This is a genomic window from Paenibacillus silvae (assembly GCF_014639235.1).
Classification (GTDB): Bacteria; Bacillota; Bacilli; order Paenibacillales; family Paenibacillaceae; genus Paenibacillus; species Paenibacillus silvae.
Window position 1 is genome coordinate 865,073 of sequence record NZ_BMFU01000001.1, and the last position, 57,671, is coordinate 922,743.

Consider the following 57,671-nt stretch of genomic DNA (forward strand, 5'->3'; position numbering starts at 1 on the left):
TCTGGCCTGGTCCGACATCCATCCATACGGTGGCGCCTCTCAATTGAACTTGAGCCAATGCCTGAATCCAACGGATCGGCTGCAGCAGCTGGGCTGTTAGCAGCTTTGGAATATCCTCTGCTTGGTGAATGAGTTCTCCATGCACTGTAGAGCATATGGCGAATTCAGGTGCAGAGAAAGAAAGCCACGATACAATCTCTTCTATCTCAGGCTGAATAAAATGCATCAGTTCGCTATGGTAGGGTGCATCTGCCTTCATAGGCATCATGCGGAAAGGAATAAATTCCCCTCCAGCCTGATCCACCTTGTCGTCCAGCAAACGCAGGCCCTGTGCCTCACCCGCTACGACAAACTGGTTTGGTGAGTTATATCCGGAGATGGACACATAATGGAGATCACGAATACTTGCAACGATATGTTCGAGAGCTTTCTGCCCTATATCAACGACAATGCCTGCTCTGCCCCTCTGCTCTCGTACCGCACGATGCATTAATGCCCCGCGGGCAGCTGTAAAACGAATACCATCGGCAAACTTCAATGCACCTGCGGCGACCAAAGCAGCAATCTCGCCCAGACTGTGACCGATCGCGTAATCCGGCAAAATCCCTGACCGACGGGTGAAGGATTCAAACAGCGTGTAACTTGCAGCAAGCACAGCAGGCTGAGCATATTCTGATTGCGTTAACTGCTCAAGAGAGCCGGCCAGTACCAGTGCTCTCAGATCAAACCCCAGCGTCTCACTCGCCTCAGCAAAAATCCGCCTGGACTCCGGTTCTGTATTCAAGAGATCACCGCACATCCCGATGTACTGGCTTCCCTGACCCGGAAACAACGCACAGAGTGTCATACTGCGCCACCACGTTTGTAATAGGCCTTCAGTCCGTAGTGTGAGATCATCTCCTGCTGCATCTGAGAGGAGCCTTCAATAATCTCCAGTATTTTGGCCTCCTTATACAATCTGGACACCGCATAATCACTGCTAATTCCATTCGCTCCATGAACCTGAAGCGCATCATTTGCTACTTCAACGGCTACTTTAGAGGTGAAATATTTGGCGATCGTTGTTTCCATAATAGCTTGCGGGTCCTTCGCTTCCCTGAGCTCCGCAGCCCGCAGACATAGTGCTCTGGCTGCATGCACTTTCGTAACCGCATCACCGATCATGCCGCGAATCAGCTGGAAATGACTCAGCTTCTGATCAAACTGCTTCCGCTTCCGTGAATAGGTCACCATCGCATCAAGAGCCTCCTGCGCTATAGCCAATCCTGCCCAGGCAATGCTGTATCTACCCTGATCCAGCGCACCGCTTACGATGTATTCGAAGCCTTCATGAACGCGCCCGATCAGATGGCTTTTCGGCACACGAACCTCATGAAGGTCAATTTCAGCGAGTCCCGTCTCGCCGCCAACCATGACGCCTTCAATGGCCTCAGTCTGAACCCCCTCAAACTGGCGCTCAACCCAGAAGGCTGTACTACGCCCTTCCTGAGAGGCAATAATGATGAAGACATCTGCCACATGCCCGAATGTAATCCACTTTTTCTTTCCATTCAGCACGTAACTATCTGCTTCTTCTCGCCATGTGGTCTTCACACTTTTGGCATCTGACCCGACTTCTGGCTCTGTCAGACCAAAGGCGCCGATCCATTCTCCACTGACCAGCTTGGGCAGCCAGGCCGATTTTTGTTCAGGCGATCCAAACCGCACGAGCGTCTCACTTACCAGCGAAGTATGGACCGTCAGCAAACTGCGAACAGCAGGAAGTGCCTTACCGAACACTTCCGTCAACATTCCGTAGGCTTTGGCACCAAGCCCCAAGCCGCCATATTCACGCGGGATGGGAGCAGCCAAGTAGCCCTTTTCAGCCATAGCCGTGATGAGTGAACGGGGAATGGATTGCTGCTCCTGAATCTGCCGGACATATGGCCTGATCTCTTGTGCAGCGAACAGCTCGGCTTCATGAATAATCTCTTGCTCCTGCGTCACATCCAGCTCGATCATTCAACGGCCTCCCCTTGAAGCAGTGATTCATGGAGATAAGAGGCAAACTCGGTAATCGTTTTGTACTCAAACAAGGCAACAGGACTGATATCCACCTGCAGATGTTTGCGTGTACGATTGATGATTTTGAGTGCCTGAACCGAAGAAATCCCGATTTTCAGAAAATTCGTTTCTTCATCAATATCCTCCGGCTCCTGGTTTAACGCAGCTGCAATTTGGCTTTTCATAAACCCTTCAATCTCTTCTCTTGTCATATCAAGACCTCCGTTCCCTGATTCACATCAACCCAGTGTATGTGCGGCTCGAAAGGATGCGCTGGCAGATGAATCATCTGACCAGATCCATCCGGGTGCAGCTGTTCCCAATCCAGAGAAGCTCCGTGTACGTAGAGCTGTGCCAGCAGCAATGCAAGTTGTTGTTCCATAACAAGCGGTGTACCCGCAGACAGGTAAATCATCTTTTCCTTGCCCGTGCTTCCCGCTGGTATGAAGCCTTCATCGGTAGCCAGCATTATAACGAGGTCTGAACTTGGCATCGGGCTGGACATGTCTTGAACGCCCCCCGAAAGCATTTTGCGTACCAATGTTGATCGCTTGTCCGACTTCGCCGTGGAGTCAGCAGCTTGTTGCCGTTTGAACTGTGCCAGCAACTGTTCTTCACCTTCAACACCTCGAATGTCCTGAATGGAAGGTACAAGACGTACGAGTGTTTCCAGCAAACTCATCCATTCCCGTTGCTCCGCGGGCTGAAGCTGATTCCCGCCTACAACGATATTGATACGTGCGGCACGGGTTTTGGCTTTAAAGCCCGACTGCATGCTGCTCATGTTCCATTCCCCGTTGCTGCTTACGGTTATGGCGGCCCGGTAACGGTAATGTTTTCTATACCGGTTCCTTGTAAAACAAAGGTCTGCCGTACGCAGGTCCGTATGCTGCTGCATATGCTGTCTGGTGTTATGAATGAGCTTATGCAATGCCTGTTCTGTCTTTGCAGAGAAGGTTAGCAGATGCTCCCGTGCCGAATCATTCTCCCGAAGCGCCGGCGTCTTCCATTCCTCCACCACAATATGGGCATTGGTACCGCCAAGGCCGAACGAACTGATCCCCGCTTTACGCGTTTTTCCTTCAGGCACCTCCCACTTCCTGTGCTCATTAACGATATAGAAGGGAGACTGCTCCAGACGAAGCGCTGGATTAGGATGATCCATATGTAGACTCGGAACAAGTTCCTTGTGCTGCATACTAAGCAATACCTTCGCCAGGCTCGCTCCACTGGAGGCTGCAAATAGATGTCCGATATTGGTTTTGACTGAGCCAAGACCAATGGAGGTATCATTACCGTATCCCTTTTCCTGAAACAAGCGGAGTAGCGCATTCACCTCGATGGGATCTCCGATTCTGGTTCCTGATCCATGTGCTTCTATATAAGAAATCTCCTGCGGATTCAGGTTGGCATCGCGGTATGCTGCACGCAGCACTTCATATTGTCCCTGTGGATTCGGCGCCATAATTCCCAATGAATATCCGTCGTTATTCACGGCTGCCCCTCGAATCACACCATAGATGTGTTTATTAGCTCGAACTGCCTCTGTCAGCGGCTCCAGGTATACAACGACTGCACCCTCACCGATGACCGAACCGTCGGCCTCCTGGTCAAACACCTTCGTATGCTGTGTAGAAGAACAGATTCCTGCATTACGCGACAGCTGATGTACATAAGGTGTAGCGAGAATGCTTGCTCCGCCTACCACTGCACCAGAGATGCGTTTGTCCTGAATGGCTGCAATTGCCTGCGTCAACGCCACCAGAAATGAAGAACAGGCCGTATCAATCGCCAGTGCAGGACCAGTGAAGTTATATAAATGTGAAATAGAAGCAGCAGCGATATTAGACATGTTGCCAACCATCGCATGAGAGTGAACCTCGAACCCTTCACTGCGATTCATATAATCTACAACCAGATCAAAGTACGAGCTCGGGTTCATGCCCACATAAACGCCAACATCACGCTTATGCTCCTGATCCAGAATCATGCCTGCATCCTCAAGCGCTTCGTAAGCAACCTCAAGCAGCTTGCGATGCTGTGGGTCCATAAATGCTGCTTGTTCTGCTGGAATCTCAAAGAACTCGTGATCAAAGGTGTCCGGATGTTTTAATTCACCGATCCAGTCATCCCAATCCGGACGCCTGGAGCGTGCGGCGCGTTCCAGACTGACCCGATCCACGCTGTCCAGGCCTTCAACGAGATTGCTCCAGAATTGCTCTTGTGTATCTGAATCAGGCAACCTTAATGACAATCCCGTTATTGCAATAGCCCGGTGCACATTCAACTGATTATCTGCATGCAGTGTCTTTTCGAGCGGCTTGTGATCTTCAGGAAGCTCCTGAAGATACTCCACCATTTCCTGTACCGTTCTGCCAAAAACGAGGACTTCTTGTCCCAATTCACGGCCCATATGCGTAGACAATTTGTCTAGTAATTGATAGGCAACAATCGAGTTCCCTCCCAGAGCAAGAAACGGGGTATCCATTGCAACCTTCTCGATTGGCAATTGCAGGACTTCTGCCCAAGCGCTTCGTACCGTTTGCTCCAAAGATACAGAGTGAACAATCTCGGGAGTGGCCTGCGGTTTGTTTTGCTGAATCATCGCTTCAATCGCTTCAATATCCGGATTAAATGCACCATTCTCATATTCGTTTCTCAGCATAAATCGCTGCACCTTGCCACTTGTCGTTTTAGGGATAACCTTAATGGGAAGCACATGTGTGATCTCAATTCCAAGACCAGCTCTCATTCGATTCATCAGGTCCTGGCGTATGTCCAGAAACTGCGGAGTGGTCGATTTGTATTTCACAAATACAAGCAGTTCCTCGGTTTGTGTCACGCTGTTAAAATGTCCTACCACCGTCAGATTTCCTCTTGGAATACTACTGTTGCCATATAAAATCTCTTCCAGATCATGTGCATAATGATTCTGACCACGGATAAAAACGATATCCTTAATTCGTCCGCTCACCACCAGCGAACCATCTGCCATAAAACCAAGATCTCCTGTCCTGAGCCATCCGTCCACGAACAGCTCCCGGTTGACCTCAGGCAGATTGTAATACCCGGAAGTTACCGATTCACCGCGAATCTGGATTTCACCTACAACCCGCTCATCTACAACCTCTCCCTGCTCACTCGCTATCCGAATCTGGATTCCAGTCATGGGATAACCTTCATGCACAAATTCAATCATATCTGCCGGGTCATGATCAGCAGCATCAACTGCAACAGCTCTCCCATGCTGCACAAGCTCTTGGCGAGACAACCGCTCTATTCGCGGCTCTTCTCCCAGTCGCGAGGTACATACACCTACAGTGGCCTCGGCCATGCCGTATGCGGGAAACATCATCTCAGCGCGATAACCGCAGGAGCTGAATTTTTGGGCAAAGCGTTCAATAACTCTGGTCGAGATCGGCTCAGCCCCGTTCAAGGTCATGCGTAGTGAGGACAAGTCAAGGCTGGCCAGTTTGGAATCCGGGATCTTCTGAACCATCCATTCAAAGCCAAAGTTGGTGCAGCAAAACCATTTCCCCTGGTGCTCCGTAATTTTGCGCAAGAATAAATACGGTGATCGTACGAATGTATATGGAGACATCACCATCAGGTTTGCACCACTTATCACCGTTGTTAGATGTTGCCCGAACATTCCCATATCGTGAGTATGCGGCAGCCAGGTGAACACATTGTCCCCTTCTTCAGCACCAAGGAAAGTCTTGCAGGCAATGCTGTTAGCGATAATGTTGTAGTTGGTTAACTGCACCCCTTTGGGAATTCCCGTACTGCCTGATGAGAACTGCAGAAATACAATGTCTTCAGGAGATGTCAGGTTGATTTCAGCAAGGGTTTTACTCTTTTGCAGCTCGCCGACACTAATACATCTCAATCCATGGAATATGGCGCTCTGTGTCAACTGTGTATATTTAGGTAAAAAGACTTCTTCTACGATGACGGCCGGCCGATCGAGCACTTCCCATATTTTCGTGAATTTCTCCAGACCCGCCGAGCCAGGTTCCCAGGAGGCAGGAGGACTGACAGGGGCGACAATAATGCCGCCCAGCATGCAAGCCCAAAATGTGCGATAAAACTGCTGTGAATGATCAATTTCCAAAATAACAACTTGCCCTTTGCATATCCCGCTCTCAAGCAGGCCCTGCAAATACAAACGCCCTTGTCTCAATAGCTCAGGATACGATTCAAACTGCTCTTCACCTGATGAACTGATATACGTGATGCCCTTCTCCGGATGTGTATCAGCGATATACATGAGAAGTTCAGCAACTGTTGCATAATGCTCCGGCACAATCAACTCTGGCCCTCGTTGTATGGATCTACTGGACATGCTGCACCTCCATTGCCTCATTATGAACTTTCACTATCACGCCACTGCCAATCTGTTCCTCAATCTGTTGTTTCAACCGTTCGATGTCCAATCCTGTATGACAAGTCAAGTGTACATAAACGGCTTTTTCATCGTAATGCATGACCCACTCCATACTGGCCAGTCCTTGCACAGCATGTTCCTCACCCGTCAGCTCGGATTCCGGTACGGCCTCCTCACCGGAGATGAAGCCCTGGAAGTTGAACAGAATCAGCTGTCGCGGCTCCTCCGGAGTTTGTGTGTAAGCTGCATGAAGCTGTCTATGGATGCCCGTATATTGGGATGCAACGACCGGATCATGAGTGAGTGCCATAAAATTAAGGCGATGCTTTTTAATCCAGTCCAGATGCTGCATCAGATGCTCCTTGGAAAAATCATCATGCACAAGAAGTGGAATGAGATCCAGAAATTCTCCGACGTAATCGTAATAGGAGTTCTGTCCATACTCGCGTCCATAATGCACCAAAGCAATCGGCAGATGACTTATATTCAGGCACGAAGTAAGGATGTTCGCAAAAGTTGTAAAATGAGTCCACCAGACCTGCTCCGATTGCTCGCCTGTGGAAGCCGTAAGTGGTATTTCGACAGTCAACGCCGAAGGCGAGCCATGTCCTGAACTGCTCTTTAATTGATGCATTACATTGCTGTTATGATGGCTCCATGTCTGAATGGCAAACCGCTCTTCCAGATCGGCTTCGCTTATGCCAACAGGCCCCTGAGACAGCTCAAGCACATAATCTTCATACTTTCGCAGCTCGAATGTACGATTCATATCGCTTGCTGTCGTTTGTTGATTACGGATAACATCTGACTGAAGCTGCTGCTTGATGATCTCGGCACTCATTCCGTCAAAGGCAAGATGATCAAAGCCCCAAATCAGCTTATGCTCTGTGGCTGAAGTACGCAGAATGCATAGCCTCCATGGTAAGCCCTCCAGTACATAGGGCTGATGTAATATTGCCTGAACCAGCTTGTGCTCCAGTTGTCGCAATGCAGCAGGAGCATAGTGACAAACGTCAAGATATGGAATCAGCTGCAACAACATATTTGCTGCAAGAGACAGATCGCACTGATGCCAGCAGAGCATTTCGTCTTCCTTATATAGAACACTGTGCAGTAACTGATGGCGGGCAATAACCCCGAGGATCAGCCTTTTCACAGCGTATTCATGTAAAGGCGCCTCCAATGTAGTGATAAAACCGCTTGCTCGTGAAGTTGTGCAGGCATGTGCCTGCTGAATTGGAGAGATCGGGAATTGGCTTATGGCCGCTGTACCCGACATAAAACTTGAAACCTGACTACAATTGTTCAAGACATGTAAAACCAGGCTGTCCCGTTGCTTCTCGTGGAGTGTAAGATCTTGAGGTATTGTAATCGGAGACTGAATGTGCAGGCTTTCTTCAGCCAACATGGATGATTCGTCCATAGCTGATAATGATTGTGCCAACGCTCTGGCTGTATGATATTGGAATAATTCGCTCACGCTGATGGCAATTCCTTCTTTTGACAAAATTTGAGTTAAAGCAATCGCTTTAAGCGAATGTCCCCCATGCTGGAAGAAATGATCTGTTACGCCCAAGTGAGGATTATTCAAAATTTGTCTCATCGCATTCAGGATAATTCGTTCTGCATCCGTGCTTGCAGAATCTGCTGTAACATGGGTAGAATGCACTTTCGTCATGTCAGATAGAGCCTTCCGATCCACCTTGCCATTAGCGTTGATAGGCAGATGATCCATGCGCACAATCTGTGCAGGGACCATGTATTCGGGCAACCGTTTGTGCAGCTCTGTACGAACTTCGTCAACTGTTCGTTCAGTATTCGCTTCCGTTGTGTAAAACGCTGAAACGTATAAGCTGCCTGAAGCATCTGTTGCGGTCATCACAAAGGCATCCTTGACGCCTGGCTGCTGCTCAAGACAATTACTTATCTCTGACAGCTCAATTCGGAAACCTCTGATCTTGACTTGAAAATCGGAGCGTTCAATAAACATCAGGCTGCCGTCCATTCGACGCTTGACCATGTCTCCTGTACGGTACATCCGTTCTCCCTTACGGAAAGGATCTTCTACAAAATGTTTACGTGTAAGCTCTTCACGATTCAGATAACCGATGCCTACCGCATCCCCGCTAATGTATAACTCGCCAGGCACATTGACAGGTACAGGATTCAATTCTTCATCCAGCACATACAGAGCTGTATTGGACAACGGATAACCTATAGGAAGCGAGTCGGTATACGGCTCCGTTTGCTCCAGCAAATGATAGGAGGCAAAGAAGGTCGCTTCCGTTGGACCATATCCATTTAACAGCTTGCCTGGCCCTACACATGCAAGAGCTTTGTTCGCGTGGCTTACAGATGCGGCTTCCCCTCCAAACATCACCTGGCGAACGTTCTTCAGGCACTCCACATCCCAATCCACCAGCATATTAAACAACGAGGTGGTGATAAAAAATACAGAAATCTGCTGCTGACGAATCACACCTGCCAGACGAGCCATATCAAGAATGATGTCTTTTGGAATGAGTACCAGAGTAGCTCCATTTATTAATGAAGCAAAAATATCGAATATCGACCCGTCAAATGCATAATTGGAAACCTGTAACACCCGATCCTCAGGCACTACCGTCACAAAATTACTTTTTTTCATGACCTTGATAACATTGCGATGACTCATCACTGTGCCTTTGGGCATACCGGTTGATCCCGATGTGTAGATGATATAAGCCGGGTCAACCGCCTTCGTACGAACCTGTATGAACTGCTCCTCAGGCTCCCCAGTAACGACAGCTGTCAGTTCTTCAGCAGGCACCACCACATTCGCAACCACAGACCTCCATGCCGGAGCATACGCTGCTTCAGTCAAAAGCAAAGGCGCATTGCAATCCTGTAAAATATACTCCACTCGTGCTGACGGTGAAGCCGGATCAATCGGTACGTAGTGACAACCTGCTGTTAGTGTAGCAAGGATGCTGATCATCTGGATCGGTCCACGGTCCAGGAGCAAAGCGATACTTGAGCCTGATTGCACCTTACGTTCAAGTATTGTGGATACGAGCCTTTGAACATTAGCATGAACATCGGCATAGCTCCATTCCTCATCTCCCCATACCAGTGCTGTCTTGTAACCATGTAAACGAACCTGTTCCTCGAACAGTTCAGGAATCGTTGCTTCCCGTGGATAAGGCATCTGGTTTGCATTTACTCCGAACAGTAGCCATTCATGCTCTTCAGGCACAGTAAGTTTGATTTGACGAATCCGTTCAGCATCTCCCGCGATAATCTGGTTCAGAATATATTGAAATTTTTTCATCATGAGTTCCATGGAAGACAGATCGAACAATTCAGAACGATATTCCAGTTCAATCGTATACTGCTGCTGATGTTCAACTACTGTCCATGTCTGATCAAACTTGGCATCTACCTTGCCGTCGATCCAGGGTTCAACATGCAGACCTCCAGCTTCAGGATGATCTGTGCCCATGTTGATGTAGTTCAGCACAATGTCAAACAGCGGATTACGGTTCAAGTCACCGAACAACCCAAGCTGCTCTACAAGTGCTTCATACGGATATTGCTGATGTTGATAGCAGGATAACAGCTTGCTTCGAACCTCGTTCAAATACAGCTCCACAGGCTGATCCTTGTCCACTGTAGACCGTATAGCCAGCATATTCACAAACATGCCCATGACGTTCTCAAGCTCTGGCTTCTCTCTTCCCGCTACAGCTGTACCAATGACCAGATCTTCTTGTCTGGTGTATTTCCAGATCAGAACATTCAATGTGGCCATGAAAAGCATGTATGGAGTGAATGCCTGTCTTGCACAAAATTCGTTGATCTGAGCACTTAACGATTCCTCAAGCTCAGTGCTGATCCGTTCTCCTTGATGGGACAACACTGCACGTCTCGGGTGATCCGTAAGCAATTCAACAGGTGCAGGTACATCCCCAAACTCCTGCAGCCAGAACGCCACATCTTCAGCAGCATGCCGTTCAGATGTCGATGAATCAAGCCATTCGGCATAATCCTTGTACTGAAGTGTTAAAGGCTCAAGGGATTCCCCTCTGTACAGGCGGGCAAATTCCTGCATCAGAATTGCAATCGAGCTCTGATCGGAGATGATATGGTGCATGTCGATGAACAGAATATGTTCCTCTTCTGCAAGACGCGCAAGCTTTACGCGAACCAGCGGTGCACGGGTCAGATCAAAAGGCTGTATCCACTCGCTCAGCTGTTCTGGCTCTGCTTTTTCCAGCTCCAGCAATTCCACAACACTGCCAACCTGTTCCTCGATGATCTGAACCAGCTCACCCTCCACCATCTCGAATCGGGTTCGGAACGCCTCATGCCGCTGTACGAGAGCATCCATAACCGCGATAAATCGAGCAGTATCCAGCTCCCCTCGCAGCCTGTACGAGCTTGCGAGATTATAGGCAGTGCTTTCCCCCTTCAACCACTCATGAACAACAAACATTCGTCTCTGTGCCGAGGTGGTCTGGTATCTGTCTTTCAAGGCTGCTGGGATAATAGGTCGTCCTGTCGGCTCTTCACCTGTAGATTGCTGTTCATGAATCCTTTCCACCATGCGAGCCAGCACCGAGTATTCAAAAACATCGTCCAGGCCCATCGACACACCGAACATATCCTTGATGCGGGATGCCAGAGAGATCGCCTTCAGGGAATGCCCTCCAAGCTGGAAGAAATCATCCTCAGAGTCTACAGTCTCGCAACCAAGCAGTTCCTGCCACAGCTTTGCGGTTACTTCGTATATCTCATCGCTGCTCCACCGAACCCCGGCCTTGTGATTCTGCGACAAATCTGCTGATGATGCCGTTGCATCCACTGTTTGGGGCGTGCCTGTAAGCAGATACAGCGGAACGTCATGCTTATGGACAATCGGATCAAACGAATAAGTCGGTAGAGACACTTTTTGCCCAGACCCTTGTCCATTCACTTGCTCCCAGTCCAGTTCCATGCCCAGGCACCAGCATTGTCCCAATGTTTTCATAAAATAAATATCCGCCTCGAGTAAACTGGATCGATCTCCGGTAAGCGAAACAACCTGTGCTTCCTTCAAGTCAGGCCTCCACACTTGTTCAAGCTTTGCCTCCTGCGCCGGATACGTGATCATCCAGAGTGTGCTTTCGGGAAGAGATAGAAGACCCTCTTGGGTTAATAACGGGAACTTGGACGCTGCCCTGATGAACGGCAAAACATGAGATGCCAGCTCAGCAACAGAATTCTCCATACCATGTTCTGTCCCGCTGCCTCTTGACGCATGTAATGCATCACTCAAAGCTCCGTCTTGGGATGACCATTCATGCCAGTTATACAGCAGACGCACAGCTTGAACCGGCTCAAGCGCATCACCGAGAACCAATCCCACCAATTCACCGATCCCTTGCCCGTATATCACATCTGGTTGTATTCCTGACTGAAGGAGCGTGGCGAACAAAGCGTGCTGAACTACAAAGCAATACATGCGTTCCAGGCGTGCTTCACGAATCGGCCGACCTATGCTCTGACGAATTGCATATTGCTCCTTCGCTTCAAACAGGTCCAGCATACGATCGAAGTGCTGGTTGAATCGTTCAGATATGTGGCTGCGATAGCTTGAAGCATACATTTCGCGAATCATGCGGGGCTCCCAGGCAGCATCCCCACCGATGTAAAACACTACTTGTCTTCTGGATTGCTCCACGCTACCCTGTGCCTCAACCTCATACAGATCATCGCCAGAAGGGATAACCCCCTCAGCCACCACAAGCGTTTTGCGATGATTGAACCTGCTTCTGCCCGTCTGCAGCGTCCATGCCGCATCGGACAGCTGCTCTGGCATTTTCTCCAGTGCCTGTATAACGGAATGGTAGGTCCGTTCCAAAGCAGCTTCACTCTTCGCCGAGAAAGGAAGCAGCAGCAAAGGCTGATACACAGCCTGACCCTCCAATGGAGGTGCCTGCTCTAATACAACATGGGCATTCGTGCCACCGATACCAAAGGAGCTGACGGCTGCACGCAGCACCTGTTCCTTATTTTCGAAATGCTGCGGGTCCCGGTTGATATAAAAAGGACTACGCTCCAGCTCCAGCATCGGGTTGGCTCTGTCCATATGAATCTGCGGCGGAACGGTACGATGATGCAGCGTTAGAACCGTTTTGATAAACCCGGCAACGCCTGCCGCAGCATCAAGATGGCCTATATTCGCCTTGACCGAGCCAAGTGCGCAATAATTTTGCTTTTCCGTCTCCCAAGACTGTCGAAGTGCTTCAATCTCGATCGGATCTCCCAGCTTGGTGCCGGTCCCATGTGCCTCCACATAGCTGATCTCATCAGGAGATATGCCTGAGCGTTCGAACGCTGTCTGGATTACGTTCACCTGACCGGAAACACTTGGCGCGGTATACCCGATTTTGTGCAAACCATCATTATTGATCGCCGAGCCTTTGATCACTGCAAATATTTGATCACCATCCCGCTGCGCTTCACGAAGCGGTTTCAGAACAACCATGCCGCACCCGTTCCCGGAAACGGTACCTGACGCCTGTTCATCGAACGGTCTGCAATGCCCGTCTTTGGAATAAATCATGCCCTCGTGCCAGTGATAACCCTCTCGCAGCGGATAAGAGATGGACACACCTCCTGCAAGCGCCACATCACACTCCCCACGGATCAGAGACTCTGCCGCCTGGTGAATCGCTACGAGAGATGTTGAGCATGCGGTCTGTACAGCCATACTCGGACCTCTAAGATTCAGCTTATGGGATATACGAGTCGTAATATAATCCTTCTCATTCAGCGTCATCGCTTCAAAGGCTTGCAGAAGGTCGCCTGAACGCCCCAGAAATTGAACCATCCAAGGCAAGCTTGATCCGCTTCCGGCAAATAAGCCGATAGAGCCTGAGTAGCGATACGGATCACAGCCTGCGTGCTCAAGCGCTTCCCAGGAGCATTGGTGCAGCAGTCGAATCTGCGGGTCCATCAGATCGGATTCCTGATGCGGATATTCAAAAAACTCGGAATCAAAAAACTCCGTATTCTGCAGCACACCTTTGGCCCGCACATAATCAGAATGCGTATACTCTTCCGGCCTCACACCTGCCGCGCTAAGTTCCTCTTCAGTCAAGCGAACAATGCCTTCCTCGCCTGCCATCAGATGATCCCAGAACTCATCTATATTGCTTGAACCCGGAAAACGCCCGGCCATGCCGATCACAGCAATATCCGTTGAGGAAACAGCAATGCTTCTATTTTTCATGTCCGGGTCTGCTTGCATCTCGAACCCATGCTCTTCCATTCTGCTCTGCTCCTGCACCAAACCTTCTTCGGCCTTGTCCATATCCATCGAAGTCAATCTCTGTTCAGGCATCAGGTGATCTACCAAAGCTGCAATAGAAGAGTGCTCAAACAGCTGCACAAGCGGGATATTTTTCCCCAGATACGCATTTAACCGATTATTGATTAAAATAAGGCCCAGCGAGTTGCCGCCAATATCAAAAAAATGCTCATGTACGTCAACATGATCCCGCTTCAGCATATCCTTCCATGCGTCAATCAGCATGTGTTGCAGCTCTTCACGAGTCTGCTTTTGGCTGGTTGGAGAGGCAGTGACAGCTGTGACAGACGAATCTGACATGTGAACTGCTGCTTGAACATAGTCAGAGCTTTGCAGGGCATTCCGATTCAATTTGCCATTCGGCAGAATCGGCAGCTTCTCCAGACGGATCAGACGGGATGGCATCATATAATGAGGCAAACTTTGCTTTAGCCACGCCCGCAGCTGTGCCTCCTTCTCTCCCATGGCAGACGCATTAACGTCCGGCTTCATACTGTAGTAAAGAATGATTTGCAGCTGCTCAGGCTGCTCCCCCTCTGCCTTTACAACGGCTTCCCGCACCCCTGCATAACGCAGGGCCATCTGTTCAATCTCGTTCAGTTCAATCCGATATCCTCTGATCTTCACCTGCTGATCCAGACGCCCGGCCAGTTCGACCTCTCCGCTCGGCAGGATGCGGGCCAGATCACCCGTTCGATACACTCGCCCTCCCAAAGCAGGCGCATAATCCATGAATTTGACGTTTGTCTCGGCCATGTTGTTCAGGTATCCGCGCGATAACCCCAGACCCGCAATGCAGAGCTCGCCGAAATTCCCTGGAGGCAGCAGTTCACCTTGATCATCTAAAATGTACAGCTCAGTGTTGGCGATTGGCTTGCCAATCGTAATCAGATCAGGTTCTATTAATTCTTTGGTCGTTGACCAAATTGTTGTTTCTGTAGGTCCATACATATTAAAGAGACGGGCAGAGGAATTCTTTTTCACATCCGCCAATAGCGCTGCAGGAACACTTTCTCCCCCGGTGAGTACACAGCGAAGCTGCGGAAGGATCTTGGCAAACTCCGTATTCTCCACAAACGCCTTGATACGTGATACCGTACTGAGAATGTGTGTAATGCCGTGTTCCCGTATTCGCTGTGCAGCAAGTACCGGATCAAGCTGCTCCTGCTCGTCTGCCAGATAAAGCGAGTAGCCTGTACATAGCGGAGCCCACACTTCAAAACCAAAAATATCAAATGAAATCGTGGTGACACTGATCATACGGTCTGTTTCATGTGCAAAAATCTTTCGGTGTCTGATGTCCTCTATAAAATTAACAATCGCCTCATGAGGGATCATGGCCCCTTTAGGCCGGCCTGTCGAGCCGGATGTAAAGATGACACAAGACAAGTCTGATGACAGCACGTCCACATTCGGGTTGAGTGTTGAACGTTCAGCAGCAGCAGGCTCATAAACGAGGCGAGCTCCTTCATATCCCAATATGTCCGCTTCATCAGAAGTGCACAAAAGCAGCTTCATGCAACTATCCTCCATCATGTTCAGTATGCGCTGTGACGGAAATGACGGATCAAGCGGCACATAAGCCGCACCTGCTTTGAGCACTGCAATCAACATAATAATCAGAGATTCATTCCGTTTGCATAAGATACCAACAGGCTCGTCCCTGCGTACCCCGTGATCCACCAGCTTTCGGGCTAAAGCATTAGCTCGCTCGTTAAGCTCTGCATAGGTTAGCGCCTTCCCGGAGGATACCAACAGAGCTATTTGGTCAGGTGTACGTTTTGCCTGCTGCTCAAACAACCGATGCAGGCTTAGTGTACGATCGTACTCCAGAAGGGGACCCGTCAGCCGGTGAAGACCTAGACCATCTTCAGAAGGATTCTCCGCTTTATCATAAAACCTGCTCAACGGCAACTCGGGCTGCTGCGCTATCTGTTCACAGATTCCGATAAATTGCTGGATCATATCCTCTATCGTTTGCATTTGGAACAAGTCCGTTGAATATTCGATATATCCTTCGATCACCTGCTGTTCCCTAAGCTCCTGACATGTCAATAGCAGGTCATAGGTTGAGGTGCCCGTCTCCACTGGAACGGAGCTGAACTGTAAACCATGCAGTTCCAGATCATGCAGCTCCATATTTTGATAATCAAAACATACATCGAAAATAGCGTTCCGGTTCATTTCGCGTTTGAATCCAAGCTGTGTCACCAGTTCGTTGAAGGGATAATCCTGATAGGCAAACGCATCAAGTGTGTGCTGTTTAAGCTCGCGTAAAAATGCGCTATACACCCGGTTCGGGGCAGGAAAATTACGCATCGGGATCATATTGACAAACATGCCGACCGTTTCCTTCCATTCCTCTTGCAGCCTTCCGGCTACGGGTGTTCCTATAACAATGTCATGCTGACCTGTTCGGCTCGCAAGCAGCATATTCCATACACTCAGCATCACCATATACATCGAAACTTCATTGGAGGAAGCCAGCTTATGCAGACGCGCTGTAAGTGAGCGGCTCAATGTGAAATGAACACGTTCCCCCTTCATGGATCGCTGCGTTGGACGATCATAGTCAAGTGGAAGCTCCAGTACAGGCGGTGCCGTGTCGAAACGTTCCAGCCAGTAAGCCTGATGAGGCTGATAAACCTCTGAGGCCAATCGCTGCTGTTGCCATACTGCATAATCTTTATAATGTAAACGTACTGTACGTTCCTCGCCAAAATACAAAGCGTTAAAGTCACGCGTTATCAGCTCAACCGAAGTGCCATCCGCGATAATATGATGAATATCAAAGAACAACAGATGCTTGCGCTCTCCTGTTTTGATCAGCTTCACCCGCATAAGTGGGGCTTGGTGTAGTGCAAAAGGACGGATCAAGGTCTGAATATATGAAGACATCGCCTGTTCATCGGACAGATGCTGCTCGGCATAAGCAAAATCTATAGGAACCGATGGGTGAACAACCTGCACAACCTGGTCGCCTCGTATCTCGAATGTTGTTCTAAGCGCCTCGTGACATTGCACCAGCTTCTCCATTACGGCTTGCACTTTGGCCACATCGAGATCTCCCTCAATGAGTGTGGCTGACGGCAAATTGTAAGCTGTGCTGTCCGGCTCCAGTATGGATTGGGTGAACATACGCATCTGAGCAGACGAGATCGGGTAAGCATCCATAACCGCTGCGGGCTGAATCATATGCTGCTGGGCTTGCGGCTCCAGCATGCCATATAGATGTTCCGCCAGTTGAGCCGGTGTTGCATGGTTGAACACATCGGCTACTTCTGTCTGAATCCCGATGGCAGACCGAATGGACGCAGACAAGCTGACTGCTTTGAGTGAGTCACCGCCAACGGCAAAGAAATTAACCTGCTCCTCCAGATCAGGTATGCCAAAAATGGATTTATACGCCTCAAGCACCACCTGCTTCATCGCTTCCAGGCTGCCTGTATAACCTTGCGCCGCGGAATAAGAAATGCTGCTGTACTGCTCACTGGCTTGCTGTGTCCGCTGCCCGGTATAACTTGCTTCTACGGGCGGACCGCCAATCAATGATTGATTAATCGGATAATGCTGCTTATCGAATTGATACGTTGGCAAAGAGCATTTGCGACGTACTGTCTGTCCTCTGAGTACCTTCCAATCCGGTTCAATGCCCTCACACCATAACTCGGCGATTCTGCGGCTGGTATACAGACTGTCCTGTTCGTTCTCTCTGACATGACGCAGCATATTCAATACGATATGTGTATCCCTGGACTGAATATGCTGTCTCACAAAAGAGCTCAAGGTGCGTCCTGCACCCACTTCGATGAACACGGCATGTTCGTCCTTTAACAACTCGTTCAGATTCGCTTCAAAGAGTACAGGTTGTAAAATATGCTTTGCCCAATAATTCGGACTTGTAATTTCGTTTGAATTCGCCCATGTTCCGCTCGAATTCGAAAGCAGGGGAATGTCCGGGCTATGAAGCGAATAAGCGGCCAGGCGCTGCTCAAACTCAATCGCAGCATCATTCATCATCGGGGTATGGAACGCATGTGAGGTTTTCACACGAATGCATTTCCAACCCAGTGCTGCAGCCTTTTCTTCCATTCGACCAATAGCCTCTGCCGTCCCGCCAACCACACTGGAGCCCGACGTATTGACCAGAGCCAACCACAAATCCCCGTCCAATTGAGACTTCACCAGCTGTGAATCCTCCATAATGGCCAGCATGACACCTGGCTGCTGCTGCTGCATCAACCGTCCGCGCAGCCTTACAATCTGGACTGCGTCCCGCAAGTTGAATACCCCTGCCACCACAGCCGCTGTCAGTTCACCAATGCTGTGTCCAATCATGCCATCCGGTTGAATACCGAGTTCCTGCAAAGATTTAGCCATAGCGTAGCCGGTCATAAACAATGCAAATTGACTGTATTCAGTCTGATTCATTCGTTCAGGCTGCTGATCACCATAAACAACGGCCATCATATCTTCGCGCTCGTTCTCAGGAAGCAAATCCAGAATTTCCTGAACATATCTGCGGAACAGTGGGGCTATACCCGCTTGCTCTGCCGATTGATACAACCCGGCTCCCATCCCTTGATACTGGCTGCCCTGCCCAGGGAACATAAAATATACAGGGCGCCGAACACGCGGCGAATGAACAATTTTAGCCTTTTTCAGCTGCTGCATGTACTGCTCGGAATCATCCTTCCAGCTCTTATCCAGAATGAGTGCCTTGCGATACGGAAAATGAGTGCGCCCTGCCTGTAATGTCCATGCTGCGTCCGAAACGGATTGCTGCGGATGCTGCACCAGATGCTCCACGATTCGTTCAGCAGTGCGGTTCAGCGAAGACTCTGTTTTGGCTGAAAAAAGCAATACATTCACATCATCATCGGGACTACACTTTTCCATCTCTGGAGCCTCCTCCAACACCATGTGGGCATTCGTGCCTCCCACACCAAATGAATTGATACCTGCACGGCGAACACCTGCTTTATTCCGATTCCACTCCACCCCTTCCGGGCTGACTTTGAAGGGAGTGCTTGCAAAATCAATCTTGGGATTCGGCTGCTCGTAATTAGCCGTACCCGGAATATAATTGTGATCAAGACTAAGCGCTACTTTAATCAGGCCGACTACACCCGCAGCCGTATCCATATGTCCCACATTGCCCTTCACCGAGCCGAGATAACAAAACTGCTTCTGATCGGAGGCAAACGCACGTGTCAGAGATTCGACCTCAATAGGGTCACCCAGCAGCGTTCCTGTGCCATGGGCTTCAATGTAACTGACCGTTTCAGGATCAACGCCAGCAGCCTGATACGCATCCTGAATGACCTCGGCCTGTCCGCTTACGCTTGGAGCAAGGAAGCTGAGCTTGTCCTGCCCGTCATTGTTAATGGCAGAACCTTTAATGACACCGTAAATATGGTCTGTATCTCGCAAAGCATCCGTCAACCGCTTCAGGACCACAATGCCCATTCCATTGGAGAACACCGTACCACTCGCCGCAGCATCAAATGGTCGACAATGACCATCCGAGGCAAACATCATGCCGTCCTCGTATACATACCCGCCTTCATTCGGCAGCTCGACGGTGATTCCCCCCGCTACAGCGACATCGCATTCACCAACCATCAAGGATTGACAGGCCAGATGCGGAGTCACGAGGGAGGTTGAGCATCCTGTCAGAGCGGTATATGCAGGTCCTTTAAAGTTCAGCTTATAAGCCATACGTGTAGCCAGGAAATGATTGGTGCTCAGTGTGAACGCCTCGTATTTGCTGCTGTATCCCGCATCATTGAACAGCACTTGACGATACCATTCGAAATCGTCCGATCCACCAAGGAACACACCCACTTTTCCTGCTTCATCGGGTTTGCAGCCCGCGTCCTCAAGCGCTTCCCAGATTCCCTGATACATCAATCGAAACTGGGGAGACATCAGCCTGGCTTCACCAGGTGTATAGTCGAAGAAACCTGCATCGAATTGCTCAATGCCATTCACCCGTCCCTTAGCCTTCACATACCGCGGCGAACGCAGCAGCGCTTCGTCTACACCAAGAGCTCTCAGCTCTTCATCACTGTAAAAATGAATACTCTCCTGACCAGCCACCAGATTCCGCCAGAATTCACGAATATCCTCCGCTCCCGGCACGTTCACTGCTATGCCTACAATGGCAATATCCTCACGCAGAATACCGCCTTTTCGTTGAAAACGTTCCTCACGCGAGTCAGGTGACGGCGCGGCTTCCCGGTTCTGCTGCAGAGCTGCGAACTGCCGCAGTATAGGATGCTCGAAGAAGCGGGGAACAGGAAAGTCCATAGCAGTGCGATGTTTCAAGCGATTATGTGCCTGAATAACGGAAAATGAATTTCCACCCAATTCAAAAAAATGGTCGTCTCTTCCGACCCTCTCCACACCCAACACCTCAGCCCATACGGCAGCAATTTCCAGCTCCAGTTCTGTAGCAGGCGCAACGTAAGCTGTGCTGGAGGTATGTGTGTGTGTTGTGTCAGCGATCAGGGCATTCCGGTCCGTTTTGCCGCTGCTATTCAACGGAAATTCGGTTTTATGTACAAATACAGATGGGATCATATACGCAGGAAGTGATTGCGACAGATGCTCTCTCAAATCATTCACAGGCCATTCCTGTTCGGACAGATAATATGCGTAAAGTGAGCCGGACCGACCCTCTGATGATTTCATAACAACGACCGTCTGAATGATTCCGGGATAGGTAGAAAGGGTATTTTCAATCTCCCCGGTCTCCAGTCTGGCCCCCTGAATTTTCACCTGGAAATCAATGCGCCCCAAATATTCAATCGTTCCGCTTGGCAGGGAGCGAACCATATCCCCTGTGCGATACATCGTTTTGAAATAGTCCGGGTCCTTCTTGTCGTCATAAAAAGGATTAGGCACAAATTTCTCCCGGGTCATCTGTTCCAGATTCAAATATCCTCGCGCAAGACCTACACCGCTCAGACACAATTCACCCGGAATACCCAGGGGCTGCAGCTTGTCCTGTTCTCCGACGACATACCACCTTGACTCATTAAGCGGCATACCAATAGGAATATTGCCAGTGCCCTGGTAAGAGCTCAGCGGATAATGGGAGACCCAGATCGTACATTCCGTAGGGCCATACACATTTTCCAGACTGGCACGGATATTTAAACGATCAAATTTGTTAAGAATGTCTGGTGTGACCGCCTCTCCGCCCACGAAAATCCACTTCAGTGTATCCAATTCCGAAAGATCGTGGCGAAGCTCCATTGTTTCGAGAAAAAGACGGAATAAGGTCGGTACAAAATTGATGTGGGTTACCTGATGCTCAGCTATAACAGATAATATGCGGGAAGGGTCCTTCTCCGCTTCTGGCGGCAGAATGCTTAAAGTGCCCTCACCCATAAACCAGCCAAACAACTCCGTACAGGACACATCGAAGGTATAGGCTGTTTTGAGCATATACACGTCATTGGCTTGTACCGGGAATCGACGTTCCAGATCCAGCAGCGTATTTACAACGCTATGATTTTCGATCATGACCCCTTTGGGTTTGCCGGTTGACCCGGATGTATACATAATGTACGCAAGGCTGTGAGGATTTAACGTTTCTTCGAGATTTGTACTGTCTCCGGTAAATACGTTTGCATCTTCGGTGTAGATGTAGTGAGCGGCAAGCGATTCGTCCTCTACCTCATGCCGCCGGGCAATGACGATGGAGATATCCGCATCCGATAAAATATAGGCTTTTCTGGATACCGGATAGGCCGGGTCCAGAGGAACAAACGCACAGCCCGCTTTCAACACAGCAAGCAAAGCGATAACCATCTCGGAAGAACGCAGCATTTGTACGGCGACTGCCTCATTTTCGGTTCTTTTTCTTGCAACAATCTGTCTTGCCAGTTGATTGGCCTTTGCATTTACCTCTGCATAGGTATGTTTCTTCTGTTGTTCGAGCAATGCAATTCGCTCAGGGTAGTGCGCCACTTTGGTGTGAAAAATATCTATGATGTGCTGCGGGGTATAAGGGAAATACGAAGTTTGGTTGAACTGCTGCAGCAATTGCTCCTGCTCGTCCTGCATCAGAAGACTGTACTCGCCAATGCGCTGCTCCGGTGTGGTTACGATCTGCTGCATCAGGTGCAGGAAACGCTGTCCCATGCGCTCCATGGACTCAGCACGGAACAAGCTCGGTTTATATTGCAATTTCAATTGTGTGCCCTTGGAGGTACTATTCAGGATAACCATCAGATCACCCGGAAATGTCACCATATCCTGCTCCACGAGCCTCGTTCCCGGCAGATCCTCTTCATACGAATCGTAGACAAAGGAAACATCAAACACCGATGGTGAACCCGGCTGTACCTGCATCATGCTGTCTCTCACAATCAGGTTATTGGGATATCCAATATGTTTGTAGGTGTCCATCCAGGTCGCTGTTACCTGCTCAAGCAGAGATCGAAACGACGATTCAGCATCAATCTGGAACCGCATCGGCAGCATATGTACAAAACATCCAATCGTCTCCTCCAGATCGAAGCCGGGACGATGGGAATACGGGGACGCAAAGGTGATATCCGGTTTGCCTGCATATTTGTTAAGGAGAACACTGAAGGCCCCCATGAAAAACATAAATACAGTGACCTCATGATCTCTGGACATCTGGGTGATATCCGACATTAACGCTTCAGGTATGTCAAAACGAAGCTCATGCCCTACTCCGGCTTGTGAACTGCCAGCGGGGTAATCATGCGGCAGAGCCAGCGGCTCAGCTCCTTGCATTTTGGATAACCAGAAATCACGCTCCCGGTTATACTTGTTCTCTTGCAGCTTTGTATTCTCCGCAGCGATGTAGGAGATGAAGCCCTCATCCTGTTTTACATCAACCGGCAGGTCCTTCAGCATGCAATTGTACCAATAGAAAAGTTTGTTTTTCAAAAGTTCAAGTGACAATCCATCACAGATTAAATGGTGTATACACAGGGTGAGAATATGCTCGTCCTCATCCATATGTATCAGCATCATTCGAAATAGCGGGCCCTGCTCCAGTACAAAAGGAGATTGAATAAACGCCTCTATGGAGGCCTTCATCTGTTGGTGCCTCTCATCCTGATGCACATCGCGCAGATCCCGCAAGATCAGTGCGTATTCCATATCATCCTGGATGGATAGAACAGGTCGATCCTGATGTATCTGAATATGCGTGCGCAGCACGACTTGTTCATACATCAGCATTGTAATGGAGCGGCGAAAGGTTTCAAGCTGAAGTCCTTCTATCTGTATCGAAGCTGAGATGTTATACGAAGAAGGATCATTCACTTGACAATCGAAATAGATCCCTTTCTGCGTTTCGGAGAGTTCCACAGTTTTACGTACCATCACGACCACACCTCATTCATTAATTGAGATTCAAGCTGTGCTGACATAAATCCGGTTACGATCTAGCTCATGACCCAAATGCCGCCGGCCAATATAGAGAGAACCGTAATAAAAGCCTGGTAGACAACGTCCATAATCAGATTACCAATACTGTCTCCGTCTGCCTTGCGATTTTTAATCATGACATAAGTATGTGACCAAAGACCACTTAAACCGTATATGTACATCGTAACCAATACACCAACCCAGAAATTTCCCTGAAACCAGATGGCCATTATACCCATAACCCCAAGACCAACTTGTGAAAATCCGTATTTGACCTGGAATGGTCCGCCCGGCCAACCTAACATTTTGGCTGTTTGATCTGCCCTTGCAATGTTAACCACATAACCAATGATACCTACAAGTCCAAAGGTAACGACAAACTGATGAAGCAACAACACCCTGCTAATCTCGCTCATTTCACCAGGAAACCCTAGCATCCAGAGATGAACTGCCCCTGAAATAAGTCCAAACAACCATAGAACTAAAAACCACATTGCTGTTTCACTCCTGCCACTTAGTTTTTTTGGAATCATTTGTAACTAAATACACTAATTTGTAGATATCCACATTATATAATCGCTTTTACATTTGTCAATTCGTACATATTTTTCTAATTTGTCGAAGTTTTTTACAATTACCTTCCCTTATACGCAATCAATAAATTACATTTAGGCCATTATAACTTGAAATTTTTGGTTCAAATTTACCATTTTTACAAACAATGACTCAAAAAATGTTTCTTTTTTAACACTCCTAAAGGACCACAACTCATTTATTGCATGCTTAAAAAAATTTAATAACCACTGGTTGATTCGTTTCTCCTTATATTCAGAATCTTTTAGTCGACTTTAGCTATAATAAAAATTGACAACACATTATTTTGTAACTATTATAGTTACATAGATAAACATTCACACATCCACAGCTGCTTTCTTAGAGCTGTACATATCATTTTTCAGGATAGTTAGACGGCTCACGAAGTAGATGCTCAAACGACATTATAGGAGGAAAATAAAATGAAGATGTTAGTTACAGGTGCAACAGGTCATCTTGGTTCACTCGTGGTTGAAGCGCTGCTGAGAACGAATACTGCCGCAGATCTGGCGGTAAGTGTACGTTCACCGGAAAAAGCAGAAGCATTGCGCTCCCAGGGCGTAGACGTTCGACAAGGTGATTTCGATCAGCCTGAAACGTTAGCAAAAGCCTTCGCCGGCGTTGACCGTTTGCTGCTCATCTCCACAGATGGAGATAACGAGACACGGATTCGTCAGCACCAGAATGCCGTTCATGCTGCGAAACAAGCAGGCGTTGGTTTCATTGCTTATACCAGTGTTGTCAATGCAGAACATAACCCGCTCTCCCTGGCCGAGGTACACCGCAAGACAGAACAGGCTATTCGCGAATCTGGCATCCCTTATACATTCCTGCGCAACAACTGGTACCTTGAAAACGAGGCTGGCAGTGCGCAGGCCGTAATACATGGTGCGCCTTGGGTACATGCCACCAATGACAGTCAGGTTGGCTGGGCTACCCGCCGTGATTATGCGGAAGCCGCTGCTGCTGTACTTGCAGGTGAAGGACATGAGAACAAGGTCTATGAATTATCTGGCAAGCTGCGCACACAAGCTGAGCTTGCTGCGATTGCAGGTGAAGTGCTGGGACAGGAAGTTCATGTACAAAATGTAGACGATGCTGCTTATGCGGACATTATGAAAGGTGCGGGCCTGCCAGACTTTGTGGTATCCATGCTGGTTGATATGCAAGCTGCCATCCGCCAAGGTGCGCTCGCTGTTGAAAGTGATGCACTGGAAACTTTGCTCGGCCGTCCTGCTCAACCGTTAAGTGAAGGTTTCAAAGCTATTCTTGCCAAATAAATCAGACCTGCTTTGAGCTGCTTGCAGCCCGATGCCAAGGTATCGGCATTCAAAAAAGGGTTGTTCCATACGTCATAAGTTGACGGGGAACAACCCTTTTCGCTTGCTTGCTTACATTGAATACAGCTTTCACTTTGAACAACATCTGCACCATGATTTTATCTAGCTATCAGCTTGATCCTGCTCAATATAACGTGCGGGAATAATGTCAGCCAGCCAAATATTCTCATTGCCATGGTAAAAGAGGATACCCTCACGTGCGGCCTGCCCGGCCTTCACTCGCAGAATAGCTGGCTGACCGTCACGCCTCTGTCCGACCTTGCGTGCCGTTTCAATATCTGCAGACAGATGTACATACTGTCGCTGCCGTGGCTGTAAACCATGCTCCATAATAGAGGAGACCGCACGTACAGGTGTACCGTGGTACAGCAACTCCGGAGGCTGAGCAGCCAATTTGATTATTTTCTGCGGAGTGGAGTGACCATAAAGCGCACGAATTCGGCCTGCATGGATCTCATGCCGCTTTTTCTCCGAATCTGCAATCATTTGTTCCAGGTCTTTCTCCGTAACGTCACGCCACTGTGGACTTTCGTGCAGAGCGATGAGCAATTGTGAAATATCAACCCATCCTTCTTCGTGCAGCTCAAGCTCGTATTCCCATGGGGCATGTCGCAAAGCGTAAGAAAGCTCTTTGCTTAATTTCATATAATCCATAACATCCACCTCCCCATTTTATTGCTGAACTGCGGCCAAAATCTCCTGAATATTGCGACCCAGCGCTTCGTAATCCTCCTGTGCAAATTGAACATGCCCGTTAATCCCGCGATGGATAATGGTGTTCATTACTGGATGAGTCTCTTCATTTGATGCGACACGGATCAGATCATCCACAAAATCAACGGCCTGCTGTTCACTATAGTTGAACGGCTTGATGAGCATTCGAATGCTCAGCGCATGAGCCTGCGGTTCAGCCAGTCGATCCCGATGAGTGATGCTGTATACTGCGCCAAAAACAAAAGCAGCAAGCACCTGGCGCTGCAGTTCGGTCGTCTCATGAAGCGGTGTTCCAATCCGTTCGCAGACCTGATTCACCATCTGCTCCAGTTCACTCGCCGCCGAAGCCAAAATAGCGTCATTTTCAAGCTCATCAGTCCTGAACTCTTTCTTATCTTCTTCTTTCCCAAGTTCTCTCATAGTCTCATCTCCTGTTTGATTTCATCGCCAACGATTGGATCAGCAGCCCCTACCAAAAATTATAATAAATTAATATAGTAAAAAACCAAATCTTCTCGATGTAGAGTCGATCTGGTTCATAATGCTATCTTAGTGTTCAGGCCGTTTCGTGCTGCTTCTTCGGCTCTGGCTCGAATATCTGAGTATGCTCGTTATCCTCAAACTTCCATTCTATCTTGCCTGGCTTGCGGACCTTCCACACCAAAGCCTGAACACGCAGGGATGTTCTCACCCAGGTCAGGGAGGTACACCGTTTCTCTGAACGAACCATTAGCCCCCAGTGAATAACCCTTGCCAGCCATGGAGTCACATGTTCATTATGCTTGCGTACCGAGGGCAGCTCATCACTAAATAAACGCTGCTTCACATCCATTGGCGGCTGACCGCATGTCCAGTAATGAAGCAGCGCAGACAAGCTGTAGATGTCTGACATCGGTCCCTGCTCGGATTTCTCCGAATAGAATTCAAGCGGTGAATATCCTTTGGAGGTAAATATAGCCGGCTTTACCCCGGACGGCATCGGCCAGCGCACAGCTGAACCAAAATCAAGCAATTTGGGCGTACCATCCTCCATTACCATGATGTTGGAAGGTTTGACATCCCGATGAAGAATGCCTTGTTTATGTATATAATCGAGTGTATCCACGAGCGGCAGCAGCGTATCGGTAATAAAACCCGGCTCCAGTGCATGGTCGCGCTCATTCAAATAATCAGTCAGGGTTGTGCCCGTACAATATTCGGTAATCAGATATCCGGTATCATTAGACTCAAAATGATCCACGTACCCGATGATGTGTGGGTGTTTAAGTGAAGACAGCAGCTCTCCTTCTTGCAGAAATGCTGACAGCAGCTCCTGAAATTGCCCTCCATATCCACGTGTTGCGCAAAAAACCGTACGTTTATCCGTCTGACGTGCAGCCAATTGATGGGGGAAAAACTCCTTGATCGCCACTTTGGCGCCTGTATGCCGATTCCGCCCTGCATATACAATCGCCAGCTCACTGCTGGTCAGAACCTGTCTAACCTGATATGTATCGTTTAAAATGACATTGCGCTGCAAGGCCATATTCCACTTATCCTTTTTCATAACAAACCTCTTTTCAACCTTGTCGATTGGAAGACTTGCCGCATAACCGCAAATTGTTTCGTAAACTCAGTATGGATGCGTCCAGACGGATGGCAATTCATCGCCAACCATCTATATAAACCCAATCACGTCGTTTGAAACATTGCTTACAGAATGTGCATATTTGTCCAAGCTTCCATTGGCTATTCAAAGATATATACGCTCTCTTCTATAAATAGTATCGACAGAAGGGGCAATTTCGTTAATCTAATTTGTTAAAAGACGAATTGCCCCACGTTTCAGTTGTTTACGTTTCCTCAAACTGTCTATTCTGCTATCCTGATGCTTCTGCTGTTGTTACTTAATAATGTTTGTTCAGAAACTGCTGAATCTCCGCATTCATCTCCTGCAGCACGTCCTGAGAAGGGAAATGTCCCGTATCATATTTGACCGCCTGCACATTCGGAATAATCTGCCGGGCACGGTCAATACATTTATCCCCTGGGAAAAAGACATCCTTCTCTCCAACCAGAAGCAATGTAGGCGAACTATAATTTTCAAGCTCTTCCCGCTCCGCCAGCTTAGGCAAATCCTGCTCCAGACTGACATGCTTGAATATTTTGCCGATCAGATTTTTGTCCGCTTCCTTCATACAATGGCATGACAGGTTATCCGTTATTTTTTGCAAAGAAGCCGGCGAAGAAGTCATCCGATATTTCACGAGTGGAAGTGTAATGTCATGAACGGTTTTCATTCTGGAATTCACCGCAAGACCCGCCGGAGCCACCAGCACCGAGCATGCAATCCGCTCCGGAATATACGTAGCCAGTCTGAGAATAATGCCGCCGCCAAAAGAAGGACCGATAAACGCACTTTTTTCAATCTCGTAGTGGTCCAACAGATCGGATACCCATAAAGCCAGGCTGTCAAAACGTGCCGAAATGCTCGTTTCCTCGCTATAGCCCGGATGACCAATCGTATCAGGCGCAATAATCCGGTAGGATTGGAATAAGGAAGAGAACCAGGACAGGGTCATCGGATTCACACAATTGCCGCCCTGAAGAATAAATAATGGCTTGCCATCTTCTGGCCCGGTCAGCAATACATGCGTTCTGCCAAAACGTGTCTCCACATACTCCCTTGTAATTCCTTCACCCAGCTCACTCAAATAAACCTCGTACTCCTCCAGAATACTGCTCTTTCCTTCTTCACTTCTATAAATGGAACTCATGTCTGCCTCCTGCAAATGTATACTCGGCTCACCTGTTTCAAGTGACCAGACCGGGGCATCCCCGATCCAAAAAGATAAGGAGGGCCCGTAAATGAATGACAGGCTCCTCCATATGTGTGACTTATCATATGCTGATGATTATAGAATGGAAATTGGAAATTGTAAATATCGATTCTAATAGACAATGCCAGCTTTTTTTGTTTCCGTTTGAAAATCATCATTTCCGGCCGTAATCCGCCTTGATCTCGCCCCACTGTTTCGTCTGCCACTTTAACACTTTGTTCGAATACGTATGCGTGCGAAGCCATTGCTCCGCCCGATCAATCATTAGCCAGATCTCTTCTGTTGAGTTGTCCCGTGGCAGCGTGGTGGCAACCTTCTTCTGCTTTAACCACTTCATCGCATTCACCGAGTCTGTATATACCGTTTTGCTGCTGCCTTGTTTCTGGAGATAAGCCAGTGCATGCACAATAGCCAGAAATTCACCCAGATTATTCGTGCCTTTCGAGATCGGCCCAACGGAAAAAAGCACTTCGCCTGTGCGTGTATCGACCCCTTTGTACTCGACCGGACCCGGGTTGCCGCGGGTTCCTACATCGACAGAAATGCTGTCATAATCCACCTCCTCCGAGGTCTCCATCCCTGCACTTCTGCTGCTGCCCGACTTGGACTTGAGCTTGGAAGCACTGCCAGCTCCGCCTGCGCTCGATCCCCAGTTGCCCTTCCATCCGGCGCGATATGCCGTTTCAGCGGCTTCCCTGGATTCATATGATTTATACTTGGCTCCGGCATATTGATCCGTCTGAGCCTTACATTCCGCCCAAGTGCTGTATACGCCCGGTTTCTTGCCTTCCCATACCACGTAATATTTTGGTTTTGCCATGCGTAACCGCTCCTTTGTTCACTGCATCAATATCTTATTGTAAACGATGGAGCAGGTAAAATGAAAGTTTGTTACGGGTTAAGTGTTAGTGCCGTTTATGGATCAAGATGACTCCGCTTCGTATAATCCAATTCCTCCTGGAACAGTCTAATAATTAACGTCTATTAAGGAAAAGAAAGGATGCTTTGCATGGATTGGATCTGGAAATCCGTCTTGCTTGTTCTCGTTGGCATGATTCTGCTGCGCATTGCAGGGCGTAAATCCATCTCACAGATGAGTGTGGCAACAACCGTTATTATGATCTCGATCGGTACAACCATCGTACAGCCGATTGCCAATCATGAACTGGGCAAAGCGATTGGCTCCGCAGCCGTATTTATTGTAACTTTGCTCGTTGTGGAGCAGTTACAGATGAAATCCAATCTGTTCGAACGTTTGATGAGCGGCAGCTCCAAAGTCGTTGTAGAGAATGGGGAAGTTATTATTGGAAATCTGAAACGAATGCGGTATACGATAGATCAGCTCGAGATGCATCTAAGACAGGCTGGAATCCGCAGTGTAAATGACCTGGAAACGGCGACCGTTGAACCGAATGGTCAGCTTGGCTATGTTCTGAAACCGGAAGCGCGTCCCGTCACTGTAAAAGATCTGGAGCAATTATTGCAAAGCTATGGCTTGACTCGATCCAGTAAAGAGTTGCCTCTGTTTGAACAACTGTCCGAAGAGAAGCAGAGTGAGGATTCGGCAAACCGTGGAAGTGAAGATGAAAATTCGGCTAATATTTTTGAAGAGGTCAGCAGCGGGAAGCATTCACATCAAGTGGACTCCAGGCTGGAATAAATGTTATAAGCCTCCAGTTTCCAGGTTATCGTGTGCTCAAATAGGCAATTCCCAAACCTCCGGTGACCGGATTTTGGTAAATCTCACATTCCACCTCAAATACCTCGCCAATGATCTCACGAGTCAAAATATCGGCGGGAGTACCATGAACAACAACTTGTCCACGCTTCACCACATAAAGATAATCACAGTAAGCTGCCGCAAGTTCAAGGTCATGCAGCGCAGCCAGAATGCCGATATCCAGTCCGCGAACAATATTTAATATTTGCAGCTGGTACTTGATATCCAGATGATTGGTCGGCTCGTCCAGAATCAAAAATTCCGGTTGCTGAGCGAGTACACGAGCCAGAATGACACGCTGCTTCTCCCCGCCGGACAGAGACGTATAATTGCGGCCTGCATGTCCGGTCAGCTGCACTTTTTCCAGTGCCATCTCCACAATCTGCTCGTCCTTTGCATTATCGGCCTCCAGCAGCTTTTTGTGCGGTGTACGTCCCATCATAACCATCTCACGCACGGTAAAATCAAAGCTTAACTCGTTAAACTGACCTACAACCCCCATCTGCCTGGCCGTGACTTTGGGACTCGATTTCAGAATATCGGTGTCTCCCAGCATAACGCTGCCGTGCTTCGGTTTGATGACTTTATAAATGCTTTTGAGCAGCGTCGATTTGCCGCAGCCGTTCGGTCCAATCAAGCCGACGAATTGTTTCTCTCTCACCTGAAGTGAAATATCACGCACGATATCCGTATCCTGCACGGAAAAGCATATGTTATCGACCGTTAATTGCATGTTATTTTCCTCCAAAGCCATAGCCTTTTTTGACAAGCATATACATAAACATCGGTGCACCAATCATCGCCGTAATAATGCCGATAGGCAGTTCAACGCTGGAAATGAGCGATCTCGCAATGACGTCTGTCCAGATCAGAAATATCGCGCCAAACAATACCGAAACAGGCATCACTTTACGATGATCCGAGCCAACAATACCTCTCACGATATGAGGAATGATTAATCCGACAAAACCGATCATGCCGCAGCTAGCAACCATCACACCCGTCACGAGTGCCGTTAAGATCATATACAATCTGCGATAGACACTCAGGTTAATGCCCAAGGTGACCGCCGCTTCATCGCCCAACAGCATTGTATTTAACACACGGGATTGAAGCAGGAAAAACAATATCGCCGTGAGCACGACCATGCCTATTAGCGGCAGCTTGTTCCACCCGGAAGCGGCAAGGCTGCCCATCGTCCAGAATGTGACTGTTTTGATGCCCTCGGCATTATTCGCAAAATAGATAATAAAGTTGGAAAATGCACTGCACAGTGCATTAATAACCATACCCGCAAGCACCAGCTTGACTGACGTCATTTTGCCCCGAATACCGGCCAGTGTCAGAACAAGCAAAGAGGCCCCCATGGCTCCGGCAAACGCCCAAAAGGCAACTCCCGTCTGTCCTAGCCAGCTAATCGCACCAAATCCGATGAGAATGGCAAAGGTTGCTCCGAGAGAGGCTCCTGAGGAAATACCAAGGATGTAAGGGTCCGCCAATGGATTCTGCACAGCCGCCTGCATAACCGCACCACATAAGGCGAGACCCGCACCGATAAACATCGCCATCAATACACGCGGGAAGCGAATCTGCCAGATAATATCCGTGAAGGAGCCTGCTGCCAGCGGCTTGCCTCCCCACTCCATTCCCGTTATTTTGGCTAAAAGAATACGGTAGGACTCTCCGAGCGGAATACGAACTTGTCCAATAGAGACCGCGATACCTGCCGAAATCAGTACCATCACGATTAATGCTGCAATAAGTAGTGTAAAGCCTGTTTTGCTGTGAATCAGGGATTCTTTTTTCCCCAAGTGCTGTGTCCCAGCCTGCCTCGTCTGTGCCATTTCTTCCCCCATGAATTCTATTAAAATTGTGCGAAACTTAAATTAGCTATTTACAAAGTATTTTCCCGGATTATAATTGAGAATGATTATCCTTGTCAATTACCATACAAACAAAAGGGGTTATTATCATGTTGAAATGCTCGTCCAGAACTACTTTCTTTGCCGCATTAACTCTGTTATTACTGCTGTTGTCGGCGTGCTCATCCAATACGTCTGCACCATCGACAGCCGAAGATACGACTTCCCAAGCTGGGACAACCGAAGCTGCTGCACCTGCGGAAACCGCCAATCAAACGACCTATCCGCTTACCATAGAAAACTTCGCTATGTCTGGTGAAGGCGGAGAATGGAAACCCAAAGCACAGGTATTTGATAAAGCACCTGAGCGCGTTGTTGCCAATACTCAATCGGCTGCCGAAATGCTGATCAAGCTGGGCTTGACGGATAAAATGGTCGGAGTTGCTGCACTTTATGGCGCTGTAACACCCGATGTAGCTGAAGAATTCGCCAAAATTCCAGTGCTGTCCGAGAATTATGTGGGTAAAGAGCTTGTTGTTGGGGCCAGCCCGGATCTGGTCTTTGGACGAGGTGATCTGTTTGCTGACGCCGACTGGGGCGTGGGAAGCGTAGACGGACTAAATGAGATGAACATCCGTACCTTCATGCAAACGACCAATCACAAGGGAACACTGGAGAGTCTTTACAACGACATTGCACAGCTAGGTAAGATTTTTGACGTGCAAGATAAAGCCACACAATTTATCGACAGCCTGAAAGCACGGGCAGAGGCGATCAAAGCCAGTGTCGCTGATCAGCCGGAGCACAGCTTTGCGTATATTGTACCCGCTACAGAAGACAGCATTACCGTAAGCAGCATGCAGAACGATACGTATCAGCTTGATGCACTCAGCCTGTTGAAGCTGAAAAATACATTTGAGGGCGTACAAGGCGAGGTTAGCGTAGAACAGTTGATTACAGCCAATCCGGATTACCTGCTGCTCTCGGCTTACAGCGGATCACCCGATATCAACAAGCTGATTCAGAATCTGTATGCCAACCCTGCGCTGCAAAGCATGAAGGCTATTCAGAACAAACAAATCTACGTGACCGATTTCAGCCAGTTCTGGGGATACGGATATCAAATTATCGACGGTATTGAAAAAATGGAAAAAGAAATGAAGGCTAATCCGATCCAATAGTCTGGTAACTTAACATTTACTGCACAAGTGAATTACGTTCATGCATGGATGGACCCGGGAACAAGGAAGACTTCTTCCCCTGTTTTCGAGTCTATGCTTGACATTAGTTTGATATCAAACTATATTAGGTGTATGAAAACAAGAGATGCTGTTTCACTTATTTCCAAAATTAAAGAGAAAACCAGTCGTTTTATTTTGACCGAAATGGCGGCACAGGGCATCCACGATCTGGCTACATCCCATGGGGATATCATCTATGCCCTTTACAACCATCAGCGGTTGACCATGGCCGAGATTGCCCAAAAAATCCGCAAGGACAAATCCACGGTAACTGCGCTTGTAGATAAACTGGTGCGAACCGGATATGTTGCTAAAGATCGCGATGCAGCAGACTCACGTATCGTGTATGTAACATTAACTGCCAAGGGAGAAGCGTTAAAACCGGTCTTTGAGGATATATCACAGCGAATGCTGGATACCTTCTATGCAGGAATTACAGACGAGGAAAAACAGGAATTGCTTCGCATTTTAATCAAAATTCACGACAACTTTTAAAAAAGCAAGGTCATACAGCCGATATGGATAGTGCTTCGTTTGTTTGACTTTAATTTTTTTACAATAATAGTTTGATATCAAACTAAATTGAAAAGGAGCATTTTATATGACGGATTACACACAATACTTGCCTGAACATGAGGCGCACCGGATCGGAAAGCATGACCTTTACATGGAAGTATATAAAGGAAGTAAGGCATCTGACTCTGCCACAGGAACTACGCGTGCGCCTCTGTTATTTGTTCACGGGGCATACACGGGCAGCTGGATGTGGAGCAAATATATCCCTCATTTTGTGGAGCAGGGATGGGACTGTTATGCGATGAATCTGAGAAGTCATTATAAAAGCCGGGTGCTGGATCTGAGTCGTATTACGGTAGAGGATTACCTGGAGGATATTCGCGAGGTGTTGTCCCTGATGCATGAACCTCCTGTCCTGATCGGCTTCAGCATGGGTGGCATACTCAGCCAAAAGATTGCAGAAACTGCTGAATTGGCAGGATTAATTATCATTGACACCAGTATAAGCAAAGAAATCCATGACGCCCTGCCCTATCCAGCAGCGGACCGAATTCAACCGGGAATGATTATGCCAGCACCTTTACGTGAGGAGCTTGCAACGATTGACGAATCCACGGAAGATATCGCTTTTCAACGTCGGTACCTGCAGATGGAATCTGCAAAAGCTTTCCGTACCTTCTCTGTCCTCTGCGGGGCAGAAGGCATATCCATCAACGGGAATCGAATCACCTGTGCCTCTCTAGTAATCAAAGCCGTGTCGTCCGAGGACGAGGATCGAAGAGGCCAGTTAACTGCGGATCAGCTTGGAGCAAAGTATGCCGGACTCCGGGATACAACGCATACAGGCCTGCTTGTTGGCCAGCGTTATAAAGAAGTTGTTGATATCATGCTGGAATGGCTTGATTAGATTAAATTATCACCAGGCAAGAGCTGTCTCTAATCGACAAACTTTACTATGGGACAGCTCTCTTTTCTCTGTTTAATCACACGGCTGAACCTTGCCGCGATCTCGAGCTATTCGGAAGCTGGCTCCGCATCCACACGACGCTTTGGCATTGGGATTGTCCATCGTGAACCCTCCTGTCATGCCGCTTTCTTCATAGTCGATCTTCAAACCATCAACGTACGGGACACTGGCTGGGTAAACCAATATGTTGAAATTATCTTTATGCAGTACGATATCTTCTTCTGTCTGCTGATCTTCCACAACAAGCGTATAGGATAAACCGCTGCAACCGCCTTCACTCACACCTATTCGCAGAAAAGAAGACTGATTATTGGCGCAGGATAAAATTTGTTTAATATGATGAGATGCTCTGGTGCTAACCTCAATGTTCATTCTTAACTCCCCCTAGTTTAAAGATACTGTCCAGATCTTGAATCCGCTATAAATACGCACCTTTAATGGAGCAATGCCCATTCCACCAGAAAAGGGATAAAGTTCGCAAGTGCAGCTCCTCTGGGTGTAAGTTCATAGAAAATTGGTTTGCGATCTGCAAAACATGTCTTCTGAACCAAACCATTCTGTTGAAGATCCTGTAATCTTCTGGTAAGAGCCATCTCCGAAATCAAAGGTATGCCTCTGGCAAGCTCACTGAATTTCCTCGGTCCCTGAGAAAGCACAAATAAAATATGGATCGTCCACTTCGTTCCAATCAGGTGGTAAGCTGTAAAAAGTTTTTCTCTGTTCTCGTTAGGCAATCATCGGACCCCCTCTGGCGAGCCATTCCCTCCTGTTATTAGAACTAAATACGTTAACATTGGTACAGCAAAGAGTATGTATACACGTATCGTATTTCGTATGGACCGGATACTTATTAAACATTTTTGTTTACAATGTATAAACTAACGTTCCTCTTTGACTTTGTCAACATTTTTATTTAAAATGTAGTGAATCATCGTTTCTTGCTTCAAAGGAGGCAACATCATGAGCGGAAACCAGGCTAAAAAGGATGTCTCAACTCGCACCCGACGAGCTATTATTGATGCATTGAAGCAGCAAGGCGGAATGGATGTGGTGTCCCTTTCCTCTCAATTTTCACTATCGGGAATGGCGATTCGTCAACACCTCAACGGCTTGAAGGAAGAAGGCTTTGTTACTCATATCGAAGAAGCCCGCCCCATGGGACGTCCAACGAAATTATGGATATTGACGCCTGCGGCCGATCGCTTTTTCCCCAGCGGTTATTCCGAATTGTCCGTCAGCCTGATTCAATCCATGAAAGAAGCTTTTGGAGAGACCGGGCTGGATCAGCTGCTCGCTGTTCGCAATCAGAACATGCAGGTGCAGTATGCCCGGCATCTTGAAGGTGCATCGGATATCAAGTCCAAATTGGACAAGCTCGCCGAAATTCGCACGATGGAGGGTTACATGGCGGAAGTAAAGGAGCAGGATGACGGAAGTCTCCTGTTCATTGAAAAGCATTGTCCCATCTGTGCCGCAGCCGCTGTATGTACGGGGTTATGCAGAAATGAGCTGCAACTATTCAAAACGGTTCTGGGAGAGGACGTTCAGATTGAGCGGGGAGAATACATTCTGGCCGGAGGAAGAAACTGCGTTTATTCCGTGAGCCCGGCTCAAAAATAAGCGAAAGAGCAGCCTCATTCGAGATTGCTCTTTCGCTTTTTGTTGTATATCACGTACAGAGGATTCCTGTTACTGCTTCACTCTTTTTTTCAACATATAAATGACCGAAACGATCAGGAACCACACAGGTGTAACAAACAATGCCACACGCGTATCCTCTGCAAGCGCCAATACAATAATGACAAAGGCCAGAAATGCCAGAATCAACAAATTGGAAAACGGATATAACGGCAGTCTGAAACGACTTTGACGCGCCAGATCAGGGCGAGTGCGCTTGTAACGCATATGGCAGATGACCATGATGCCCCAGACAAAAATGAAACATACGGTAGACACACTTGTGATCAGTGTAAATACACCTTCCGGCATCACATAATTAAGCACAATCGCGATAAAAATGACAATCGTGGAGAAATAAAGTGCATTGGCTGGAACCTTTCTCTGATTAACACGTGCAAAGGATTCAGGTGCATTTTGATCCTTGGCCATGGAATAGATCATCCGGCTTGTACTAAAAATCGCACTGTTACAGGCCGATGCCGCCGATGTCAGCACGACAAAATTAACCACTCCGGCTGCTGCCGCAATACCTACCGCTGCAAATACCTGTACAAACGGGCTTTCCGTTGGCACAATCGCATTCCATGGATAGATACTCATGATAATGAGCAAAGCTCCTACATAGAAAAGCAGCACACGAATCGGTATCTGATTAATGGCTTTGGGAATGACCTTGTCCGGATTTTCCGTTTCTCCCGCGGTAAGCCCTACAAGCTCCATCCCCACAAAAGCAAAAACAACCATTTGGAACGAAATGATGAAGCCGTGCATTCCATTGGGAAACCATCCCCCGTGACTCCACAGGTTAGTAAAGCTTGCCGATCCCTGATTGGTTGTAAATCCGGTAAAGATCATATACAGTCCCACTACGATCAATGCCAGAATAGCGAGCACTTTAATGAGAGCAAACCAGAATTCCATCTCCCCGAACAGCTTGACCGTCGCCAGGTTCATTACAAGTAAAATGACCAGTGCAATTAATCCCGGCATCCATTGAGGGATATTGGGAAACCAGAACTGTGTATATAAGCCCACTGCCGTAATATCTGCCATCGCGATGGAAATCCAGCAGAACCAGTAGGTCCAGCCTGTGATAAACGCCGCCATATTTCCCAGGTAATCACGAACAAAATCGACAAAGGAATGATACTGCAAATTGCTCAGCAGCAGCTCTCCAAGCGCCCGCATGATCAGGAATAATACAATGCCTGTAATGATGTACGCCAGCAGAATGGATGGACCGGTTAGCTGGATTGTTTTGCCCGCCCCGAGAAACAAACCCGTTCCGATCGCCCCTCCAATTGCCATCAGCTGTACATGTCTGTTTTTCAGACCCCTTGTTAACGTTTCTTGCTGCATGGTACACCACCACTCTCTTTCTGCGCATGCTCTCTGTGATGCAAAATAATATACCATCTAATATATAATAATCTTCCCCGAATACCTATCATTCTTTTTGATTATTTTTATTTGACTATTTTTATAATGAAGCGGATTTCGATTCGTGTATGACTACAATTATTATCGAGGTCAGTGGAATGTAAACAAGCTGCCGCCTGTTTGAGACAGACAGCAGCTTGAAGTTGCCTAACCTTTTTTCAGTTTGTTGCGGGGATCAATCCCCTCCCTCGTACCACAGCTCCAGCGGCAGACCGACCAGCGACTTGCCAATCCACTCTCTGGCAATGTTGTTGGAGGGACCCATGGCGATGCCTGCACGCGCGTCACGGAAGAGGCGTTCAAACACGCCTTTTTTATAACCATAACCTCCGGTAACATCCAGCGCTGCTTTGGTCGCTTTGTTAGCAACTTCCGCAGCATGAATTTTGAACTCAACCAGCTGCAGGAACAGCTCGACTTGCGGTCTTCCCTGTGCCTGAAGTTCGTCCAGCTGCTTCGCAAGAGATAACTGCCACGGCTTCAGGCTGGAGACCAGCACTTTCACTTCAGCCAACTGCTGGCGGATAATCTGGTAGTCAGCCAAGCGCTTGTTAAAGTCGCGATGAACCATGCCCTTCACATATTCGGATGCAGCCTCAAGTGCTGCCTCGGCAACTCCAAGCCAGGTGGAGCCCAGACCGATCAGATATACGGGAGATACACCACTTTCCAGAATTTCGCGCCCCTGTCCCTCCGTACCTAGTTTATCCTGAGCTGCAATCCGGACGCCTTTGTATGTGATCGGGCCACTATGGTTCCCCCGAACCCCGAGTGCATCCCATACCCCCGAAGTAATGCCTTCCAGTTGTCCATCGACAAGGAAAAAGCTCACATCTGTCGGCGTCTGTGCTCCTGGCGTGCGGGTCTGGGTCACATAAAAATCAGCTTGTCCCGAGCTTGTCGTGAACGACTTTTCGGCATTCAAAATGTAATCCTCTCCGTCTCGGGAAGCCTCACTGAAATTAAACCACCAGTGACCTCCCGAAGCGCGCTCGCTAGTAGAGTACGTACCAATGGCCCCATTGCGTACCGGCTTTAGCCAGCGCTCCTTCTGATCCTCATTTCCGTAGAGGGCTATTGTCTGAACAGCTCCGACATGCATGACATACACCAGTGAAGTCGAAGGGCATCCCTTGGCAATTTCTTCTGCCGCAATCGCAAAGGCAACATGATCCAGTCCGCGTCCATCAAAGCGCTCGGGAATCAGCACGCCATTCCACCCGGTCTCGGCAAGCACGGCCAGATTCTCACGCGGGAAGCGTCCCTCACGGTCAATCAGCTCTGCACGTGGTTTAATGACTTCGTCGACAATGCCCCGAATTTCAGCTCTCAATTGCTCATAGTCATGCAGGGTGTGGATCGTGTTTGATTGAATACTCATTGCGTCATCTCTCCTCTAATTAAAATAGAAATTCATCCCTCAATAACACGGATACAGAAGTGCCAATCCAACCCAATTCAATTCAATTCAATTCATTCCATCTATTAAAAATTGATGGTTTGCTCAGGTAGTCGTAACCCGGTTCAGCGCAGCCTCCTTCTCTTTAACCAGCGGGATGACCTTCTCGCCGAAAGCCTGAATATCCTCATCGTAATGAAGAAAGCCGATCAGAACGAGGTCTACTCCAATCTTTTTCAACGCAATGATGCGGTCTGCCACCTGTTCGGGGGTACCAATCAAGCCTGTTTTGAACCCGTCATTATATTGCACCAGGTCGTCGAAATTCGAATTTGCCCACATTCCCTCCTGTTCAGGGGATGCTTTGCCTGCGAATTGAACCTGACTGCGAAAGCCCTCCACGGCCTCGGGGTCAGCATATCGAATAATCTGACGCAGTACCTCCACGGCTTCTTCTTCCGTATCCCGCACGATAGCAAATGCATTGACTCCGAATCGCAGCTTACGGTTATAGGACGCAGCCCGCTTGGTCACATCCTCGATCTGGGTACGGAAACCATCGATGGTATTCCCGTTCATTAAATACCAATCCGAGACTCGTGCAGCCATGTCGCGTGCAGCCGCCGAATTTCCTCCCTGAAACACGGGGGGAAGTGCAACAGGTTTGGGTTTGTGCGGCGCTTCATGAATACGGTAAAAGTCACCCTGGTGATTGGCTTGGTCTTGCGTCCACAGCTCCTTCAGCACACGGATGAACTCTTCGGAGCGACGATAACGCTCGTTATGGTCCAGCCACGGTTCTCCGAATCCATGAAACTCACCCTTGAACCAGCCGCTGACAATATTTACGGCAACCCGCCCTTGGCTGATATGATCAATCGTCGTGATCGCTTTTGCTACCGGACCGGGATGCCATAATCCTGGCAATATGGCCGCTATCAGCTTCAAACGTTCTGTAACCACCGCGAGCGCAGAGGCCAGAGCAATGGCTTCCAGTTGATTTTCAGCCCCATAGCTGGCCATAAATCTGGTTTGCAATAACGCATAATCAAAGCCCGCTTCTTCTGCGATTCTGGCATACCTTGCGTTATCCTCAAATGACCAGCCTGTTTTTTGCGGGATGCTGGAGATAACCAGACCGCCGCTTACATTCGGAACCCAATACGCAAATTGCATGGACATGTTGAATCACCTCTTCAATGGAATGATTTATAGTCAAGGGCCAAGGCCCTCTCTACCAGAGCGGAATGCAGCAAAAAAGACACCTTCAACCTATACATGTGAGGTGCCTTTAGTTCGTCTAATCGGCTAGAATATGATGTTTTCAATGGAGATATCGTAAAAAGCAGACGGCATCATTTGGAAGCCGCAGGCGCTTTTACCACATGATCAGGAAGGGTATTATTGGCAATCATCTCGCCAAAAGGACTGATAAATGACCGTTCGCCGTTGTTCCCGTATTGTGCATAATTCAGCTTCGGAAACAACAGCTCGGCAGTACGGTAGGCTTCTTCCAGATGCGGGTACCCCGACAAAATAAAGGTTTCAATGCCCAATGCCTCGTACTCTCTCATTCGCTCTGCAACCTGGTCGGGATCGCCTACAAGCGCTGTACCGGCACCGCCTCTGACCAGCCCAATGCCTGCCCACAGATTCGGGCTGATTTCCAGATTGGAACGATCCCCGTTATGCAGACTGGCCATCCGCTGTTGACCGACGGAATCCATGCGGGCATAGATTTTCTGGGCTGAAGCGATGGTCTCTTCATCCAGATGAGCGATCAGGTCATTCGCGGCCTGCCAGGCTTCTTCTGAGGTTGGACGGACGATTACATGAAGTCGGATGCCGAAGCGCAGATTCCTTCCCTTTTTGGCAGCGAGCTCTCTCATTCGGTTGATCTTGGCCTCTACCTGGTCAGGCGGCTCACCCCAAGTCAGGTATACATCCACATGCTCGGCCGCCACCTCCATGGCAGCATCAGAGGAGCCTCCAAAATAAAGCGGAGGATAAGGCTTCTGAATGGTCGGATACAGAACCGCTCCGCCGTGGACCTTTAAATATTTGCCGTCAAAATCGACTTCTTCGCCAGCCAGTTCCTTGCGCCATATGGTTAGAAATTCATCTGTCAATGCGTAGCGCTCATCATGATCCAGGAATACCCCGTCTCCCTCAAGCTCGATCGGGTCACCTCCGGCTACGACATTGATCAGCAGTCTTCCTTTGGAAAAGCGGTCCAATGTGCTCGCCATTCGTGCCGCCGTGGTAGGCAGCATCAGCCCCGGACGTGCAGCGACCAGAAATTTCAGCTTGTCCGTTACCGACACCAGCGAGGAAGCAACGATCCAGGCATCTTCACATGATTTTCCCGTAGGCAGCAACACCCCTGCAAACCCAAGCTCATCGGCGGCTTGTGCTACCTGCTTGCAATAGTGATAGGTCACTGCCCTGGCGCCTTCCCGGGTGCCCAGAAATCTTCCGTCCCCGTGTGTCGGGATAAACCAAAACAATTCCATTTTTTTCTCTCCTCCTGCTCATATGATGGCTATTCTGCCCTAGCTCTGCTCTAGCTTTTCTCTTGAATCAGCTTCCAGACAGGAGCTGTTAACGACAGTTTGTCATGTCGAACGTAATGGGATGCAATGCCACGGATCGGATCACCTGCATAAAATTTTTCATATAAAAGATGTCTTGCGCCGAGCGGACTGCCGATGAGATCCCAGGCCAGCTTGAACAGCTCCACTTTTTTCTCGGCACTTACCGCAGCACCTTCAAAATACAGATGCATAAGTTCGGATATCGGACCGTAGAAGTCCTCAATTCCGGAAGGGGTCTGAACAAAGCCGCCTGCGCCAACTTGTTGAAGTATCTCGACAGCCCGTGGATAATATTTGGTTCCCAAATTTCGCGCTGTCTCCACATACGTTAGATCAGGAACGAGCACGCCTGCCGCATCAGGCACGGCTTTGGCCTCCGCTGCAATAATCAGTGCCTTGATCACGTCAATCTGTGTCAGCAGCTCCCCCAGTTTCTCTTGAATATGCAGAAATCCGGTTACTCCAATCGACTCAGCTACCGCAAACGCCACCCCTGTGACAAATTCCAGCTTGGCTACAAAGCGCACGACATTTTGGTGAAAAGCCAGTCCATTGGCCGTACGGTTCCCGCGAAGTTTCAGCACCTTGTCCGAATCTCCGTAGAGAAGCACCCTTTCCCAAGGAATCAGAACATCATCGAAAAAAAGGACGGCATCCATCTCATCGTATCGTGCACTGAGTGGATGGTTGCGTTCTCTGGCATCAGCAAACGACTCCCTGCACACAATATGCAGTCCTGGTGAATTCGCGGGTACGATCAAGACATGGGCATGTTTCTGATGTCTGTTCTGGAATTGCAGGAACGAAAAGATGAGAAAATCATGTGTATACGGAGCACCTGTCGCAATCATTTTGGCTCCCCTGACCACAATGCCTTCCGACGTTTCCTTCACCACATGGAGAAATCGCTCTGCAATCCGCTCATCATCCAGCCCGCTGGAACGATCAATCTGGGGATCAATGATCGCTGTCGTCAGAAAGAGGTCGCGGTCTCTGGCCTCGTGGTAATAGGTACTGATTTTGTCCACAAATCGCGGGTCCAGCTCGGATAATTCGTGCCGGGCAGCATACCACCCGGTGACCAGGGAACGGGCATAGTCAGATAACCGGCTCATCATGCCACTGGTACTGGAAGACCAGACCGCAAAGGACTGACTGCGCTTGTTCAGCTCGGCTGCTGTGTACGGAACGAGAAATGAGCTGTGTGCATATCGCTCCTGTCCATCAGGAGCATAGCCCACTTGCTCCCGATGCACAGGATCATCCAGCATGTTAAACAGCTGCCTGATGGTAGACAGTGTGCCTTTAAAAGCCTCATGCTCGGAAATATTCCTGACCTGCTGCCCTTCGAGCCAGACACGTCGCCCATCCTCCAGACTGGATATGAAAGTGTCTCCCCTCAAAATGTCACCCCTTAATCAAATTTTATTTTTCCGATTGATTTGCTATGTTTTATTGTTTATCATAGCTAATATCCATTGGAGCGCAACAATCAATCATTCCCGATTTGACGGTTACCAAACACAAATCCTTGATCTGTTGGGCAACGTCAAAATAAACTACAATTCAGCTTCATTTGAAGGTGGCTGTATTGCAAGCACATTCCCATGGATGCACTCAATACGGATCTTAACGGTGTTGTTTAACCAACAATCCATCCCAATTTGTTGTATTCGAGGTGATTACAAGTGAATGAATCCCGAAGCATGGACCGAAGAATTCACAGAACTCGTGTCATGATCTCCGAAGCCTTTTTGACCATTATGGCAAAGCAAAATTACTCGGACATCAGTGTGGTAGACATCGCAGAACAAGCCAACATCAACCGCTCAACGTTCTATGCCCACTTTATAGACAAGGAGGATTTGCTCGATACTATCGTAAATGAGAAATTTCAGTTGTTGGACGATGTGCTCAAGGAACGTTGTGCTGCCATCGATGAGGTTCCCTCATTTGCCGAGCCTGACCCGATTTTTGCGGTCTTGTTTGAACACATCTTTGAGCATGATGAGTTCTACCGGGTCATGCTGCTGATCAATCCTGTTGGCAATTTTAGTACAAGGTTGAATGAGATGATTAAAGCCCATTTTTTTCAACGGATAACTCGACTCGGAATGAATCAAAAGGTTCAGGTACCGCTGGACATTTTACTGGATTATCTCAGCTTCTCCACCAGCGGAATCATTCATCGATGGCTTGAAAACAACAAAGTATACTCTCCCCATCATATGGCTTTGCAGCTTACCCGTCTTGCCCGACTAGGTGTGTACACGGCCATGGGCGCGCAGGCTTAGGAGACACGTTGCCCCATTCCTGATCCTGCCTGACTGTAAACAAAAAATGGACTTCTTTTGGACATAAGAAGAACCCCTATCATGAGTAAACGTTACTTGAAGAGAAGAAGCTTACAGGATGCCATTCCCGGCGTAGAAACTGCTATGACAATGCTTGTATTGAGTCGTTCTTCTCCTTAAAGACGGAGAAGCTGTATTTGGAGAAACCTCAAAATCTGGAGCAAGCAAGAATCCAAATTACAGGGTACATTTTGTTTTACAACATGGAACATTTCCAAAACAAACTGGGCGACCTCTCCCCGATTGAGTTTAGGGAAAAAGTCGCCGCTTAAATAAAATCTCTTTTTTTATTGTCTACTTAAAAGGGGCTATGACCACCAACGCTAATGCCAGTGAAGCACTTTTTACCTATGCTATCGAATTTAGTCTTATAGTAATCCAATCCTATAATTTTATAAATTATTTCAAAAATATATAGAAACATTTACCTAGGTCTGATAGACTATATCCATAATACGTACATTGGAGGAAGCAAATTGAACAGAACAATGAAAATGGCAGTTCTAGTAACTTCAGCATTAATGATCATCGGCGGTTGTGGAATGGAGAAGACAGCGACTAAGGACAACAGCACCGCACAATCCAAGGTGGAAGAAGCTTCACCGATAGTTGAAACGGCTAAAGCTGAAGAAACCACTGCTGAAACATCTGAAGAGGTTGTTGAACAAGAACCAGAAAACAATGTGTCTGAAATTAAAAAAGGGGATACCGTTACAGTTGATGGATATGCAGATGTTTCAGTAATCAAACATAAATTTTCTCAGAAAATTGAACCTTCAAAGCCAGGTAGCTTCTATACATACTACGAATCAAAGGAAGAAGATTCCACCTATTTCGCTATCATCATAAAAGCAAAAAATCTAAATACTTCTGGTGTCGATGCCGATGAAATTGCAAATGTCTCTTTATTATTTGATAATCAATATGATTATCCGACTTTCAGTGTTGTTGAAGAAAACGGAGGCAAAGACTTTACATACAGTAACATCACAAGTGTCAATCCTCTAAAAACTACCACACTATATTATTTAGTGGAGATACCAAACGAGGTTGCCAAAAGCGACAAACCGTTAAAAGCCACAATTAATGTAAAGGACCAGGTTTTTGAATACACAGTAAGATAAATGAAGGCTCTACTAGCATACAAGCTGGTAGAGCCTTTTGTGTTTTCGATTGCTTGAGATTTACGATTAAGAAAATCACGGAAAAACAGGAGATAGTTGCGGTGATGTTTTGTCAGTCAGCGTGTAAATTATACCCTTAAATATTCCAATTATTATTTTTGACTAATGTTATTAAGCAAACGATATTTCCTCATATGAAGGCAAAAGAAAAAGCACCCTGAAGGATGCTTTCTCAAAAATTATGGTTTTGGATTAAAATTAGTCAGTAATCTCGATGTATACTTCAGCAATATCCGCTACTCCATTTTGCACGACACCTACATATCCAATAGGTTCACCTGGAAGAGTTAGTGGAGCTCTCAATGCTGTCACCAATCCTGTACTTGAAACACTGAAATAATTAACTCCAGACCCTCCTTGGTAGGGGACATATATATAATTACGGCCATAAGGTAATTGATACGTCTCTCCTACTCTAAGTTTAATTTGATAAGTAAGCAACTTAGCAGAAATAGACGTTTTCGTCACCGACTGAATTGGAGCTTCAGCAGCAGAAGCGATTCCAGCGCTCAAAGAAAATAACAATAATGCGGATGATGCTAATAAAACTTTTTTATATTTCAACATTACTCAAAACATCTCCTTACTATGTAATATATTACCTAATTACTATAACACAAATGCAACATCAGAAGTTAATTAATTGGTCAAATTCCACAATGTTACAGTTTGTATCTTTAAGCAACAAGGAAAGTCACGTCACCCTCATCTCTTCTTTAAGTATTTTGCAAAAGAAAAGCACCACTATGGATGTCTAGTCTCTTTATTTCAAAAGTGTTCAATGAATGAACTGGAACTAACCCGTCATTTCCTGCTGATTACTTGCTATTTCGCATTTGGACCATATCGATCATATCGTTGAAGATAACGGAATGATCATCCTGAGAACTGGAAAAGGCGAAAAAAGGACCGCCCTCCTTCATAACGAAAGGCCGCCCTTCTAATCTTATGCATCTCTACAGTTGACATCTATTTCTGCTTATAGAACTCATGGTACAGCTTCATTAACGCCCGTTTCTCAATTCGAGACACATAACTGCGTGAAATACCCAGCTCCTTGGCAATCTCGCGTTGGGTGCGCTCCTCTCCGCCAGCCTCCAGGCCAAAGCGACCGATCACGACTTCCTTCTCCCGATCATCGAGTATATCCAGATTGCGATAAATTTTGCTTTTCTCAATTTTTAGCTGAACACGATCTACCACATCATCGGCTTCGGTGCCGAGGATATCAATTAACGTAATTTCATTCCCCTCTTTATCGGTACCAATGGGGTCATGCAGAGATACGTCTTTGCGTGTTTTCTTCAGGGAACGCAGATGCATCAGGATTTCTATTCTAATAACAATAGTGGCGCTAGAACGGAATGATTTTCACCTCGTCTTCGTACACCAGAATCTCCTTTGCTACCATCCTGATTAATGTCTGTTTATCATCGAACGTCAATTCATCCGGGTTGCGGTCCAGGTAATACTCCAGAGTTTCGGACATGATGTTCCGGCTGCTCTCAAAACGCTGTTCGTCCTCCTGTTTACTTTGCAACTCCATCAGACGCTTGGACAGGGCCTCTTCCCGTTCGGACAGCTCCCTAAGCTCCTCCCTGATCTCTTCTTCCCCAATACCCAGATCGGACGAGAATAGTTTAATGACTCTTTTGCGTGCTGCCTTTGTTTTCTCAATGTCCTGTTCAACGCGCTCGATTTCATTGTCCATATAAGCAACCTGTGTTTCTTCTACCGCTGCAGCAATTTCGTCCGGGTTGTTCAGCCAGTTCAGGATCGTGTCCCAAACCAAATCATCTATTTTAGCGCAGGCAATCTTCCGGCCGCATCCCTTTTCTTTGGCGCCGACAGAATTCTTTTTGTCAGTGTATTCATAGACATATTTACCCCAGTTTTTCGCTTTACGTCCGGTCATGGTGTTGCCGCATTTCGTACAACGTAACAGGCCAGACAACAGGTACTGGTTCAAGGATTCCTTGGTGTGGCGGCGCCGAGATTCACCAATGAGTTTCTGAGCATGCTCAAACTTTTCATGAGATATGATTTGCGGCACGTCTACGTAAATCCATTCTTCTTTGGGGCGCAGCGTCATCGGTACTTTGTCTTCAGGGGCACGGTATTTATTGCCAAGCATCCCTTCTGTATCCCACTTATTCTGTGGCATGCGTCCAGTGTAGGCTTCTTTCATTAGGATTTGCCTTACAACGTTCCTGTGCCAAACCTCAGCTCCGCGTTTCGTAGGTATGAGGTTGTCCGTGAGGTATCGTGCAATCCCGTTCATGCCTTTGGCGATCTGATTCGGCTTTGTGAACAATTCGAATATCAGCTGGACGACACGTGCTTCTTCCTCATTGATCACGTACTCGCTTTTTTCTTTATCGTAGTCATAACCATAGGTAAATGAGTTTTTTACCACCTTTCCTTTACGGGCTTTTTCGCGTCGTCCACTACTCATACGCTCATTGATTTTTGCTTTCTCAAATTCGGATATAGCACCACGCATACTATAGAACAGTTGTCCCTCAGGGGTCTTTGCATATTCGCTACTGACAAATACAAGCTCCGCGCCGTTTTTTTCTAACTCATCTGTAACGATAAGCTGCAGCATGAGTTTACGCGCGAGCCGGTCTGGGTCCAGACATATAACTTTGGTGATTAACCCTTCTTTTACATCTTTTCGCAGCTGAGTCAGGCCAGGACGTTCCAGAAACTCTCCTGAATAGCCATCATCAATATACTTCTTGATATCACTCGTCCCTGCTTTCTTGATCCCTTCCCGAATCTGGTAGTCGATGGAGTACCCCGTCCGCGCTTGTTCCTCTGTTGATACCCTCGCCAGTATTCCGATCATGCTGTATCCTCCCGTATTTTTGATAGAGATAATGATAACAGTCCAATCGGAGTCTGTCATTAGATTCTGACGGTTCAAACGTAACATGCATCTGCGTATCACCTCAGCCCATCATATGAGCCAAGAGATTGTCCCTATAACGCAAAAAAAGACCCTGCCGCGATAGCAGGGCCTCTCCTTTTAGCTGGCAACCTTGCCACCAGCCTTTTTCGCGTTGTGATCTACAACGGCTTTTTCAATGGATGCTCGTATTTCATCACCGGATACATCAATTCCTACCGACTTCAAACGATCACTTGCGTATTCATATGCTTTGTTTAGCTTAACGTCACCCTCATATTCCTTGTATAACGCCTCTGCCCATGCAAATGCTTCCTTACCAATCTTGTGCAAAAACTCGCGATCTTTCTCGTTGGTATGTGCGTTGTAATAGGCTTCTGCTTTCTTCTGTGCCTTCTTGATGGCTCCCGTAATAACTGTAGTTGCCCATGCAATCAGGGCCAATACAATCGTTGCCAGATACGGCTGCGCTTGCTCCAAAATATCTTTCATCATATTAATCTCTCCTTTATTGAGGGTAAATTTCGACTCGTGTTGGTTCTGCCTTATCCCAGAAGATACGTGCGCCCAGCTGCTTCGTCAGGTCCCGAGCTGTCACATAACCCACGCCGTTAATATTCTGCGTCTCAACCGGTTCGCCATTGATGGTTACCTTGGACTTGGTGTACCCGATCCGACCGCCCAGCAGCTCACCGATTGGTCTGGATGGCACCCATGTAATGCCTTTGATGTTGTACCCGGTGTACGTTGATCCAGCAGCGGTATGCACGGTTACGGTCATTTCAGGGTATGGAGCAGGCGCAGCTGGCTTCTCTGTTTCAAACGGTACGCCAAGGTATTCGCAGATCCCCTTCGCTACCGCCAGTGCGACACGATCCTGAAAGTCGTTGTCGAATAGCTTCTGTTCCTCGGCCGGATTCGAGATAAAGCCAACCTCCAGCAGCACCGCATCCATTTTCGTATCACGGATAACTTGGAAACTTCCGTACCTTGCACCTCGGTCTTTAAATCCAGTTGCTGCTTGCATGTGGCGCTGTATTACTCCAGCTAAAGGCGCACTTGTTGAGCGACTAAAGTATGTTTCCGTCCCATTTGCTGTGGAAGATGTCGAAGAGTTTGCATGGATGGAGATAAACAGGTCAGCCGGCTGATCATTAGCGATTTTCACGCGCTGACGTAGCTCCAAGAACACGTCCGTGCTGCGGGTCAGGCTCACCTGCAGGTTGGGGTTTGCTTGCAGCAGTGCATCCAGCTTGATCGCCATCGTCAGGTTGAAATCTTTCTCCCGTTTGCCTGTAGGCCCGATTGCTCCCGGGTCCTGTGCGCCGTGTCCGGCGTCAATGACGATTCGTTTCTTGGCCATCTTTAAGTACCTCCGTATGGTGTATTTGTTTGCAAGCTGGGCATAGGTAGTGATCGCCCAGGATGATAAGTAATATCTGTTTAAGCTGCTGACTGATTCCGGCCGTTTTTCGTTCAAAATAATCACACATGGCTCCAGACCAAGTCCCTTCATAATGATTTCTTGATTTTTCATGATGATCATCTGGTTATGAACGAATGGCTTAACCTCTGAGTCATCTTGGAACATCCACGGTATGAATCTCTTCAGACGCGCTTTCATACGGCGTTGCTTGAGAATCAAAAAAACGACCGTTCCCGCTGTCGATAGCGTGAGGCCGTTTTTCACTATTGATTGTGCAATTTCTATTGCGAAGTCGTATAGCATCGTCCACTCTCCGATAGAGCAGTTTATCTCTTATTTCTGGGCCGCAAAATAAAGAAACGAGATGCAGGGTGTCGTCAGATACTGCCGACTCCTGATACTCGTCCTCATCCATTTCAATCATATCGTCACCTCAATGACAAAAGGACCCGGGATGCTTTCCCAGAGTCCTTTTTAGGGTGTATGCGGTGCTACCGCTATACTCTATCATTTTACCACATATAACACGGAAATACAGTGCTAATTCAAAGGAATTCCTGCGTCTTCCATTGCCTGATTTACTGTCATATAAATATCGTTGATTTTAAACTGGATATCACGTAACTGATCCGTCTTCTGTTTCGCTGTCAGTTCTTTATTCGCTTGAATCTCTCTCTTTTGTTGACTCAGCAAAGAAAGACGCTTATTGTATGATCCCGCTCGTGTGGTTGTGATCATTTTAGCTAGATCAGATCTGTACCAAGACGGAAGATCAGCCTTGCCATCCTTCGCGTCCTTCTCAGTCTGAGCAAGCTTCTCTTTGTACTTGTAATAGTCCGTTGACAATGTGTTTGAATACTGCGGATCGACAATAAAGTTCTTTAGTAACGTTCCTTTTACGTCGCCCTGTCCAACTTCTGAGGTCAGAGGTAACAACAACCTAGCCGGGTCACCACCATATGAACGAATCAGGTAATCTATTTTTTTCGGTGACATATTGGTGTACTTCGCAATCTCAATTGCCACTTTAGATGTACGTTCATCGTACCGGTTAACTGGCGAATTACCTTCGAGTGCCCGTGATTCAATCGGACGCCCAGCGTAGTCAATGTTTGCGGCAGTTGCTACGAATGGCGCGGCTACAGTTGAATTAAGGCCACCGACAATCATCTGTTCCAATCCTTCTCCCCTTGCAAGTGGTGCTAGCGGGCCTGAAAGTTGTGGTGGTAGGAATGCGTTCACTAGTGCTTCTGCAGAACCTTTAAATGCTTGCGGATCATCCAGATAAACAGATTCCAAAATATCAGCAAACAGGCCGCCCATTGCTCCATATTCCATCGGGATAGGAACCTTGTTGAACTTACCATCTTCTGTTTTACCTAAGATCAGGTTACGGTATTTTTCCCGAGCAGGGATGTTCTGGTAATCTGGATCATCATAGTGCGACATCAATTCGAGTGCTTTTGGTAGCAGAATGGTGCCTCCGACCAAAGCCATTGTCTTCACAGGGTTTTGTTTCCACTGTACAACAAAACGGCGCAACCCCTGCATCGCTGCATTGGAATATGGGACAAACTTTTCTACCTGCGTGGCAAGGTTACCGCGTCTGCTAAAGTTGGTCGTGATCTCGCGAGATTCGTTCAAGGCCGCTGTGACATTGTCGGGACTACGATCAAACCCACGGCGGCGAAGTTCGCCTTGATATGCAGCCATCCGGTTCAAGTTCTCGCCCATATCTCCGAATTTAGATAAAGCTTTAAACGGTGTTGCAACAGCCTTGCCAGCGGTCTTTGCAACATTTTTCGGAGACAGTAGTGGATCGCGATTAAGTTTAGAAACACCCCTTTTTAAACCGCGATCACCGCGCAAGATTGCCGAATATCCCCCACCAACACGTCGGTATTCTTGTGCCAGAGCTCTAATTTTTTCAACACCAGGAGTTCCTTTTGGTAGAGTGTCTGCAATCGAACTAATCAACGCATGCCCCAAGTCAACCATGTGCATAGCAGGATTCTTGGACTGGATTAACGCCTGGGGTGTATCCATAATGAAACCCTTAATTGCAAACATTGGTGCAAATGGGCCTGTAGCAGAATACTTTGTCGCTGTACTAAGTTTTCCGATGGCATCCAGAACTATGTTTGATGTTTCAGTACCCATACCAGACAAAGCCTTAACTGCTTCTGGATCATGGATTCGCAAGTACACTGGTTCACCTTTATACATGGCTCTGATTACGTTATCTTGATCAAGGCGTGTGCGATTGAACAGTTTATTAAAGTCGTCATTTAACATGTCCATAAAGTCCAGTTGGTCGCCTTCGGACAGCACTTGCTTAAGATTAGGTTGTCCTTTTGGCGCCTGAACAATCTCGGCCACACCTTTAAATGCAGCTGGATCACGCCGGACAGCATCCACCAATGACTGCATGACACGGTTTCGAAGAGAAGCATTAACCCACGCGCCAGTTGATTCGATGATTGTGCGGCGTGGATCTACGATGTTTCGCACGGAACCGGTTGGACTCACCTGCTTAATCGGCGCTTTCTGACCACTGAACGCATTGCCTTGCTTCATGGTGAATGGTTGTGAAAACTTCTCTGACAGTTTGAATTGTCGTTGCATTGGCGCATAGTTTGGATTACTCTCGCGCATTGAATTGAACGACTTCGAAGAAATCAATCCTTCGTCTACACCATATACCTTAAGCAAGTTTTCATTGAACCGATCCCAGTCTGCCGCAATACTCTCAAACTCTGGATTACGAATTTCTGTTTGCTCCATTTGGCGTTTGATTTTTTGCGGTGTCATCTTCAGATTCTCGGCGTACACGCGCTCACCGCGACGCATGCGTGTGTATGCGTGTCGTTGGATAAGGTAGTCAACGAACCGTTTAGATTGTCCGCGCGGAACCTTGTTGAATATCTCTTGCAAACTCTCACCTATGATACGTCCCTGTGGGTCTACAAACTTATCATTGATAATCGTGTTGGCAATGTTGTTTGCCCTATTCGCATCAATAGACTGTTCATACGCTTTCTTGCTGATATTCTTTAATGGAGACAAGTAATCTACTGCGTTTTGATAAGCAGCCCGAGCCGCCGCCTTACCTTCTGCAATTGTACCTTCCGTGTCCCGTCTAATTCGATTCCCAACAATTTGATCCTCTGTGCTGATTGGATTTACACCTTGTCTGCGATTACTCCCAAAGGGCGAGATCCCTACGCCCTGATTACCGAAAAGATTGGTAAACCAGTTCTGTTTGGCTGCATTGGATGCGGATTGATAATCCTCTTGGTAATTCAACGGTGCATCCGGTTCTGGTGCAGGTATCGTTTCAGGCGTACGTTGAGCGGCCGATGGTGATTCAAATTCACGTCCAGGTCGTCTTCTTAAAAAGTCATCAGAAGCAGATTGCACATACTTTTGAACAATTGCTTTTAATGATTTTTGATAATCTGCGCCCCCTATCCCTTTACTGCGAATAGCATCCACATCAAGAGCAAGTCGCTTAAAGGAGTTAATGTCTTTCAGGCCCCCTTCCGACCGTACTGCTTTAGCGACCTGCAATAGTGCAGAGGGAGATCCATTTTCTAAAACGTCTCCCTTTTGCACCTTCTGCCAGAGAGATTCATAAATGCTATCAATGAACCCTTTTCCAGACAGCGCATTTTTTATATCTTTGATATCGTTTGATGTTTCAGTGCTCTTTGAGGACGTGGACTGTTCAGTCTGATACTTACGAACAGCTTCTGTACGTGGATTAGCAGCCTGACGCCCTTCTGGATTAATAACTTCAGTCTCTCCTTTACGAGTAGGACGATCAAACGTCAATCGTTCTTGCGTGACTTTTGCATTTTCTGCAACAGTAGGGCGTGCCATTCGATCTTCCAGACTCTTGACTGGCAGGGGCACGCCGTATACATCGCGTTGCGCTTGGTTAGACCGTGCACGTTGCATCAGATCAGGCGTGATCTCACGCTTGGTAGTGGCGTATGCTCGATCAATCAACTCTGATAGCCCTGGATCAGTACGATCCGCCATCGATGCCCATAACCCCTCAAGTTCCTCTGCCTCTCTACCTGGGGTAAATGGTGTCTCGTTGGCTACACGCATCAGGTTTTCAAATTTCTGGCGGTATATATTTGGCGTTCGTGCGATACGTCCCATTGTAGGCCCACTCATTTGCCCAGCAGGAAGACCCAAAGGTTCAGGTGTCCAATCTGTGGAGTTGATAATCGGATCGCGTCCAGCGGTTGTCTGACCGCGTCTGGTTGCGGCGTTTAATCGTTCGTCACCACGACCAAGTGGTAATGCCAGTATTTCTTCTGCCTGACGTACACCATTGTTACCCTTAAGTTTGGTCAGTGCATTACGTAGACCAGCACCGATCCCTGCAATGAGCAAGTCACCACCAGCACCCAATCCAGCACCTAATGCGGCGTTTCTCACGATATCGCTATTGCTGTTCTGGCCTTGGATCAATCCCATTGCCGTATTACTCAGTGCGCCCGTACCTGCGCCGCGCAAAGCTGTTTCTGCCACTCTCGTTGCTGTTGTAGGACTCAGACGTGGCAATACTTTGTTAATGCCTCCACCAACCATATTCGCCACAGCATTACCTCCACGTGTTGCCAGCAGTCCGTTCGCCGCTCTCCATGGGGCTGTAATCAAGTTACCTCCACCAGATGGGTTAAACCCTGCGCCAATCACGCCGCCTGCGATACCCGTGATATCGGCTACCCGGTCAGCTGTAGCATTCCCTGTTGATCCTGGAGCCATGGATGGTGTGCCCAGCAGCATGCCGCCGCCTGTTCCCACTGCACGAGTGATAAACCCACCCACAGGATTTCCGTAGGTGAGGTCATTCATAAAGTTGGAGAACGGAGCAATGACGTTGGCAACAAATTTATTTTTCGAAGCACTATCAGCAATCTTTTGCTTGTTGATCTCATACTGACTCGGCTGCGGGGGAATAGGCGTTGGGTTGATGCCTGTCGCTTGCTGGTACGTTTGGATATCGCTCGGGCTACCTGCAAGGGATCTGCCCAGCGTTGAGTTCATGTAAATGTCTGAACCGGGTTGAGTTAACGCAGGCGGCAAGGCTGATTTCAGCTCGTTCATTGATTTCTGATTGGCGAAATAGTTCTGTACCGCCTGTGTCCGAGGGTTAATCGGCGCACTTGGTTGTTGTGAATTGAGCGTACCGTTCAGTGCGGAATCTCTGATCTGTAACGCCTTTTTTCGTTGTTCTTCTGAGAATTGTTCAAGCCTTGTCGCCATACGCCTACCCTCCTAACGATTTGTAGTATTTGGTTACGCCATTGACCCAGTTTTTATTGAGTCCTGTAGGATCGTTGGATGCGCCAACAGGAGCATACTTTTTCTGGATTTGTTCAATAGTCGTCAATCCCTGGTCGAAATAAAGACGTTTTAAATTTGATGCCATCTTGTCGATTCCCTCATCAACGCTACCAAATGTCATCAGACCTTTTTTCGTCATCATGCCGCCAACATTGTTCTTTGTTTTGATCGCATTACTGGTTCCGTTACCCGTTTCATGCATTGCGATAGCTGCCAATAGCGCAGGATCAATGCCGTACTTTTTGCCAGCTGCTTCGAATGCTCCGCCTTTACCTTGTAATGCACCACCCAGCTTAGCGTTTAGTTTGGCCCCACCAGCCGTGGGAGCTGTGAGGCCAGCTACTTTCCCGCTGCTGCCGCTCCCGTGCCGGTTGTTGGTTGGATGTACTTTTTGTCAAAATCCTGAATCTCTTTTGCGGTCAATCCCATGGACAGCATAACTTGATCATCCTGGCCCGGAGGTAAACCGTATGCAGCTACTTGCTGATAAATCTGTTCTCTGGTTGCTGCGTCTTTCGGCGGCGCATACTTCTCTGTGGTCGGATCAATGTACTGAGACTGCAATGCACTCAATACCTGGTTAGCATTCATACCGTTATACTCTGCTGCTGGCGCATTCTGGAGTCCCAGCCATGCACGAGAGTTTTCGTCTTGATTGATGCTCAACATTGCGTTGCGGTAGGCGCTATCGTCCTGTTGTTGTAACTGCTGCAGCGCGTAGTTCAGGCCGAATTGAGTAGCATTCTGATTGAACTGCTGGCTCCACTGGCTATCTGCCACGGCGTCACGTGCTTTTTGGTAAGCGAATTGTTCCAGCGCAAAGTTATTTTGCCACTGCTGCTGACCTTGGTTAAATGCTTGGTTCTGTCCTGCCAGCGTAAGTGGTGCATTTGGATTCGCTGCCTGACGGGCCAGACCGGACCAATCACTCTGCGGTGTAACCACTCGGCCTGTAGCATCCATATAAGCGCCAGCTGCGTTCAAGTTAGCCTGTTTGTTGTTCAGATCCATTGCCTGTCCACCAAGCGTTCTGATACCAGCATTGTTTGTACGAGCTGTGTTGTAGTTTACGCCAGACGCATATGCTGCTGGATCAATGCCCATAGATAGTAATTGCGCCCGGTATCCATCAGCCTGTGCACTTAATTTTGCACGTTCAGCTGCTGTGATTCCTTTCGTTTCGGCTTGTTGCTTCAGTTGCAGGATAGCGTTGATTGCATTCTGCGCTCCCTCCGGCATGTAATTACCTGTCAGTTCACCCTCTGTCACACGATTACCAAACTGCCGTTGATCCTCGCCCAGATAGCTTTGAGCCAGAGCGCCGAGATTACCAAACTGCTGCTGTTTCAGCGCTTCGTTGTCCATGTACTGCTGGTATGCCTGCTGCATCAGGGATGGCATAACATCCGTTTCAACGCGTCCCATTTCCTGTGCTGCCAGCTCTGCCATGCGGTCACTGGTAATGGTGCTGTTCAAGATACCACGGCGATTGAGTTCGGCCTGAGTAGCTGAGTTGCCGCTATCGATGTTGGCCTGCGCTCGTTTGAGTGCCGCTTGATATAGCGGGTCAGCATTGGGATCATAACTGAATGGTGTTTGTTCTCGGTTCGCTATAGCTCGCATTTGGCTGAGTAAGTCCATGCCCTGCTGAGTATTGGTCATTTGAGGGTTAGCGCTCGTGGCGCTCGCTACGGCTGTATTCGCAGTTGCTGGGGCCGCTCCAGGTGCTTTGTAACCCAAGTTGGTTGTCAGGTACTTTTGCTGCGCGGATGTGTCCAGCCCTTGCGCCTGACGGTTCTGTATCACCTGTAGCGCTCGGGAAATCTCATTGTCCTTGTACCCTGCATCGCCGCTGATACGCGCCTGATTCTGTGCAATCTGCAGTTTCATAGCTTGGTCGCCTGTGTTGTAGTTCGCGCCGCCGTTACCGACACCCGGAGCGGTTAGAGTGGATACACTTGGCGTGGGTTTAGGCGCTGCCATCCCTTGTACACCAGCAGCAGGTGCAGCGAGTGTGGGCAGTTTCTTCTTTTGCGATAGCACGGTACCTGTGGTCTCGATCATGTTCTCACTCCTTTGCAATAGAAAAAGGACCCCGGATGGAGTCCCTTTATACATAGATTAATTGAGCGCAGCCAATTGAGCTTCAAGCTCTGCGAGTAGGGCTTGTTGTTCGGATAAGTTCCTCTGACGCATTTTAAGGAATTCTTCCTCACCAGCGTTGTTTTTATTAGGGTCGTTGATTATAGAATTACTCGCCTCGATAAGCTTTTCAGAATCAGAAATACGCTGTTTTACATCTGCTATACGTTTTTCTAATTTCGCCTTTTGTTCCTCCACGCTCGGCCCCTTTCCAGGAGTGGTCG

At 47.9% G+C, this 57,671-nt stretch carries 37 protein-coding genes and 2 pseudogenes (2 of these 39 running past the window's edge); 9 read left to right on the top strand and 30 right to left on the bottom strand.

Annotated elements, in window-relative coordinates; genetic code table 11:
* From IEW26_RS03885 to IEW26_RS03910, 6 genes are all read right to left on the bottom strand, one after another.
* Window positions 1-847: the 5' portion of an ACP S-malonyltransferase gene (locus tag IEW26_RS03885; RefSeq protein ID WP_188591290.1), read on the bottom strand. It extends 134 nt beyond the left edge of the window; 847 of the gene's 981 nt are visible here — the first part of the coding sequence; its start codon is at window positions 845-847; its stop codon lies off the left edge, out of view.
* Window positions 844-2,001 carry an acyl-CoA dehydrogenase family protein gene (locus tag IEW26_RS03890; RefSeq protein WP_188591291.1) on the bottom strand — a complete coding sequence of 386 codons (1,158 nt, stop codon included), beginning with the start codon at window positions 1,999-2,001 and terminating at the stop codon, window positions 844-846. Before IEW26_RS03890 ends, IEW26_RS03885 begins: the two co-directional genes overlap by 4 nt.
* Window positions 1,998-2,255 carry an acyl carrier protein gene (locus IEW26_RS03895; protein WP_111268285.1) on the bottom strand — a complete coding sequence of 86 codons (258 nt, stop codon included), beginning with the start codon at window positions 2,253-2,255 and terminating at the stop codon, window positions 1,998-2,000. Before IEW26_RS03895 ends, IEW26_RS03890 begins: the two co-directional genes overlap by 4 nt.
* Window positions 2,252-6,388, bottom strand: coding sequence for a beta-ketoacyl synthase N-terminal-like domain-containing protein (locus tag IEW26_RS03900; RefSeq protein ID WP_188591292.1), 4,137 nt, complete (start codon window positions 6,386-6,388; stop codon window positions 2,252-2,254). Before IEW26_RS03900 ends, IEW26_RS03895 begins: the two co-directional genes overlap by 4 nt.
* A complete protein-coding gene (locus IEW26_RS03905) occupies window positions 6,378-23,135 on the bottom strand; it encodes a non-ribosomal peptide synthetase/type I polyketide synthase (RefSeq protein WP_229729689.1) in 16,758 nt (5,585 codons plus the stop codon). Before IEW26_RS03905 ends, IEW26_RS03900 begins: the two co-directional genes overlap by 11 nt.
* A 62-nt stretch (window positions 23,136-23,197) precedes the next feature.
* Window positions 23,198-23,674 carry a DUF6790 family protein gene (locus IEW26_RS03910; RefSeq protein WP_167433881.1) on the bottom strand — a complete coding sequence of 159 codons (477 nt, stop codon included), beginning with the start codon at window positions 23,672-23,674 and terminating at the stop codon, window positions 23,198-23,200.
* 522 nt (window positions 23,675-24,196) lie between these two features.
* Here IEW26_RS03910 and IEW26_RS03915 point away from each other — a divergent pair.
* Complete coding sequence (locus tag IEW26_RS03915) at window positions 24,197-25,054, top strand: SDR family oxidoreductase (RefSeq protein WP_188591294.1); 858 nt, start codon at window positions 24,197-24,199, stop codon at window positions 25,052-25,054.
* A gap of 162 nt (window positions 25,055-25,216) precedes the next feature.
* On the opposite strand, the gene IEW26_RS03920 is transcribed toward IEW26_RS03915, so the two are convergent.
* From IEW26_RS03920 to rnhA, 5 genes are all read right to left on the bottom strand, one after another.
* Window positions 25,217-25,768: an RNA 2'-phosphotransferase gene (locus tag IEW26_RS03920; protein WP_188591295.1), complete on the bottom strand. Its 552-nt coding sequence runs from the start codon at window positions 25,766-25,768 to the stop codon at window positions 25,217-25,219.
* An 18-nt stretch (window positions 25,769-25,786) separates the two neighbouring features.
* Entirely contained in the window at window positions 25,787-26,248 is a 462-nt protein-coding gene (imm48, locus tag IEW26_RS03925) for an Imm48 family immunity protein (protein ID WP_188591296.1), read from the bottom strand.
* Window positions 26,249-26,384: 136 nt separating this feature from the next.
* Window positions 26,385-27,374, bottom strand: a complete 990-nt coding sequence (locus IEW26_RS03930; protein WP_188591297.1) for a serine/threonine protein kinase — start codon at window positions 27,372-27,374, stop codon at window positions 26,385-26,387.
* A gap of 340 nt (window positions 27,375-27,714) precedes the next feature.
* Complete coding sequence (locus IEW26_RS03935; RefSeq protein ID WP_188591298.1) at window positions 27,715-28,584, bottom strand: alpha/beta fold hydrolase; 870 nt, start codon at window positions 28,582-28,584, stop codon at window positions 27,715-27,717.
* 217 nt (window positions 28,585-28,801) lie between these two features.
* Complete coding sequence (rnhA, locus tag IEW26_RS03940) at window positions 28,802-29,467, bottom strand: ribonuclease H (RefSeq protein WP_188591299.1); 666 nt, start codon at window positions 29,465-29,467, stop codon at window positions 28,802-28,804.
* Between the two features lie 189 nt (window positions 29,468-29,656).
* On the opposite strand from rnhA, the gene IEW26_RS03945 reads away from it, so the two are divergent.
* Window positions 29,657-30,307: a DUF421 domain-containing protein gene (locus IEW26_RS03945; RefSeq protein WP_229729633.1), complete on the top strand. Its 651-nt coding sequence runs from the start codon at window positions 29,657-29,659 to the stop codon at window positions 30,305-30,307.
* Window positions 30,308-30,332: 25 nt separating this feature from the next.
* On the opposite strand, the gene IEW26_RS03950 is transcribed toward IEW26_RS03945, so the two are convergent.
* Both IEW26_RS03950 and IEW26_RS03955 read right to left on the bottom strand, forming a co-directional pair.
* The gene (locus IEW26_RS03950; RefSeq protein WP_188591301.1) at window positions 30,333-31,100 is read right to left on the bottom strand and encodes an ABC transporter ATP-binding protein; all 768 of its coding nucleotides are present in this window, start codon (window positions 31,098-31,100) and stop codon (window positions 30,333-30,335) included.
* Between the two features lies 1 nt (window position 31,101).
* On the bottom strand, window positions 31,102-32,211 hold the full coding sequence (locus IEW26_RS03955) for a FecCD family ABC transporter permease (RefSeq protein WP_188591302.1): 1,110 nt from the start codon (window positions 32,209-32,211) through the stop codon (window positions 31,102-31,104).
* 128 nt (window positions 32,212-32,339) lie between these two features.
* On the opposite strand from IEW26_RS03955, the gene IEW26_RS03960 reads away from it, so the two are divergent.
* From IEW26_RS03960 to IEW26_RS03970, 3 genes are all read left to right on the top strand, one after another.
* Window positions 32,340-33,410 (top strand): ABC transporter substrate-binding protein, encoded by a 1,071-nt coding sequence (locus tag IEW26_RS03960; RefSeq protein WP_229729634.1) that lies wholly within the window; start codon window positions 32,340-32,342, stop codon window positions 33,408-33,410.
* Window positions 33,411-33,542: 132 nt separating this feature from the next.
* On the top strand, window positions 33,543-33,965 hold the full coding sequence (locus IEW26_RS03965) for a MarR family winged helix-turn-helix transcriptional regulator (protein ID WP_188591303.1): 423 nt from the start codon (window positions 33,543-33,545) through the stop codon (window positions 33,963-33,965).
* A gap of 106 nt (window positions 33,966-34,071) precedes the next feature.
* A complete protein-coding gene (locus IEW26_RS03970; protein ID WP_188591304.1) occupies window positions 34,072-34,893 on the top strand; it encodes an alpha/beta hydrolase in 822 nt (273 codons plus the stop codon).
* Window positions 34,894-34,965: 72 nt separating this feature from the next.
* Here IEW26_RS03970 and IEW26_RS03975 read toward each other — a convergent pair whose 3' ends face one another.
* A complete protein-coding gene (locus IEW26_RS03975; protein WP_188591305.1) occupies window positions 34,966-35,325 on the bottom strand; it encodes a HesB/IscA family protein in 360 nt (119 codons plus the stop codon).
* Window positions 35,326-35,387: 62 nt separating this feature from the next.
* Window positions 35,388-35,687 carry a winged helix-turn-helix transcriptional regulator gene (locus tag IEW26_RS03980; protein WP_188591306.1) on the bottom strand — a complete coding sequence of 100 codons (300 nt, stop codon included), beginning with the start codon at window positions 35,685-35,687 and terminating at the stop codon, window positions 35,388-35,390.
* 226 nt (window positions 35,688-35,913) lie between these two features.
* On the opposite strand from IEW26_RS03980, the gene IEW26_RS03985 reads away from it, so the two are divergent.
* Window positions 35,914-36,573, top strand: a complete 660-nt coding sequence (locus IEW26_RS03985) for a helix-turn-helix transcriptional regulator (protein WP_188591307.1) — start codon at window positions 35,914-35,916, stop codon at window positions 36,571-36,573.
* Between the two features lie 69 nt (window positions 36,574-36,642).
* On the opposite strand, the gene IEW26_RS03990 is transcribed toward IEW26_RS03985, so the two are convergent.
* The 5 genes from IEW26_RS03990 to IEW26_RS04010 form a co-directional block, all read right to left on the bottom strand.
* Entirely contained in the window at window positions 36,643-37,992 is a 1,350-nt protein-coding gene (locus IEW26_RS03990; RefSeq protein ID WP_188591308.1) for an amino acid permease, read from the bottom strand.
* Between the two features lie 256 nt (window positions 37,993-38,248).
* Window positions 38,249-39,454: an acyl-CoA dehydrogenase family protein gene (locus tag IEW26_RS03995; RefSeq protein WP_188591309.1), complete on the bottom strand. Its 1,206-nt coding sequence runs from the start codon at window positions 39,452-39,454 to the stop codon at window positions 38,249-38,251.
* 123 nt (window positions 39,455-39,577) lie between these two features.
* A complete protein-coding gene (gene sfnG, locus IEW26_RS04000; RefSeq protein ID WP_188591310.1) occupies window positions 39,578-40,654 on the bottom strand; it encodes a dimethylsulfone monooxygenase SfnG in 1,077 nt (358 codons plus the stop codon).
* Window positions 40,655-40,827: 173 nt separating this feature from the next.
* Window positions 40,828-41,985, bottom strand: a complete 1,158-nt coding sequence (gene ssuD, locus IEW26_RS04005) for an FMNH2-dependent alkanesulfonate monooxygenase (RefSeq protein WP_188591311.1) — start codon at window positions 41,983-41,985, stop codon at window positions 40,828-40,830.
* Window positions 41,986-42,035: 50 nt separating this feature from the next.
* On the bottom strand, window positions 42,036-43,469 hold the full coding sequence (locus IEW26_RS04010; RefSeq protein ID WP_188591312.1) for a 4-hydroxyphenylacetate 3-hydroxylase family protein: 1,434 nt from the start codon (window positions 43,467-43,469) through the stop codon (window positions 42,036-42,038).
* 285 nt (window positions 43,470-43,754) lie between these two features.
* On the opposite strand from IEW26_RS04010, the gene IEW26_RS04015 reads away from it, so the two are divergent.
* From IEW26_RS04015 to IEW26_RS04025, 3 genes and pseudogenes are all read left to right on the top strand, one after another.
* Complete coding sequence (locus IEW26_RS04015; RefSeq protein WP_188591313.1) at window positions 43,755-44,360, top strand: TetR/AcrR family transcriptional regulator; 606 nt, start codon at window positions 43,755-43,757, stop codon at window positions 44,358-44,360.
* Between the two features lie 95 nt (window positions 44,361-44,455).
* Window positions 44,456-44,692 (top strand): annotated as a pseudogene (locus IEW26_RS30225) (IS3 family transposase); the annotation flags it as partial.
* Between the two features lie 204 nt (window positions 44,693-44,896).
* Window positions 44,897-45,544: a bZIP transcription factor gene (locus IEW26_RS04025; protein ID WP_229729635.1), complete on the top strand. Its 648-nt coding sequence runs from the start codon at window positions 44,897-44,899 to the stop codon at window positions 45,542-45,544.
* Between the two features lie 258 nt (window positions 45,545-45,802).
* Here the strand turns inward: IEW26_RS04025 and IEW26_RS04030 are convergent, their stop codons facing one another.
* From IEW26_RS04030 to IEW26_RS04070, 10 genes and pseudogenes are all read right to left on the bottom strand, one after another.
* Window positions 45,803-46,171, bottom strand: a complete 369-nt coding sequence (locus IEW26_RS04030; RefSeq protein WP_188591315.1) for a hypothetical protein — start codon at window positions 46,169-46,171, stop codon at window positions 45,803-45,805.
* 402 nt (window positions 46,172-46,573) lie between these two features.
* Window positions 46,574-46,945: pseudogene (locus IEW26_RS04035) on the bottom strand (sigma-70 family RNA polymerase sigma factor); the annotation flags it as partial.
* Between the two features lie 13 nt (window positions 46,946-46,958).
* Window positions 46,959-48,455 carry a recombinase family protein gene (locus tag IEW26_RS04040; RefSeq protein ID WP_188591316.1) on the bottom strand — a complete coding sequence of 499 codons (1,497 nt, stop codon included), beginning with the start codon at window positions 48,453-48,455 and terminating at the stop codon, window positions 46,959-46,961.
* A 180-nt stretch (window positions 48,456-48,635) separates the two neighbouring features.
* On the bottom strand, window positions 48,636-49,010 hold the full coding sequence (locus IEW26_RS04045) for a phage holin (protein ID WP_188591317.1): 375 nt from the start codon (window positions 49,008-49,010) through the stop codon (window positions 48,636-48,638).
* Window positions 49,011-49,023: 13 nt separating this feature from the next.
* Window positions 49,024-49,878, bottom strand: a complete 855-nt coding sequence (locus tag IEW26_RS04050) for an N-acetylmuramoyl-L-alanine amidase (RefSeq protein ID WP_229729636.1) — start codon at window positions 49,876-49,878, stop codon at window positions 49,024-49,026.
* A 214-nt stretch (window positions 49,879-50,092) separates the two neighbouring features.
* Window positions 50,093-50,365 (bottom strand): hypothetical protein, encoded by a 273-nt coding sequence (locus tag IEW26_RS30230; RefSeq protein WP_229729637.1) that lies wholly within the window; start codon window positions 50,363-50,365, stop codon window positions 50,093-50,095.
* 116 nt (window positions 50,366-50,481) lie between these two features.
* Window positions 50,482-55,224, bottom strand: coding sequence for an LPD38 domain-containing protein (locus IEW26_RS04055; RefSeq protein WP_188591319.1), 4,743 nt, complete (start codon window positions 55,222-55,224; stop codon window positions 50,482-50,484).
* A gap of 4 nt (window positions 55,225-55,228) precedes the next feature.
* Window positions 55,229-55,597, bottom strand: a complete 369-nt coding sequence (locus IEW26_RS04060) for a glucosaminidase domain-containing protein (protein ID WP_188591676.1) — start codon at window positions 55,595-55,597, stop codon at window positions 55,229-55,231.
* Window positions 55,598-55,644: 47 nt separating this feature from the next.
* The gene (locus tag IEW26_RS04065; protein ID WP_188591320.1) at window positions 55,645-57,369 is read right to left on the bottom strand and encodes a hypothetical protein; all 1,725 of its coding nucleotides are present in this window, start codon (window positions 57,367-57,369) and stop codon (window positions 55,645-55,647) included.
* 57 nt (window positions 57,370-57,426) lie between these two features.
* Window positions 57,427-57,671, bottom strand: partial view of a stalk domain-containing protein gene (locus IEW26_RS04070; protein WP_188591321.1) — the final stretch only. The gene runs 256 nt beyond the window's last position; 245 of the gene's 501 nt are visible here — the last part of the coding sequence; its start codon lies beyond the right edge, outside the window; its stop codon occupies window positions 57,427-57,429.

Coding starts and splice junctions, on each gene's coding strand:
- IEW26_RS03965 (WP_188591303.1), top strand. CDS start 33,543: ATGAAAACAAGAGATGCTGTTTCACTTATTTCCAAAATTAAAGAGAAA.
- rnhA (WP_188591299.1), bottom strand. CDS start 29,467: ATGGCAAAACCAAAATATTACGTGGTATGGGAAGGCAAGAAACCGGGC.
- IEW26_RS03930 (WP_188591297.1), bottom strand. CDS start 27,374: ATGAAAAAGGATAAGTGGAATATGGCCTTGCAGCGCAATGTCATTTTA.
- IEW26_RS03950 (WP_188591301.1), bottom strand. CDS start 31,100: ATGCAATTAACGGTCGATAACATATGCTTTTCCGTGCAGGATACGGAT.
- ssuD (WP_188591311.1), bottom strand. CDS start 41,985: ATGGAATTGTTTTGGTTTATCCCGACACACGGGGACGGAAGATTTCTG.
- IEW26_RS03995 (WP_188591309.1), bottom strand. CDS start 39,454: ATGAGTATTCAATCAAACACGATCCACACCCTGCATGACTATGAGCAA.
- IEW26_RS03970 (WP_188591304.1), top strand. CDS start 34,072: ATGACGGATTACACACAATACTTGCCTGAACATGAGGCGCACCGGATC.
- IEW26_RS04050 (WP_229729636.1), bottom strand. CDS start 49,878: ATGGCCAAGAAACGAATCGTCATTGACGCCGGACACGGCGCACAGGAC.
- sfnG (WP_188591310.1), bottom strand. CDS start 40,654: ATGTCCATGCAATTTGCGTATTGGGTTCCGAATGTAAGCGGCGGTCTG.
- IEW26_RS03905 (WP_229729689.1), bottom strand. CDS start 23,135: ATGGTACGTAAAACTGTGGAACTCTCCGAAACGCAGAAAGGGATCTAT.
- IEW26_RS04055 (WP_188591319.1), bottom strand. CDS start 55,224: ATGGCGACAAGGCTTGAACAATTCTCAGAAGAACAACGAAAAAAGGCG.
- IEW26_RS03915 (WP_188591294.1), top strand. CDS start 24,197: ATGAAGATGTTAGTTACAGGTGCAACAGGTCATCTTGGTTCACTCGTG.
- IEW26_RS30230 (WP_229729637.1), bottom strand. CDS start 50,365: ATGATTGAAATGGATGAGGACGAGTATCAGGAGTCGGCAGTATCTGAC.
- IEW26_RS03945 (WP_229729633.1), top strand. CDS start 29,657: ATGGATTGGATCTGGAAATCCGTCTTGCTTGTTCTCGTTGGCATGATT.
- IEW26_RS03985 (WP_188591307.1), top strand. CDS start 35,914: ATGAGCGGAAACCAGGCTAAAAAGGATGTCTCAACTCGCACCCGACGA.
- IEW26_RS03935 (WP_188591298.1), bottom strand. CDS start 28,584: ATGAGTTCCATTTATAGAAGTGAAGAAGGAAAGAGCAGTATTCTGGAG.
- IEW26_RS03900 (WP_188591292.1), bottom strand. CDS start 6,388: ATGTCCAGTAGATCCATACAACGAGGGCCAGAGTTGATTGTGCCGGAG.
- IEW26_RS03975 (WP_188591305.1), bottom strand. CDS start 35,325: ATGAACATTGAGGTTAGCACCAGAGCATCTCATCATATTAAACAAATT.
- imm48 (WP_188591296.1), bottom strand. CDS start 26,248: ATGAGAGAACTTGGGAAAGAAGAAGATAAGAAAGAGTTCAGGACTGAT.
- IEW26_RS03890 (WP_188591291.1), bottom strand. CDS start 2,001: ATGATCGAGCTGGATGTGACGCAGGAGCAAGAGATTATTCATGAAGCC.
- IEW26_RS04065 (WP_188591320.1), bottom strand. CDS start 57,369: ATGATCGAGACCACAGGTACCGTGCTATCGCAAAAGAAGAAACTGCCC.
- IEW26_RS04045 (WP_188591317.1), bottom strand. CDS start 49,010: ATGATGAAAGATATTTTGGAGCAAGCGCAGCCGTATCTGGCAACGATT.
- IEW26_RS03920 (WP_188591295.1), bottom strand. CDS start 25,768: ATGGATTATATGAAATTAAGCAAAGAGCTTTCTTACGCTTTGCGACAT.
- IEW26_RS03960 (WP_229729634.1), top strand. CDS start 32,340: ATGTTGAAATGCTCGTCCAGAACTACTTTCTTTGCCGCATTAACTCTG.
- IEW26_RS04040 (WP_188591316.1), bottom strand. CDS start 48,455: ATGATCGGAATACTGGCGAGGGTATCAACAGAGGAACAAGCGCGGACG.
- IEW26_RS03955 (WP_188591302.1), bottom strand. CDS start 32,211: ATGGCACAGACGAGGCAGGCTGGGACACAGCACTTGGGGAAAAAAGAA.
- IEW26_RS03895 (WP_111268285.1), bottom strand. CDS start 2,255: ATGACAAGAGAAGAGATTGAAGGGTTTATGAAAAGCCAAATTGCAGCT.
- IEW26_RS03990 (WP_188591308.1), bottom strand. CDS start 37,992: ATGCAGCAAGAAACGTTAACAAGGGGTCTGAAAAACAGACATGTACAG.
- IEW26_RS04030 (WP_188591315.1), bottom strand. CDS start 46,171: ATGTTGAAATATAAAAAAGTTTTATTAGCATCATCCGCATTATTGTTA.
- IEW26_RS03910 (WP_167433881.1), bottom strand. CDS start 23,674: ATGTGGTTTTTAGTTCTATGGTTGTTTGGACTTATTTCAGGGGCAGTT.